Genomic DNA, 57,671 nt, shown 5'->3' with positions numbered 1-57,671 from the left:
AATGAGATTCATTATCATTTATTATGTTGGTAATTGATAGGTATTATCAATTAAAATATATATAAGACAAGGGGATATTATTTTGAAAAAAAGTTATATTAAAGCTCTAGTAGTAGCAACCACATTGGCTATTCCATTTGCTGCGTATTCTACTCCAGCGTTAGCAGCAATAAAAATTGAAGCAAACCAGTCGTTAGCAGCAGCCAGTGATCGCACGTATGATACTGAGATTAAAATATATAAGGATCAAAAAGATGAGCCATCTATGGTTTCTCAGTACATAAAAAATCCTAAAGTAGCAATTGAAGACGGGAAAAAAATTGTTACTGTAACAGTGCAAGATAGCGATTATTTTCAATATCTTAGAATAGAAGATAGAAACCAGCCTGGTGTATTTCATGATGTAAAAGTTTTGTCAGAAGATAAGAGGAAAAATGGGACGAAAGTAGTTCAATTTGAAATTGGTGAATTTGAGAAGAAGCATAATATGCAAATGCATATACTTATTCCAGATATTGGATACGATCACAAATATCAAGTTCAATTTGAAATTAAAGATCCAACTGTAAGCGACAAAGAAACAGAGAAACCAGATGATAACTCTAATTCAGGCAATACGGAAACAGATAATCCAGTTGATAATCAAAATATGATAACAGATAACAAATTAAGAGAACTTGTTAATAAAAAAGTATTTAATAGAAAAGATTTAAATACACCAATTACGAAAGAAGAGTTATTACAAGTAAAGGACTTGTTTTTAAACACGAATGAGATTCTTGATTATAGTGCATTAAAATATATGCCAAATTTAAAATCTTTAACAGTTGCGAATGCGAAGATAAAAGATCCGTCGTTCTTTGCGAATTTAAAGCAATTAAATCATTTAGCTTTGCGTGGTAATGAATTTTCAGATGTAACACCACTTGTTAAGATGGATAATTTAGAATCTCTTGATTTGAGTAATAATAAAATTACAAACGTTGCACCACTAATTGAAATGAAAAATGTAAAAAGTTTATATCTATCAGGCAACCAAATAGAAGATGTAACAGCATTAGCGAAAATAGAACAACTAGATTACTTGAATTTAGCAAATAATAAAATTACGAATGTTGCTCCATTAAGCGCGTTGAAAAATGTAACATACTTAACTTTAGCAGGTAATCAAATTGAAGATATTAAACCGTTATATTCATTACCTTTAAAGGACTTAGTATTAACGCGTAATAAGGTTAAAGATTTATCGGGTATTGATCAAATGAATCAATTAAATAAATTATTTATCGGGAAAAATCAAATTGAAGATGTGACACCACTTGCTAAAATGACTCAGCTTACAGAATTAGATTTACCTAATAATGAGTTAAAGGATATTACTCCATTATCAAATCTAGTAAACTTACAAAAGCTTGATTTAGAAGCAAATTTTATTTCAGACTTATCGCCAGTTAGTAATTTGAATAAGTTAGTATATTTAAGTTTTGTTGCAAATGAAATCCGCGATGTTAGACCAGTAATAGAACTAAGTAAGAAAGCTTATATTAATGTTCAAAACCAAAAAGTCTTTTTAGAGGATACAGAAGTAAATAAAGAAGTAAAAGTACCTATATACGAGAAAGACGGCGAGGTATCTACAAAAATCCGTCTGAAGAGTGATGGTGGTACGTATAGTAATGGTGTAGTGAAATGGAGTACACCAGGTGAGAAAGTATATGAATTTGGAGTGAAAGATCCATTTGCGGATACAGGAATCTTCTTTACAGGATCTGTAATTCAAAATGTAGTAGAAAGTAAAGGAGATAACACTTCTAAAGAAGATGAAAAAGTAGAAGTAGTAGAATTTAAAGATGTACCAAAAGGACATTGGTCAGAAGAAGCAATTAATTATTTAGCAAAAGAAAATATTTTTAAAGGATATGGAAATGGACAATTTGGATTTGGGGATAATATTACCCGTGGACAAGTTGCATCTTTAGTACAAAGGTACTTGAAATTAGAAGATAAAGTAGAGCAGAAAGAAATGTTTACAGATACGAAAGGGCATATGTTTGAGCAAGATATTGCTACAGTTGCACAAGCTGGAATTATGCAAGGAGATGGTACAGGGAAGTTTCGTCCAGAAGGAGTATTAACTAGGTACGAGATGTCAGTAGTATTACAAAAAGTATTTCAGTTAAAAGCAAATGAAAGTAATTTGGAGAACTTTAAAGACGTACCAACTGGTCATTGGGCAGAAGGATATGTGAAAGCTTTAGAGGATAATAATATATCAAAAGGTGATGGGAATGGGAACTTTTTAGGGGATAATTTCGTAACACGTGAACAATATGCACAATTTTTGTATAAGGCAATAAAAAAATAAATAAATGAGAAAAATACGTTATTCTTTAATAAGAAGAATAACGTATTTTTTATATGTACAAAATCAAGTAAGAAATAGACAGGAGTGCTTATAGGTGATATGTCTATTTTTCCGATAGGTGCTGAAACCATATTGACAAAAAGGCATTCTCGTGTGATAATTCAATTAAATTTTTAGAATAATCAAAAAACATTCCTTTTACATATAAAGGATTTGAACATTATATTAATATTACGCCGGGGGTGACGAAATGTTATTTTTTCTGAAGAGATGGAACGAATTAAAAGATGTGAAGGCAGAACTGGCACTTCGCGATTGGTTTTATGGTACAAAAATTAGTTTATCGATGTGTACGTCAAAAGAGCCATTAACATTTTTGGTGAATGTAGAGGGAAGAGATAAAGGAGTATTTTCTGAAGAAGATTTTATTGTAGTAAATTGCATGTGTGAGCCAGTATTTGAAAACGAAGAAAAACCAGCTTCAGAGTCGTTTATGCATGCGGATATTTATAAAAAAAGCAGTGCAGAATGCATTTTACAAGTACAGACTGTAGATAGTCATTTAATGTCAGAGCTATATGGGAAAGAAGGAGAAGTAACATTCGAAAAACGCAGCGTGGAACGTGTTTTTGGCAAAGAAGGCATTACAGAAATGACAATTCCAATTGTAGAAGATGAAAAAAAATTCGCTGATTTATTGGAGAGTAATGTTCCGAATTTTACTGAAGGTGGAGGAGTAGTCCTTGTTCATAATTATGGAATGATCGTGTGGGGAAAATCACCAGAAGAAGCGAAAAAATGGTTGGAAGGTATAGAATATTTAATGAACTATCACGTAAAGCTTTTAATGATAAAAGGGGCAAAAAGTTCTGTTATATAAAGGTGTATTCATAGTGGTTACCATTATATAAAAATGAAAGCGTTTTAAAAGTAAATTTCACTCATAAAATATAGGTCTCCTTATTATATATAGATTACATGTTGACATGTAAGGAGGAACATATTTTGCGAGTTAAATATCATTTTCTGCCAAAACAGCAGGTGACATTTTGCAAAACGAATGATTCTGGTGAAAAGGCTTTGCAAATTATGAATGAAACGGGATTTCGGGCGATCCCCGTATTAGCAGAAGATGAGAAGGAATTCACGGGGATTATTTATAAAGTAGATCTTTTAGAGAAGAAGTGTAATAGCGGATTAGAGCATGTAAGTACAGGAGATGTGCTGGAAGATTCAAATTCGTTTATTTTTGAAAAGGATTCTTTTTTTAGAGCTTTTTACGTGATTCGTCGTCTCCCGTTTTTAGCGGTTTTAAATGAATATAATGAATTTGTCGGTATTTTAACACATTCTAATGTATTTGATGTTATTGAAGATTCATTCGGTATGCGGACGGGTGGTTATATATTAACAATTGCAACACAAGATTGTAAGGGAACAATTAAAGAGCTGGGGACATTGTTAAAGGCATACAATATAGGTGGACTGTTTACGCTTGATAATGGTGATCAATATATTCGCCGTATTATCGTAAATATATCAGATGAGTTAAATGAAAAAAGATTAAAGCAATTAATTGAAAAGATAGAGAAAAAGGGATTTAGGGTGAGTCATGTAGATCATATTTAAGTTAAAAAGGAAAGGTAGCTATCTGTTATATGTAGATAGCTACCTTTTTTAGTACGAGAAATGAATCTTATTTTGAAACAGGAGGTGGAGATAATACTAAATCAGATAAAAAAATGAAGTCTGCATGTTCGCGAACTTTAGGAATAGAAGTTTCAATAACACGTGATGTAATTTCACCTGGAGGACCAACGTGCCCGATAGCTACCATGATTGGTTTTTCTTGAATTTTTTTGATGAGTAATTGGGCTTGTCTTGAAATATGACTTGTCGTATATACATCATCAAAAAATAATTGATTTTCAATGATAGGCACCCCTAATTCTTTACCGATTTTTGGGACAACACTATTAGGATTTGTTTTACTATCTAAATAAAATAAACCGTGTTTTTTACAGGCAGAAAGTATAAGACGTACAATCCTTTCATCAGCGGTTACTTTTGATCCCATATGATTGTTCATTCCTATTGCATGAGGTATTTCTTGAATTGCTTGTTCGAGTCGATTGTTTATTTCTTCATCGCTTAAATCTGTTGTAATCGCTTTCGGTCCAAGCCACTCTTTTTTTCCTCTAATTGGCTCCATGGGCATATGTATAATAACTTCATGCCCTTTTTTATGGGCAGCTATTGCATCTTGTTTAGTAGAAGGAAGAAATGGCATAACAGCAATAGTGAGTGGAATAGGAAGTGATAACATCCTATCAGTTCCTTTCATATTATTGCCGAAATCATCGATGACAATAGCAACTTTATTCGTATGAGCGTTTGCTTGAATAGGAAATAGGAAGAAGGGTATGAACAGGGTGAAGACGAGAAATGTAATAGTGTATTTGCGCATTTAAATATTTCCTTTCTATTTTATCCCGCTATTTGCGGGCAGTAATATTCCCACCTCAAAATTCGGCTAGAGCAAAGAAGTTAGGTGGGAGATCCACTGCCCGTAAACGCCCGATTGGTGAGGGCTAATAATCAGTTGGAGGGAGAAAAATCCCTACTGATTAAAGTTTCACTTTATCAATCATCATTATGTTTTGCGTTTTCACATAAATTAAACAAAAAATGTCGAAGAAAAGTACATTAAAAATAGAGAACCCACTGTTTACTGAGCATTTACAAAAAAGAAGATGAAAAAAATGTCTATTATTGCGAATGTATTTACAAAGATAGAATAATTTGTAATAATTCTCAAAGTGAGGGTAAAGATTTGTAAATTACAGGGGGAAAATGTTAAATTTTCTGATTCTTCAAATAGGATTAAATGCTTAAAGGGCTAAAGTAGAAGAGACGTTTAGAGCATGGAAGAATAATAAGGGGGATATGGATGTTTACTGTAAAAAGGAAGTACACATTAGAAAAGCTTTCGCATGATATTCATATGAAACGTGAAGAAATGATTCATTTAGGATTAACAAGTGGATTAAACAGTATGGAGACCATTCAAGTTAGTCAAGAATTGGACAAGCTTATCGTACAGTATCAGCGTTACAAAGAAAAACAAACACCGAAATGGATTTCAATTATAAAGGTCCCTATTTTTCAAATTGGGTATGAAGGCAAATCGAGCAATTTTTGGAGAATGCTTGTGGCTGGTTTTATGAAATAAGTATAATTATCCTTTTTGGATAAGGATAATTATACTATGTGTAATGGAATCTCTATATGAACTGTCGTTCCTTTGTTTTCTTTACTATCAATAAATATATGCCCGTTGTACATCTCTACAATTCGTTTACATATGACAAGCCCAAGACCTGTTCCAGTATCTTTATTAGTAAAGAACGGATGAAAGAGGTGTTTTTGAATATGTTTTGGAATTCCCTTTCCAGTATCAATAATTTGCAGTTGTGCGTGTTTTTCATTGTTTGTTACTACAATGGTTAATGTATCACCAGAAGCCATAGCTTCAATTGCATTTTTTGTAATGTTTAAAACCACTTGTTTCATATGGTCTTTTGAGCAAAGTATATGAACAGGGTGGTCTGGCAAATGTAAATGAAATACAATGTTATGTAGATTCGCCTCAGATTGAATAATTAATGCTACCTCATTAAGAATCGTTCTTACATCATATGTTTGCTCAATGATGGCAGTCGGCTTTCCAAGAATAAGAAATTCGCTTACAATTTCATTAATACGTTCAATTTCTTGTTCAATTACTGAAAAGTAGAACTGATCCTGTTCATCTCTATATTTCTCTTTTAATAGAGCAACGAGTCCTTTAATTCCAGTAAGGGGATTACGGATTTCGTGAGCTGTACTAGCCGCAAAAGTTCCAACCAATTCAATCTTCTGTAGTTCATTTTGTTGTTTTTCTAGTTTTGTTTGCCGTTTTAATAACATATATTGAGCGAGTAAAAATAAAATAGACATTAAAAATAAAGTAGCTATACATTCTATTGAAACTAACTGGTATAAGGTTTGTTGATGAATAGGTAACGGAGAAACAGAGACCTTCCAGTTTAATCTTTGGAGTGGGGTAGTAAGCATATTAGAATGCTCATCACTTGTTTCATTGTTATCATCGGTTAGAAAAACTACATCATGTTTATCAGTTACTTCGAAATGATATTGTGGTTTAATAGCATTTAAAGAGGATGAAATGTAGTCAAAGCGTAAACTAGCTAACAATAACCCAGAGAGTTCCTTTTGTTTATTAAATATTGGCGAGGCAATCATAATAGCTTGATGTCCAAGGACGCGATCTGTAATGACAGATGATACAGTTGTTTTCTTAGTTTGTAATGCGTCTTGAATATACTTACGGTCTGAGACGTCTACAGGCCTTGATTCACCTTCTGATGCGATTGTAATGATTCCTTCTGGTGTAGCGTAATATAGACCAGAAAATCGTGCATCGTTTCCATCTGTATCATGTACAATTTGTTTAATTCCATTTATGTTACCAGTCTCGGTACCTACGACTTTTGCGAGCATTTCTAAGGCAGAAATCGCTTCACCAAGGTGATGGTCTAAATAGTCTCTATATAAAAAGAGAACAGTATGAGCAGATAATTTGTTTCCCTGTTTCATTTGATAAGTGTGATACGAAAAAAATGCGGCACCAATCCCTATCGTTGGCAGTATAACAAGCAGTATGTAAAAAACTATGCTTTGTAATTTGAATTTCAAATTTGGTACTCCTTCTTTTTTATTATCATTATATATAAACTATGTTAAAATTGTCATGTTTTTATTCAAGAATCATTTGCATTACATTAGGGAGAGGAAAAGGGATGAGTGAATATTCATTCGGAAATTGTAATGAAGTACTACATTGCTTTTCTTTTTGTTGTGGAGAATTTAAGTGAAGGGTTGAAATGGTATGACATCAAATAATGAGCGAGCAGATATTTCTCAATCTTTAAAAGTATTTATTGCATTATCCCGTGTACATCGTTCTGTTATGGATACTACAAATAAATCCATACAAAGTAACGGATTAAATCCAACTGAGTTTGCTGTATTAGAACTACTATATCATAAAGGAGGCCAACCACTTCAGCAAATCGGTGAGCGTATTTTAATAGCTAGTGGTAGCATTACATACGTTGTAGATAAGCTAGAGAAAAAAGGACTAGTAAAGAGAATCCCGTGCCCGAATGATAGACGTGTTATTTATGCACAATTAACGGAGTCTGGAGAGAGCTTTATTGCTTCTATTTTTCCTGGGCATGAGCAAGTTATACATCAGTCTTTCGAAATGTTAACGAAAGATGAAAAGGATGAATTACTTGATCTATTAAAAAAGATTGGAAAGTATGAAAAATAACAATATGTTCCAAAGGAGCTTTGGATAAAGAAATCCAAGGCTTTTTTGTTTACATGTAATCATGACAGTATCTACTGTATTTTGCTGAAAAATAAGAGGATATTTGTAAGTAAGCATTGAATTATAGTAATGATGCATATAATGGAGAGGGGGCGCGTTCATGTCATTTAAAGACTATGAATATAAACGGCCAAATATTGAAGAATTAAAAGAGAAGTTTACTGTTTCTTTAGAAAAGTTCGATAATGCAAAAACAGTTGAAGAACAAAAACAAGTAATTAATTCAATCAATGAAATTCGCAATGATTTTGGTACAATGGGGAATCTTTGTTACATTCGTCATTCTGTTGATACGACAGATGCTTTTTATAAAGAAGAGCAAGATTTCTTTGATGAATACTCCCCGGTTGTACAAGGCTACGGAACAAAATATTATAAGGCGTTAATGAATTCTCCATTCCGTGAAGAATTAGAAGCGTATTATGGAAAGCAATTATTTGCTTTAGCTGAATGTGATTTAAAAACATATTCAGATGAAGTAGTGAAAGATTTGCAATTAGAGAATAAATTGTCTTCACAATATACACAGTTGTTAGCATCTGCAAAAATTGACTTTGCAGGAGAAGAAAGAACATTATCACAACTTATTCCGTTCATGCAAGGAAAAGAAAGAAGCGAACGTAAAGCAGCAAGTGAAGCATACTACGGATTTTTAGCCGGGAATGAGGAAGAGTTAGACCGTATTTATGATGAGCTTGTTAAAGTGAGAACAACAATTGCAAAAACACTTGGTTTTAAAAACTTTGTTGAATTAGGATATGCGAGAATGTATCGTACAGATTATAATGCTGAAATGGTTGCGAACTATCGCCAGCAAGTATTAGATTATATCGTTCCGGTTGCAACAGAGTTAAGAAATAGACAAAAAGCACGCATTGGTGTAGAAAAGCTCGCTTATTATGATGAAAACTTTGAGTTTGCTACAGGTAACCCAACTCCAAAAGGTGATGCGGATTGGATTATTAATCACGGGAAAACGATGTATAAAGAATTATCAGCTGAAACAGATGAATTTTTTAATTTCATGCTAGATAATGATTTATTAGATTTAGTTGCGAAAAAAGGAAAAGCTGGTGGTGGATATTGTACATATATTGAGAATTATAAAGCGCCATTCATTTTCTCAAACTTTAATGGAACGTCTGGTGACATTGATGTACTAACACATGAAGCTGGTCATGCTTTCCAAGTATATGAAAGTCGTAAGTATGAAATTCCAGAATACAATTGGCCAACATATGAAGCGTGTGAAATCCATTCAATGAGTATGGAATTCTTTACATGGCCATGGATGAAGTTATTCTTTGAAGAAGATGCGGAAAAATATTATTTCTCACACTTAAGTTCAGCACTTTTATTTTTACCGTACGGTGTATCTGTAGACGAATATCAACATTATGTATATGAGAATCCAGAAGCATCGCCAGCAGAACGTAAGTCAGCATGGCGTAACATAGAGAAGAAATATTTACCACATCGTGATTATGAAGATAATGATTATTTAGAGCGTGGTGGTTTCTGGCAACGTCAAGGTCACATTTATAGCTCACCGTTCTATTATATTGACTACACGTTAGCTCAAATTTGTGCGCTGCAATTTTGGAAACGTGCAAGAGATAATAGACAAGAGGCTTGGGAAGATTATGTGAATCTTTGTCAGCAAGGTGGAAGTAAATCATTCTTAGAATTAGTAGAAGTTGCAAATTTAACATCGCCATTTGCTGAAGGTTGTGTAAAAAGTGTAATTACAGAAATTGAAGCGTGGTTACGTGCTGTTGACGACACAAAATTGTAAAAAACATGCGCTTTTTTTCACATGTTTAACATCGACATAATGGAAAAATGATGAGATAATAAAAGAAAATTCAGAATTATTTAAGAGGTGTTTCTAATAAGGAGCACCTCTTTTCACCAACAAAAGGGGGGAAAGCATTATGCTTCAATCTAATATGGATGTTAGTTTAGAAACTTTAGTCCACTCATTACAGTCTACACGAAGCACGCTGTTATCAGAAATTGAAATGTTAAATGATACTGAGGTGAATGTAAAGCCACGTCGTGATAAATGGAGTATTATTCAAATTTTGCATCATTTACATTTAGTTGAACAGTCTGTCACATCTGCCCTTGTATATGCTTTGCAAAAAAAAGAAAGAAAGCTTGCTCCATTTAAAGACCTCCAACTTACGCTTGATCGCACATATAAACGGGAAGCTCCTCAACAAATGAAACCAACAGAGACATTAATGAAAAAACTGCAAGGAATTCAATTACTAGAACATTCACGACAAGAATTATTACATGCACTTCATAGTGTGATAGATGAAAAAGAATTATTTGAAAATGGATTGAAACATCCTATTTTTAATGATTTGAATTTATACCAATGGGTTCAATTTCTGGATTTGCACGAACAAAGGCATCTTACACAGTTAAAAGAAGCAAAACATGCAATTTTACAGCGATAAAGTGAAACTTTAATCATTGGGTGGCATTCCGCATTGATTATTATTCTTTACCAATCGGGATGCGCTCAAATAGTGGGAAAAAGGAAAAGAAGCGGTGAACCGCTTCTTTTCCTTTTTTACTCATGCATAGTTTTCTTTCTCATTTTGGAATACTACATGGAGAAGAGAAAAGGAGTTGAAAAGTATGTCAAAGAAAAAGAGAGAAGAAGAGCGCGCTTGGAAAGCTCGGAAAGAGAATCAAAAACCACATGGAAAAGTGAAAGCTTTTGCAGAATTAGTTGAAGGAACAGAAAAAACGTGATGAATTTCATCACGTTTTTTGTATGATTGGGAAAGTTAATAAAAATGTTGTGCCTGTTCCTTTTTCACTAATAATATCAATTTTTCCATTCATTGCTTGAATGACACTGAAGACGACCATCATCCCGAGTCCGGTCCCTTTTTCTTTCGTCGAGTAGAAGGGGGACCCGAGGCGTTTTACTTGTTCTGGATCCATACCAACGCCTGTATCTTTTATATACAATTGTATATGTTTATGGTCTGGAACTAATGTAAGAATAAGGTCACCACCGTTAGGCATAGCCTCAATGCAGTTTTTTAAAATATTTAATAAGCATTGGTTCAGCTTTTGCCTTTCACCAGCTATAAAGAAAGATGTACTTTGTTTTATGTAATGCATACGAACATTTGTTAAATTGGCGAGAGGTGTAATTAAAGATAACGCATGAAGTAACTCATCCTCTACTTGTAATTGTTGTTCTTTTTCAATACTCGGTTTTGCAAAAGTTAAGTAGTCTGTAAGAACATGATTTGCTTGTTCGATACCGTTAATGGCTATATCGATATATAATTTCCGTTCTTGCTCAGTACATGTACCGGACTGCAATAGTTGTAAAAAACCTTTCGTAGATGTTAAAGGATTACGAATTTCATGCGAGATAGAAGCCGCCATTTCGCCGATTAAATGAAATTTTTCAGCGTTCATAAGTTCATTTTGTAGACGAATTTGCATTTGGAGTATATGTAGCAAATACAAAATAAGAATGGTACCAATCATAGTGCATAGCTCATATACAATAATATGTGGTATATACTCGGTCTTATTTGCTACTTCTGCAAGGAAAAAAGGTATCCAACCAATTCCATAGGCGATGCTATAAAAAATAGCAAGTAGAATCTTTATATGATTTGAGCTGCGATTAAATAGTTTGTACGTTAACAATAGAATCGTAAATAGGAGAATAGAAGCAATAATGGATGGGAAAACACCGACTCCTCCTAATAATACGCGATATATGTTTAATACAACTAAGATAGAACCACCAGCAATAGGTCCTCCTGTTAATGTACCGACAATTAATACGATATGACGCATATCAAATTGAAAACCATTATTTGTTTTTGCTGCAAATGTGATACATAGTATGGTAGCGAGGCAACACAATACAATAAATATAGCTGAATTTAATTTAGGAGACCGTTTTCCTTTTTGATTCCAAAATAAGTGATATATAAGCATCGTAACGAGAATGAATAATATATTTAAAAAGAGGTAAATAATAAAGAGTTTCAGTGGAATGCCTCCTCTCTTCTCACATTAAATTAATCATACTATAAAATGAGAGAAATGAGATATGAAATAGCGGAAAAATCAGAAATTTTTTCTGGTAGTATACAATATGTTACAATATGTTTTGTCAATGAAAGAAGAAATTCCATGCACCGCATGGGAGAGGTTCGCGAACTCCCTCTATAAAAAACTATGGAAACAACAATATCCTTAGGTATTGTTTTGTTTTTTTATTGTGACAGTTCAAGAACGTTCTTTCTTCTTATTCGTAGTAGAGAAGGAGAATGAGTGAAATGAAAAAAGAAAAAGCAGTTGTTGTTTTTAGTGGTGGACAAGATAGTACAACATGTTTATTTTGGGCGATAGAGCAGTTTGCAGAAGTAGAAGCTGTAACATTTAATTACAATCAACGTCATAAGTTAGAAATTGATTGTGCAGTGGAAATTGCGAAAGAGCTAGGAATTAAACATACGGTACTAGATATGAGTCTATTAAATCAACTTGCTCCAAATGCGTTAACGAGAACGGATATGGAGATTACACATGAAGAAGGTGAATTGCCATCTACATTTGTAGATGGACGAAATTTATTATTCTTATCATTTGCTGCTGTATTAGCAAAACAAGTTGGAGCACGTCATATTGTAACGGGTGTATGTGAAACTGATTTTAGTGGTTATCCAGATTGCCGTGACGTGTTTGTGAAATCGTTAAACGTTACTTTAAATTTATCCATGGATTATCCGTTTGTTATTCATACACCGCTTATGTGGATTGATAAAGCAGCGACGTGGAAATTATCTGATGAACTTGGAGCATTCGAGTTTGTTCGAGAAAAAACATTAACGTGTTATAACGGAATCATTGGTGATGGTTGCGGTGAATGTCCAGCATGTCAACTTCGTAAAGCAGGATTAGATACGTACTTACAAGAACGCGAAGGAGCGAACAACTAATGGATAACTTTTTTGGATTTCGCATCGTAGAAAATTTGCAAAAAATGGACAAGGATATTCAGCGTGAACAACTTCAATATCATAATAAAAGAGTAATGGTCAGCAAGGAATTTACATTTGATGCAGCACACCATTTACACTGTTATGAAGGTAAATGTAAAAATTTACATGGCCACACATATAAAGTTGTATTTGGAATTAGTGGATATGTAAATGAAATAGGACTTGCAATTGACTTTGGAGATATAAAAGAAATTTGGAAAAATGAAATAGAAATTTATTTAGATCATCGTTATTTAAATGAAACATTACCAGCAATGAATACGACTGCTGAAAATATGGTAGTTTGGATTTATGAAAAGATGGCAGAAGCATTAACAAAAGATAATCGTGCGAATGAATACAAAGGAGCGCGTGTTGAATTTGTTCGTCTATTTGAGACACCGACTAGTTATGCGGAAGTGAGACGGGAGTGGATGCTCGATGAGTAAAATCCCCGTCTTAGAAATATTTGGTCCGACCATTCAAGGTGAAGGAATGGTTGTAGGACAAAAGACAATGTTTATCCGTACAGCGGGCTGTGATTATAGCTGTGCTTGGTGTGATTCGGCTTTTACGTGGGATGGATCGGCGAAAGATCAAATTAGACAAATGCCAGCGGAAGACATTTGGAATGAGCTTGTTGAAATTGGAGGAGAAAATTTCTCTCATGTTACGATTTCGGGTGGAAATCCTGTTTTATTGAAAAATATTGAGTCGCTTCTTTCTATATTAAAAGAAAATGGGATGCGAACGGCGATCGAAACACAAGGGAGTAAATGGCAAGATTGGTTACTTCAAATTGACGAGGTAACGATTTCGCCAAAACCACCAAGTTCAACAATGAAAACAGATTTTCAGAAGTTAGATGATGTTATTCAGAAACTAGCAGGAAAAGATATTAGTTTAAAAGTAGTCGTATTCGATGATCATGACTTTGAATATGCAGTTAAGATGCACGAACGTTATCCGGATGTACCATTTTTCTTACAAGTAGGGAACGATAATACGAAAACAGTGGATGATGCAATGCTTATTAAGAAATTATTAGATAAGTATGAGTGGCTTATTGAAAAAGCTGTTAATTGTAAAGAAATGAATGATGCGAAAGTATTGCCTCAGCTTCATGCGTTAGTATGGGGAAATAAACGCGGCGTATAATGAGAAGGGATGTTTAAAATGGCAGGAAGATTAGATGAAGATTTAAAAGATGTAACATTATTAGGAAATCAAAATACAAAATATTTATTTGAATATAGCCCAGAAATTTTAGAGGTATTTGATAATAACCATCCAAATCGTGATTACTTTGTAAAATTCAATTGTCCTGAATTTACAAGTTTATGTCCGAAAACAGGACAACCAGATTTTGCAACAATTTATATTAGCTACATTCCAGAACAAAGAATGGTAGAGAGTAAATCTTTAAAGCTGTATTTATTTAGCTTCCGAAATCATGGTGACTTCCACGAAGATTGCATGAACGTTATTATGAATGATTTAATTAAATTAATGGATCCACGTTATATTGAGGTATGGGGGAAATTTACACCACGTGGTGGGATTTCAATCGATCCTTACTGTAATTACGGTCGCCCAGGAACTAAGTATGAGAAAATGGCAGACTACCGTATGATGAACCACGATCTATATCCAGAAACAGTTGATAATCGTTAATATATATAGAAAGAAAGGATCTGTATGATATACAGATCCTTTCTTTCTATTATATTATGCATGTTGATTAATGACAGTATAGTTTTTATGGCTTACAACTGTAAGAGGTTCCATATCTAGTTCTCTGAAATTTTCCATAATTGTTAAATCAACAATAACGGAATTTTGATTTACTTTTTGAACACGGCCTTGCATTCCACCTTTAAATTCAATGATATCTCCAGTTTCTGCGATCTGCATAAGCAACTCTCCTTGTTACAGTTTTCCCCAAAAAAGAATAATTTGGGCTTTTTTTATTTCCTCTTATTTTGAACTATATTTACTAATTTGTAAATGTTTCCAAAGTAAAAATTCAAAAAATATTCACTTTTTGTAAGAAAATATGTAAAAAAATATTGTTAGGAGAGGAATGATGAAAATGCATACATCTTTATATGGGAGTATAATAAAAAAGATACAATGACCTACTAAAGTAGGAGAAATTAGGGGCGGTAAAATGATGTTTGAAATTGTGGGGAGCTTTATAGCGATTTTATTATTTTTATTTTCTTATATACAGTTGAAGAAAATGCGTCAACATGAAACAACTATATATTTTGATGGACTGGATGGTGTGCATGCATCGATAACGCATAATAGTAGTGGGGATATGTAATGATATATAACTTTCTTTTTATGCATGGTATGATGGCAATAAGAAATAGTACATAATATAGTTCGTAAGTGATGAATGGGGAGTGGAAAGAATGCGAATTTCTTTTATTCGTCATGGTCGTTTGGACAGTACTATAGAGCCAATGACAATTATTTCATTTCGTGAATGGATGAAGCAATATGATTTAGGAACTACGGTAAAAGAAGCTCATATACCGATTGAAACAATTGAGGCGATTACAACAGCGAAATTGGTCGTAACGAGTGATCAGAGGCGTGCTGTGCGATCAGCAACCGAATTAACGGATTCTTTATCTTTTGTGCAAAATCCTCTTTTTAGGGAAGCTGAAATTCCGACAGGTTTTTATGCTCCAAAATGGTTGAAATGTAAACCTAATGTATGGATGTTTATTGGACGTACACTATGGATAGCTGCTTATAGTAAGGATGTTGAGTCTTATAAGGAAGTACGAGAAAGAGCAAGGCAAGCTGCTAATATGTTACACCGCTATGCGCTCGTACACGGACGTATTGCTCTTGTAGGTCATAGTTATTTTAATGTGATGATTGGGACTGAACTGAGGGCAATGGGGTGGTCAGGTTCGCCTATTTTCCATAGAAAGCCATGGGGATGTACAACGTATACATTTCGTGAGGCAATGGATGGAAATGTATTAAATACGAATTTAACATAAAAGAGGCTGTCCCTTTGGCAGCCTCTTTCTTTACATAACAAGCAAAAAGAATTGTCCTTTTAAGATATAGAAACTAATGACCGTAATGGTTTTATTAGATGGGCATACGGTTCACCAACAAGCATAACGATGTTATCTTTTTTGTAACCAAGTTTTTCATATAGTGAAAAAGCGCGTTTGTTTTCTAAATTAACAAGTAAGGCGATTTTTTCATGACCTTTTTCAGTTGCATGAAGTTCAGCTGCATCGATTAATTTAGAGCCAATGCCACGTCCACTGTACATATTTGAAACTGACAACGTGTCAATATAATACTCATCAAATTCAGCTTCTTTTTCTAACGTAATGGATTCGTCTTCATGTAGTTCTCTTAAGTAGTGTACGATTGGTGCATCAAGTTGTTCAGCGTCACTACCGTGATAAACGACAATAACCCCAACTACCTTTCCATCTTGTTCAGCCACTAAACAGTTTTCATAGCTCAATCGATTATTTTCTTTTGCGAACCATGTTTCAAGTCCTAGTATCACTTTTGCTTCAACTGTGCTACCTGTGATTTTTTCAGCAATTTCGTGCAGAGCGTTATACAGTAAAGGTGCTACTCCTATCGCATCTGTCTTTTTTGCTTTCCGAATCATAGTATCCCTCCTAGTTCTATGCATATATTGTAGCATAAAATAAAATAACAAACAGTGGATTGGAACTTTGTTATACAGAGCGTCAAAAAGTTTGATATAGAGAAGTAGCTATGTTAGTATATGATATTTAGTGCGAAAATAATAAAGTGATATAGCTATAAAAATAATGAAAGTGAATTACATAATAGTAACGGGATAAATTTACCGTTGTCGACCTATAGAAGATGCGATAAAATAAACTATTGCAGAGAGGTGAAATACATGGATGAACAATTAGCAAATGCAATTTTGGATCAGCTGAAAAATGGTGAAATAAAGGAGTATGTTGCAACGAAAGATGTATTTTATACGTTTAGGAAAGTTGTAGTAAGTCGAGAAGATTTTAAACATATTATCGGGAACGCACAGCGCGGTGGACAGGTAATTTATACATATTCAGAAACACCACGTTCATAAATAGAAGATAAAGGGGAGGAGAATTATGGGCGATTTTAAACAAGGCATTTTACCGCATTGGGATTATATGTGGAAAGATAGAGCTGGGAATAGGTTTATGGGAATGGTTATGTATCCAGAGAAACGAAAATGTTCAGCAAAAATGCTTCAGAAAATAAAAAGAGCATATGAAGAAGCTGTAGAAATTAAAGTAACTGTACAAGTTCAACATACATATCAGTACGTAGAAGGAATGATCGTATACTTTGATGAAGAAGCGCCTGTATGTACAATGCTCGATAAAGATGAGAATCCACATCATATATTTATAAAAGATATTTTGCGTATTGAGCACCCGGAATAATTTTTTTCATAAATAAATTGAAGTTCCATAATAATAATCTTTTTCTATAATAGTTATCTTTTAGTATGTAACGAGGAACGAAAGAGTATGTATAATATTTAATAAAGTAAAATTGATAAATGTAATCGTTGTTTAGAACAGATTATCGTTTAATGTCTGTTCTTTTTTGCGTGATGCTGGAGAAATATAATCCTCCAGCATTTACTGTTTTACGACAAAAAATATTGTTAACTTTTTTAAAATGAGGTTAAATGCGTTGACAACTTTTTTGAAAAGCACTTTATTGACATGAGTTTTAGAATGTTGTTTCATAGTCTTTGTATTGAAAAAAAACGATGATCATGTCGAAAAGTAAAAGTTAAAAAAATAAAGATTTTATACATATATCTTGTGTCTTATTTTGAAACGTAATACAATATATAGAGAAAACAAGAAACGACATACAGAGAATATATATTGGAGAGGGAGGGTCGGAAATGTTAGTTGCATATGATTCTATGACAGGAAACGTGAAGCGTTTCATCCACAAATTAAATATGCCGGCCGTTCAAATTGATGAAGCTCTAGTATTAGATGAAGACTTTATTCTTATTACGTATACAACAGGTTTTGGCAATGTACCGGAACGTGTTTTAGACTTTTTAGAACGCAATAATGAAAAATTAAAAGGCGTATCTGCAAGCGGCAATCGTAATTGGGGAGACATGTTCGGTGCAAGTGCTGACAAAATTTCTACTAAATATGAAGTGCCTATTGTATCAAAATTTGAGTTATCTGGAACAAATAATGATGTAGAATATTTTAAAGAAAGGGTGCGGGAGATTGCGACACATTGAACTGAATAATGAAATCACGCAAATGCAGGACGGTTTTTATCAGCTTCATAAAGATAAAGAGGCGTTAGAAGTCTTTATGGAAGAAGCTAGAGAGAATACCGTTCATTTTAATAGCGTGGCAGAGCGAATGGAGTATATGAAAGAACACGATTACTATTACAACGTTCTGGACGAGTATAGCTTGGAGGAAGTAGAGGGAGTATATAACATCGCTTATGGTGAAAACTTCGAGTTCCAATCTTATATGGCAGCATCTAAGTTCTATAAAGATTATGCGTTAAAAACGAATGATCAAAAACAATACTTAGAAAGCTATGAAGATCGTGTAGCAATTGTGTCATTATACTTAGGACGCGGTGATGTTGCGAAGGCAAAACACTTCGCAAGCATGATTGTAAAACAAAACTACCAACCAGCGACACCAACCTTTTTAAATGCGGGAAGAAGCAGAAGAGGAGAAATGGTGTCTTGTTTCTTGTTAGAGATGGATGATAGCTTAAATTCAATTGGCTTTAACATTAATACTGCAATGCAATTATCGAAAATCGGTGGTGGAGTAGCTTTAAACTTATCTAAGCTACGCGCACGTGGTGAGCAAATTAAAGGTATTGATAACGCCGCAAGTGGTGTAGTACCTGTTATGAAATTGCTTGAAGATTCGTTTTCATATGCGAATCAACTTGGCCAACGAAAAGGTGCCGGCGCTGTATACTTAAACATTTTCCATTGGGATATTATTGAATTCCTTGATACAAAAAAAATAAATGCCGATGAGAAGAGCCGTATTCAGTCTCTATCAATCGGAATTATCGTTCCAAGTAAGTTCTTTGAACTTGCTGAGAAAAACGAACCTTTCCATGTTTTCGCGCCTTATACAGTATTTAAAGAGTACGGAAAACATTTAGATGATATAGATATTGATGAAATGTACGATGAATTAATGAGCAATCCGAAAGTGAAGAAGAAGCCACTAGATATTAGTGCACGTGATATGCTGATTAAAATCGCTATGATCCAGCTTGAGTCTGGTTATCCATACTTAATGTTTAAATCAAATGCAAATAACCAGCATCCATTGAAGGATATTGGAACTGTGAAGATGTCGAACTTGTGTTAAATATGTAGCACCTTCTAGTAGAAATGCTAGTCGAACACTCCGTTAAACGGGGAAAGCCTCAAGTTTGAGGTAACCTACCGTGCTAAATCTTATCTTAGAATGAAAATATAAAAGTTCAGAATGTATCTTATTATTTTGTATAGCAGAGTTATCGGACAACATAAAGTAATAAGAGACTTTCTGAATTAAGATAAGTAAAAGCCTAACGACTATCCCATTTGGGAGTAGAGCGCAAGCGATTGGCGTTCGAAAAGCGGAGCACCTAACCAGGTAATGCTGTAGGTGATGATATAGTCTGTCCTGTATGGTGACATACAGCAGTTGCATGAGCAACGGACTGAGTAGTAGCGAACTCGGTTGAACATTCGAGACAGAAATCTTCCAGCTTCAAGAAACTTCTGAAATAAATGATTACGGTACAGATGACATTATCCGTCGTGATATTAACTGTAACTTAGGATCGTTAAATATCGTAAATGTAATGGAAAATAAAGAGATTCGTGAAGCAGTTCATGCGGGGATGGAAGCTTTAACAGCTGTTTCTGATATGACGATCATTCCGAATGCGCCAACTGTGAAAAAAGCAAATGATGAGCTTCATTCAGTTGGACTTGGAGCAATGAATTTACACGGATATTTATCAAAAAATAAAATCGCATATGAAAGTGCAGAAGCGAAAGAGTTCGCTCGTACATTCTTTATGATGTTAAATTACTACTCGATTGAGAAAAGTATGGAAATCGCTAAAGAAAAAGGCGAAACATTTAAAGACTTCGATAAGTCTGATTATGCGAACGGCACATACTTTGAAAAGTATGAAACGACAGATTACAGCCCAGTAACTGAAAAAGTTCAGCAATTATTTGAAGGAATTCATATTCCAACAAAAGCAGATTGGACAAGTTTAAAAGAGCAAGTGAAGAAGAATGGGTTATATAATTCATATCGTCTTGCAATCGCTCCGACACAATCGATTAGTTACGTTCAAAATGCAACTTCAAGCGTAATGCCGATCGTAAGTCAAATTGAATCAAGAACGTATGCGAATGCGACAACATATTATCCAATGCCGTATTTATCAAAAGATACATTCTGGTACTATAAATCTTCTTACGATATGAATCAGTTTAAATTAATTGATTTAATCGCGGAAATTCAAGAACATATTGACCAAGGAATTAGTACTATTCTTTATGTTAATAGTGATATTTCAACACGTGAGTTAGCACGTTACTACATTTATGCACATAAAAAAGGCTTGAAGAGTCTTTATTATACGAGAACACGTAAATTAAGCGTAGAAGAGTGCGTGGCTTGTACCGTTTAATATAAAAAGTGAGACATTATGAGCAGGGTTTTTCTGAACCCTGCTCATGCTTAGTTATCAATTTTTTTATGTTTATTTAGAGAAGGGGCGATTTAATGCGTGCGGTAAACTGGAACAAAAAAGAAGATGATTTTAGTTTAATGTTTTGGAAGCAAAACATCGCTCAGTTTTGGACAGAAGAAGAAATCGCAGTGTCTTCTGACAAAAATACTTGGGCACAATTATCAAAAGAAGAGCAAATTGCTTATAAGCGTGTATTAGGTGGTTTAACACTTTTAGATACGAAACAAGGTGGCGAAGGGATGCCTCTTGTGCTTGTTCATCTTGAAAATTTACAAGCGAAAAGTGTATTAGCTTTCATGGGCGCTATGGAAGAAGTACATGCGAAGAGTTACAGTCATATTTTCACAACGTTAGCTACTGAAGAAGAAATTGATGATATTTTTGAATGGGTAGATAACCATCCATTACTTGAGAAAAAAGCTGGTATTGTTACTAATTACTATCGTCGTTTATTAAAGTCTGAAGTAACGAAAAAAGAGTTATACATGGCAATGGTAGCAAGTGTGTTCTTAGAAAGTTACTTATTCTATAGTGGATTCTTCTATCCACTTTATTTAGCAGGTCAAGGGAAATTGACGGCAAGTGGTGAGATTATTAACCTAATAATTCGTGATGAGTCCATTCACGGCGTATTCGTCGGTATTTTAGCACAACAAATCTTCGCAGAACTTTCTGCAGAAGATCAACAAGAAGTGCAAAAAGAAACGCAAGAATTATTAATGGAACTATATGAAATTGAAATGGCATATACAGAAGAAATTTACACTTCTATCGGTCTTGTAGAGGATGTAAATCGTTTCGTTCGTTACAATGCGAATAAAGGACTTATGAACTTAGGGCTTGAGCCGAAGTTTGAAGAAGAAGAAATTAACCCAATCGTTTTAAATGGTTTACGTACAGATACGAAAAACCATGATTTCTTCTCTGTAAAAGGAAATGGTTACGTAAAAGCAACGAACGTTGAAAAGTTAGCTGACGATGACTTCGTATTCAATTTTTAATATAGTGTTATAGAAAAAGCTGTCTTTATAGAGAAGACAGCTTTTTTGCTATGAATGGTTTACATAATGTTATTATTTCATGAAAATGTTTTAATCTTGTAAAAGCCCAGTTTGCGAGGAAGTGGGGATAAAGAAAATACACGGGTTAAAGTTTTATTTTCATATTTAGTGGTATGAGAGATTGAATAACTTATGTAAAAATGAATAAAAAATGAGAAGAAATGAGGTCCAACTACACCTATACGTTCTTTTTAATATTGAATTTTCAAAGTCTAGAAATTTTGGCTTAAAAATTGCATGAATATTTAAAAAGTAACGAAAAGGGAGGTAATACTTGATGTGATATTCAGTTACTTGAAAACGCTTCCTTTTAACTGTCGATTTTTAAATGGAAATTAGATAGAGAAAGTAGGGGGAATGATAGGTGGGAAAAGTAGTTGGTTTAAAACGTTCATTAGGACTTTGGTCAATTGTTATGCTAGGGGTCGGGTATATGACACCGATGGTTGGATTTGATACATTTGGAATCGTTTCTGAAAAAACGGGCGGTCATGTTCCAGGAGCTTATCTTATTGCATTAGCAGGAATGTTGTTTACCGCTGCAAGCTACGGAAAAATGGTAAAGGTTTTTCCTACCGCAGGATCTGCTTATACGTATACGCAGAAGACAATTAGTGCAAGGCTTGGGTTTCTTGTTGGATGGTCCGCGTTATTGGATTATTTATTTCTACCGATGGTGAACGCACTATTAACGCGAATTTATATGTCAGCATTTTTTCCAAGTGTTCCTAGTTGGGTATGGGTCATTGGTTTTGTTCTCCTGGTTACATTAATAAATATGATTAGCGTAAATGTTACTGCTAATTTCAATACGTTCTTAGTAATATTTCAAGTGTTAGTAATGGCCGTGTTTGTTTTTCTAGTTATAAAAGGTTTATTAGCGGGAGAGGGAACAGGAGAAGTTTTTTCCATTCAGCCGTTTTTTCAATCGGATATACAAATATCACCGTTAGTTGCAGGTGCGACAATTCTTTGTTTCTCATTTTTAGGTTTTGATGCAGTAACTACATTTTCAGAAGAGACACCAAACGCGGAGAAAACAATTCCTCGAGCTATTTTTCTTACTGCTTTAATTGGTGGAGTTTTATTCATTACTACTACGTATTTTACACAGTCTATTTTTCCAGATACATCTGTATTTAAAGATAAAGAATCAGCGTCTCCAGAAATCGCGCTATATGTTGGAGGAAAACTATTTCAAGCTTTCTTTTTAGTAGGAACGCTTATGGGGACACTTGCGTCTGGTTTAGCTTCTCATACAAGTGTATCCAGATTATTGTACGTTATGGGGCGAGACAATGTAATTCCGAAGAAAATATTCGGATACATTCATCCCCGCTGGAGAACTCCAGTATATAACATTGTTATTGTAGGAATTATTTCGCTCTCGGCTATATTCATTGATTTAGAAACGGCAGCATCTCTTATTAATTTTGGAGCGCTTATTGCATTTACATTTGTTAATTTATCTGTAATTTCCTACTATGTAATTAAGAAAAAAAGATATAAAACGATAAAAGATTGTTTAAATTTCTTAGTTATGCCTATTTTAGGTGCTGGTACTGTGGCAGTACTATGGTTTAACCTCAATATTCATTCACTTATTCTAGGGATTTGCTGGGCTGCTATTGGAATTGGGTACCTTCTATATGTTACAAATATGTTCCGTTCAGCTCCTCCGCAAATGCATTTTGAAGAAGCACAGGAAATATAAAAAGAAAAAGACATCGGATAAGTTCCGATGTCTTTTTTTATATTTGATAATCATGCAGCATTGCATAAGTCATTCAAAGATTCATAAGTAAAGGGGATGACACGATATGATTAACGTAGTATTTTCACTTGGCACGATTATTGCTTTGTACAATTAGTAAAAATATAAAGAGGGGTGTTATCGTGCCGATTCAATCAGAAAAACATACAAATACAGATGAAGTTGAAAATCCTTTAGAGGAATTTCAATCTATATTAAAAGAGGCGCTTCATCTTTTAAGTTATCCAGACGAAGTATTCGAATTTCTGAAAAAACCGATGCGTTTTTTAGAAGTAAGCATTCCTGTTCGCATGGATGATGGAACAACAAAGGTATTTCAAGGGTATCGCGCTCAGCATAACGACGCAGCAGGGCCAACAAAAGGTGGTATTAGATTTCATCCAGATGTTACGGCAGAAGAAGTAAAAGCACTTGCTGGCTGGATGAGCTTGAAATGTGGAGTGACAGGACTTCCATATGGAGGCGCAAAGGGCGGGATTATTTGTAATCCACAGGAGTTGAGTTTTAGAGAACTAGAGTTACTGAGTCGTGGGTATGTAAGAGCAGTAAGTCAAATTGTGGGACCGACGAAAGATATTCCGGCACCTGATATGTATACAAATGCGCAAATTATGGCTTGGATGCTAGATGAATATGACCATATTAGGGAGTTTGACTCTCCAGGCTTTATAACCGGGAAGCCATTAATGTTAGGAGGATCACAAGGACGGGAAACAGCAACTTCTAAAGGTGTATTGTATACACTTCAGTTAGTAAGTGAGTTAAAACAAATTCCTTTGCAAAATATGCGAGTTATTATTCAAGGGTTTGGGAATGTTGGAGGTTATTTGGCGAAATATTTATATGATATTGGTGTGAAAGTAGTCGGGGTATCAGATGCTATAGGAGGAATTTATAATCCAGACGGTCTAGATGTTCCTTATTTACTAGAAAACAGAGATTCTTTCGGTGTAGTATCGAATCTCTTTAGTAAAACAATTTCTAATCAGGAGTTGTTAGAAAAAGAATGTGATGTACTCATTCCGGCGGCAATTGGAGGAGTCATTACAAAGCATAATGCAGGAAAGCTTGGATGTAAGATTATCATTGAGGCTGCAAATGGACCAACAACAAAAGAGGCGATAACTATGTTAGAGGAAAAGGGAATTTTGGTTGTTCCAGATATTTTAGCAAACTCTGGTGGCGTGATTGTTTCATATTTTGAATGGTGTCAAAATAACCAAGGATATTACTGGACGGAGCAATATGTTGATCAATGTTTAAAGGAGAAAATTACATCTAGTTTTTCTAACGTACTTGATACTTCTAAATGCTTTGGAGTAAATATGAAAATTGCTGCTTATATTGAAGGGGTTCGCAAGATTGTAGAAGCATCGCGCCTAAGAGGTTGGTTGCATTTTTAACCTAAAGGGAGGGCTAAAATGAAACTGGATATTTTATTAGAAGAAGTGGAGAGACAACAAATCAGTTATTACTGTATTGTGTCGAATAGTCATCGTTACGATATAGCTGTTACGTATTCACAACAGTTTCTTGGAAAAGCAATGGTTACCTCAATTCAAAATGGGAGAATGGTTTTATTAAGCCAAGAAGATATTGGAGAGGAACAATATTGGGCAACAAGGCTAGGAATTGAGGTAGAGGACATAGAGGAGTTTCAAAGCTTTTTCTATATGATTCTTCAGTCACAAAGGTTAGAAGAACAATATTAATAGAATAAAAGAAAGGGATGATTGATTATGTATTATGATATTATTACGAGTCCGTGTTATGGAATAATTGAAAAAGTGTCTATTAATAAGGATTCTCGAGTTTATGAATGGGAGCCATTATTTTCTATTAAAGATATGAATGGTAAACTGGAAGTAATTAAGATGGGATGTAGTGGAGAAGTTCAATCTTTAGAAGTAGAGGCAGGCGACAAAGTAATTCCAGGTATGGTATTAGCGTATATTCAAGAAGACCTTTTCGTTAGTGGTAGCGATTAATGATAGAACAATGAGGAAGATGGAGGCACTCATCTTCCTTTTTTTATTAAATAAAGGAAAAAAAGTTTATTATCAGATTAATTAAAAAAATCTGTATTTAATGATACAATACAAATTAAGTAGTCCAAAGGAGGAATAGCAGAATGTTTTCCATTGCTCGTAATAAAATTAGACCCATTGTTTCTCTACCTATCGATCAATCCGAAAAGGAACGGAATATAGATGTTGAAAATATAAAAGAACCTTTTCTATTTTTAAAAAGAGGAGAGAAATTATTTGCATACGTTCATGTCAAGGATCTGCTATCAAACAGTAAGGAGTTAAATTCCAAGGCGTTGCTTTCAAATGCAGTTTCGCTAGATACGATATGTTATCTTAGTAAAAATATTTCTTTAACAGCTCTTTTTCAAATTATTGGAGCGCCGATTGCCATAGTGAAAAATGAAATGGATGAGTTAATAGGATATATAAGAAGAGAAGATATTTTTGCAGAACTATTTAAACAAGAAAATCAGAGTGTTGATATATTGAAAATTATTTTAACGTCTATTCCGATGGGGATTTTTGTAGTAGACCGTGAAAAGAAAATTGTAAATTGCAATGAATCTGGTTTGAAGATGATTAAATCTACACCTGAAAAAGTGATGAATGTACCAGCGGAACAAATTTTTAATGAAGAACAAATTAATAGCGTATTTGCAACGGGAAAGACAATTTTGAATCAATTACAAATCACAAATGAGATGGGTGTATTAGTTGACTACAGTCCTATTCCAAACTTTGATCAAAGCATTGAAGGAATGGTTATTATCGTACAAGATTTGCCGATGGTTGAGGACATGGCGATGGAAATTGAATATATAAAGGATTTAAATAAAGATTTACATGCAATCTTGTCTAGTATTTATGATGAAATATTAGTTGTTAATCATAAAGGGGAATTAATTCGTTACAGTGAAACCGTTATCAATGATTTTTGGGGGAGTAATTTGAAAGATCTTTTAGGAAAAAATCTTTTAGACTTAGAAAAGAAAGGATTATTTAGTCCATCTGTCACACGATTAGTGCTGGAACAACAAAAAAAGGTATCAGTTGTACAAGAAACAAAAAGCGGAAGAAAAATATTGGCAGTTGGAAATCCTGTATTTAATGAAAACGGAGAGCTTCACCGCATTATTATTGCCTCAAGAGATATTACAGAAGCAACGAGATTGAAGACGGAATTACATGAAATAAAGAAGATATCAGAGCAATATAAGAAAGAATTAGATGATTTTAAAAATAAAGATCGTTTTCTTAAGAAGCTTATTTACTGTAGTCCGAAAATGGAGCAAATTATTAACCAAGCTAAAAAAATAGCAGATTTTTCTTCCAACGTTCTTATTTCTGGAGAGTCTGGTGTCGGAAAAGAAGTAATTGCCCAGGCAATTCATCAACTTGGAAACAGATCTTCAAAGCCATTTTTAAAATTAAATTGTGGTGCAATTCCAGAAACTTTGTTAGAAAGTGAATTATTTGGTTATACGAAAGGTGCTTTTACAGGAGCCGATAAAAATGGAAAAGAAGGATATTTTAAGCGAGCTGATCAAGGTATTTTATTTTTAGATGAAATTGGAGAAATGCCTTTACATTTGCAAGTGAAATTACTTAGAGTCCTACAAGAACAAGAGGTAATTCCTATCGGAAGTACAATACCTATGAAAATAAATGTGCAAATCATTGCTGCTACAAATAAGAGTCTTGAAAAGATGGTAGAGGCAGGAACGTTCCGTGAAGATTTATTTTATCGCTTAAATGTAATTCCATTGGAAGTTCCTCCTCTACGAGAGAGAATGGAAGATGTTCCAGTACTTGCCTTTCATTTTTTACAACAGTTAAATGAAAAATATAATAAAAATTATCATCTAACTCCGGATGCACTTAACTTACTAGAGTTTTATTCATGGCCAGGAAATGTACGTGAATTACAAAATATGATTGAACGTTTAGTAGTATCAGCAGATGATCCGGTAATTGAAGCTGAGTTTGTTAGTAAGTTTTTAACACCTGGCTATGATTTTAAAAAATCAAAACCAGTTATTACAAGAGTATTACCGTTACAAGAAGCACTACATTCTGTAGAAGAACAATTGATTTTACTTGCAATGAAGCAGTATAAAACAACGACTAAGGCTGCAAAAGCTCTTGGAATCAGCCAATCTTCAGTGAGTCGTAAATATCAAAAGATTGTTAGTGAAAAAGAGATAGCGGCTGATATCATCTCATATTCCTAAAAAAGGAGAAGGTCACATAGACTTCTCCTTTTTGTGTGCGCACAGCATGTACATATTCTCTGGGATTCAAGTCCCGAGTGGTGAAGGCGATAGCGGAAATGATTAAAGTCTCACTTTATGCAAAATGGAATAGTGTATGCGGAAATGCATAAAATGTTTGTTATTTTTAAGAAAATAGTCAGTTTATCCCGCTATTTGTGGGCAGTAAAACTCCCACCTCAAAATTCAGGTGGAGCAAAGAATTTAGGTTGGAGCCCTGCTGCCCGTAAACGCCGGATTGGTGAGGGCTGATAATCAGTGGGGATGAACAAAACCCTCACTGATTAAAGTTTCACTTTATGTATGATTCTTTTGAATTTTAAATATTGGCATGAAATTTGCTTATAAATATATAAACAATCGATAAAGGGGGATTCAATATAGTGCTAGATTTAAAAATGTATGTAAACGGTGAATGGAGAGACTCTAGTAATCAAGAAAAAAGGATGATTATTAACCCTGCGAATGGCAAGGGTATAGCATATGCACCTGAGGGAACGATTGAGGATGCAAAATACGCAATAGAAGTGGCAAGAGCGGCTTTTGATAGCGGAATTTGGTCAGAAACATCTACTGCTGAAAGGGCATCATATTTATTTAAAATAGCAGATGAAATTGATAAAAATATGGAAGAATTAGTATACCTTGAAACAATGGATAATGGAAAAACATATCGTGAGGCAGAAGGAGATATTGGAGATGCAGCGGCTTGTTTTCGCTATTATGCCGGATTGATTACAAAGCCAGATGGTCAAACATATCATGTAGCCGATCCGATGCAAGCGATGGTTGTAAGAGAGCCAGTTGGTGTTTGTGGATTAATTGTTCCATGGAATTATCCGCTATTGATGAGTGTATGGAAAATAGCACCTGCTTTAGCAGCTGGAAATACAATTGTGTTTAAACCTTCTGAAGTGACACCAATTACTGCGACAAAGCTATTCGAAATCCTTGAAAAAGTAGGGCTACCAAAAGGTGTAGCCAATATGGTAATGGGGGCTGGTCCAATAGTAGGGAATGAAATTGCAGCGAGTCATAAAGTGGATATGATTTCCTTTACAGGTGGAACAAAAACAGGTAAGCACATTATGAGAACGGCAGCAGATAATATGAAAAAGATTTCGCTAGAGCTTGGAGGCAAATCACCAAATATTATTTTTGCAGATGCAGATTTTGAAACGGCGATTGATTATGCACTATTTGGTATTTATGCAGGTAGCGGACAAGTATGTTCAGCAGGATCGAGAATCCTTGTTGAAGAAAGCGTTTACGATAAATTTGTTAATAGTTTTGTAGAGAGAGCGCAGCAAATTAACGTTGGGCCTGGTGATAATCCTGAATCAGAAATGGGACCACTTGTAAGTCAAGAACATATGGAAAAAGTATTACGCTACATTGAAATTGGGAAAGACGAAGGCGCAGACATTGCTTGTGGAGGTAAGCGAATACTGACAGATGGAAAAGATGAGGGTTTCTTTATTGAACCAACGGTCTTTGTTAATGTAAAACCCGATATGCGCATTGTCCAGGAAGAAATCTTCGGTCCTGTTGTAGTAATTCAAAAGTTTAAAACTGAACAGGAAGCAATTGAGTTAGCAAACGGTACAGATTATGGCTTAGCTGGAGGGGTATTTACTGTTGATGGTGCGAAAGCAATGCGTGTAATTCGCAAGCTTCGCGCAGGAATTACGTGGATTAATAGCTATCATCCAACATACAATGAGGCGCCTTGGGGCGGATATAAGCAAAGTGGTATAGGTCGTAGTCTAGGAACGTTTGGTTTAGAAGAATTTCAAGAAATTAAGCAGATTAATATAAATCTAGAAGTAGAACCTATTGGTTGGTTTGCAAATAAAAAAAATGTAGAGGTGAATTAGATGGAAACGAACGTGAAAAATAAATTGAATGAGAAAGAATTAAATGTAAATGAGTATATTACGAAAGTACTACAGTTAATTGAAAAAGAAAAAGTATCTGAAGAAGAGGCAAATTGGATTCAAAAAGAAACAGTAGACGGATTTAGAGAGCATGTGAATCCTGGTTTTCTTGCTTATAGAAAAACAGTAACAAAAGATGGACAATTTGCAGCAGTAGAATGGTCTGATGAAGGATCTTGTTTTATGGATATTAATGGTAAGAAATACATTGACTGTTTAGGTGGATTCGGAATTTATAATGTTGGTCACCGTAATCCGAAAGTAGTAAAAGCTGTAACAGATCAATTAAAGCGTCAAGCATTGCACAGTCAGGATTTACTAGATCCACTTCGAGCGATTCTTGCAAAGATTTTAGCGGATATTACACCTGGTGATTTGAAATATGCCTTCTTCACAAATAGTGGAACAGAAAGTGTAGAGGCAGCATTAAAACTAGCAAAAATGTATAGTGAACGAACAACTTTCATTTCTACAACTCGTGCTTTCCATGGTAAGAGCCTTGGTGCTTTATCTGGGACGGCAAAAGGAATGTTCCGTAAGCCATTTTTACCATTAATTCCGGGTTTCCGTCATGTCCCATTTGGCGATATTGATATGATGAGAAAAACATTTGAGACATGTGCATTAGTAGGAGAAGATGTTGCAGCAGTTATTTTGGAGCCAATTCAAGGGGAGGGCGGCATTATTTTACCTCCAGAAAATTATTTGAAACAAGTGCGAGAGCTTTGTGATGAGTTTGATTCGCTCCTTATTTTCGATGAAGTACAAACTGGAATGGGCCGTACAGGAAAAATGTTTGCAGCAGATTTATATGATGTTGTGCCGGATATTATTTGTCTTGCGAAAGCGTTTGGTGGAGGTGTAATGCCAGCGGGAGCTATTGTTGCGAAAGAAAAAGTATTCCAAAGTTGGTTTGAAAATCCATTTATGCATACAACAACGTTTGGCGGGAATCCTCTCGCATGTGCTGCTGCAATTGCAACAATCCATGTATTATTGGAAGAGAAATTACCGGAACGAGCGATGGAAGTTGGAGAGTATTTCTTAAAAGGATTGAAACAAGCAGCAGAAGGACACGAAGATAAAATCTTTGAAATCCGTGGTCAAGGTTTAATGATTGGGATTGAATTCCATAAAGACGAGATTGGTTATGAAGTGTCAAAGGCGATGTTTGATCAAGGTATTCTTGTTGCGGGAACATTAATTAACTCAAAAACAATTCGTATTGAACCATCCCTTACAATTAGTTATGAAGAAGTAGATACAGTGATTAATACGTTTAAATCCGTGCTAAATCAAGTAAAAGTAAAATGAATTTAAATTCAAACAAGTAATATATTTATATGTTATTACAAAAAGGCAGTGTAACGAAAAGTTACACTGCCTTTTTATTACATTTTTAATTGGAAGTATTTACATGACACTTGTCTTAGTGTACTATTTAACTAACACACTAAGACAGGAGGGGAGAAATGAAAATCGAGTTTTCTCCAAACACACCAATTTACATTCAAGTAATGGAATACATAAAAAAAGAAATTGTAACGGGTCATTTATTGCCTGGCGATAAAATTCCCTCTGTACGTGAATTAGCGAGTGAATTACAAGTAAATCCAAATACGATTCAACGTACATTTCAAGAACTAGAGCGGGATGGAGTTGTTGTAACGCGTAGAGGAATGGGACGATATGTAACGAATGAAGGGGAGAAAATTATGGAGCTGCGAAAAGATATGGCGAGAGAATTACTTCATTCTTTTATAGATGGAATGGACAATTTAGGTTTTTCAGAAGAAGAAATTCTTACAATCCTTCGTTCTTCATTACATGAGAAAAGGGAGGAGAACGAATGACAGAGTTATTAAAAATAGAAAACTTATGGAAGCGGTACGGATTAAAAGCAGTGATCCGTGAGTTAAATATAGAGATTACAGAAGGAAAAATCGTTGGGCTTGTTGGAGATAACGGAAGCGGGAAAACGACGTTATTAAAAATGATTGCAGGTCTACAACATCCTTCTGAAGGCAGCATAGTAATTAATGGTAAAAAAGTAGGGTTAGAGACGAAAGAAATCGTTTCATTTATGTCTGACAAGCCAGTCTTTGATGATTGGATGACTGTAAAAGATGCATTATTTTTCTATCGAGATTTTTATAAAGACTTCGATATTCAAAAAGCAGTAGATACGATTGCGGAATTTAAAATACCGTTAGAAGAAAAAATTATAGCATTATCAAAAGGGATGGTGGAAAAGCTTCAAATTATTTTAACGTTTTCTCGAAAAGCGAAGTTATATGTACTAGATGAACCACTTGGCGGAATTGATCTTGTTTCTAGAGAACACGTATTAGATCTCATTCTACAATTTTATAGAGAAGATTGTACAATACTAATTTCAACTCATTTAATAAATGAAGTTGAAAATATTTTTGATGAGGTAATCTTTTTAAAAGATGGAGAAATTGTATTGTATGAAAATGTAGAAGAGTTACGTTTTCAGAGAGGGAAAGCTGTCACGGATGTGTTTAAGGAGGTGTTCAGTAGATGAAGTCGAGCTTAATATATATGTACAATGTAAATAAAAAGCAAATTATTATTTCATTGTTATCATTTATATTCGTTGTAGCTGTAGCTTTCGTGAGTTTGGGAAATTATATTAAGCAAGAATCAGGAGAGGTAAGGCAAGCAATTATAGTTGGTGTGGTTATGGTAGTATATATAACCTTTTTAGCATTGATATTTATTCAGGCAGTGTCTGCATTTGGGAAAATGACTGAAAGCACATTATTCAGGTTAACAACGATATCAGGTGGAAAAATTGTTTTAGCGATATTGTTATATGCTGCAATTGGTTTATTTATTTTTGAAGTAATAGGTTCTATTTTTTTATATAGTATTTCTATGAAAATAATAAAAGGTACAGAGCTCTATGAAATGTTATTTACCCAAAGTGTATTAAATCCATTAAAGCACCTATTTAGCACTATTATATATATATTTAATTTTTCTAGTATATTGCTTGTTTTGCTTTTTGTAGTAGCTAGCGTTAAAGTGTTTTCTTTGAAAAAGAAGAAGTTAGAATATCCAATTGTATTTTTCTTATTTTTACTAGTAACAAAAGTATTGGGCACTGTATATGGAATGTTGGGCGGTCTTGCTCCTACAGCGTCTTTAATAACAAAGTTAGTGTATATAGATGAATCATCAGGAGCAAATGTGCTGCTCTATCAAGAAAAACTTATGAATATATATAGTATTTGTTTTTCGGTCGGAGTATTTATTCTACTTGTTTATATGACAGGTCGCATAATCGATAAAAAACTAGAAGTCTAAAGGAGGAATCAGCATTGGGAAACGTAGTAGTAAAATTAGAAAATGTTCGAAAAAGGATTGGTGGAACAGAAATTATCCGTGGTTTATCATTTGAAGTTCGAGAAGGAGAAGTGTACGGATTCCTTGGACCGAACGGTAGTGGTAAGACGACGACAATTCGTATGATGACAGGTCTTATATCAATGACAGAGGGCGATATTACAATTTGTGGTCATAGCATTCGTACGGAGCGTGAAAAGGCGTTAGAGCAAATTGGCGCAATTGTAGAAAATCCTGAGCTATATGATTATATGACAGGTATGCAAAACTTAAAGCAGTTTGCAAACATGGCAATTACCCCAATTAGTAAAGAGCGCATCGCTGAAATTGTAAAGCTTGTTGAATTAGAGCATGCCATTCATAAAAAGGTGAAAACATATTCACTTGGTATGAAGCAACGTTTAGGAATTGCACAGGCATTACTGCATCAGCCGAAAATCTTAATTTTAGATGAACCGACAAATGGATTAGATCCAGCTGGTATTCGCCAAATTCGTGATTATTTACAACGATTAGCGAAAGAAGAAAATATTGCGGTCATTGTATCAAGTCACTTATTAAGTGAGATTGAATTAATGTGTGATCGCGTTGTTATTATTAAGCAAGGTGAGTTTGTACAAGAGTACAACTTACATGAACAAACGAAACATGATGAGACAGTAGTTGTAGCGTTTGAAGTAGATCAAGTACAAAAAGCAAATGAAATCATTAAAGGTAAGGCGAAAGGAAACGTAATTGTAGTATCTGTAACGAAAGAAGAAATTCCACAACTTGTAAAAAAACTTGTGAATGACGATGTGCTTGTATATGGCGTTACTGTTCAAAATAAAACGTTAGAGGATGAGTTCTTAGCAATTACTGGGGGAGTGAAAGCGTAATGTTTAAATTAATTCAAAATGAATTTTTAAAATTACATGCGAAAAAAGGTATGTATATTTTAATAGGTGTAATTGCAGCATTGGAGATTTTGGGAGTCTTAGGGATGCTGAAATGGGGAGGAGGAAATGAGTTTAAAGGATCATATTTCGATTTTGTAAGTTCAGAGATTGGTTTAATTATCTTATTTGCAACAATTTTTGGAATCACGATTGCTTCTCGTACAATTACTGATGAGTTTCAAAAAGGTACAATTAAGCAGTTATTAATCCGTCCGAGAAAACGAATTACAGTTTTGTTCTCTAAATATATTACAGTGTTACTTACTATATTATTTATCATATTTGCTAGCACGTTAATCGCAATAATTATTGGCAGAATTGTAATGGATGGTAGTAAAACTGAATTAACATTAGGAATTGTATTAAAAACAATTATATATCAATTTTTATCACCATTTTTCTTTGCAACGCTTGCATTTTTCTTAGCAAACGTATTTAGAAATTCTGTATTACCATTAATTATTACGCTGTTCCTATTTTTCTTACAAGGAGCAATTAATATGGTACTAATGATGTTTGCAAAAGGTGTAGCGAAATTTGTTGTGTTCGTCCATTTAAATTTAAGTGTTTACGATAGCAATAAATTAGTTAGTGGTGGAATGGAACCACCATTTACAGAATTTACGTTTACAACTTCATTATTACTTGTAGTTGCATACTTTGCTGTATTACTTGTAGCATCAAGTGTATTATTCCAAAAACGTGACGTATTATAATAGAGAAAATCCCCGTGTTAACGGGGATTTTTATTACATAACGCTCTCCTAGATTTTAACTGGAAGAACAGTAAAACGGTATTTTAAATAAAATGTACTATATATTTTAAGAGATATGTTGTTTGAAATCATTTGAGAAAAGTAGGAAGATTTTCAACTATATTCATATTATAATTTAGTTATCCGACCATTTATCCCGCTATTTGTGGGCAGTAAGACCCTCACCTCAAAATTCAGCGAAAGAAGAGAAGTTAGGTGGGGGATCAACTGCTCGTAAAAGCCCGATTGGTGAGGGCTAATAATCAGTGGGGGATGAAGAACACCCCCACTGATTAAAGTTTCACTTTATTTTTACTATCTCTGGAGGTGTTCAATATGCAATATGCATTTTCACGTATAAGGCTACGTAGTTTTTTTGGGTGGATGATTATAGGGATATTCCTAACGATGATTCCATTAAGTTTATCAGGTGCTTCTGACAATACGATAGAGTTCATGTCACAAATATCAATATTTTTCGTATTTCCACTATTGTGGCTATATTTAAAAACAAGTAAAAATAATGTTGTTTTTAAAAGTTTTTTTGATAAGCCCAGCCGTTTACATTGGGGGTTAATTATATTAGCAACGATAATGGGAATAATTTTTTCAGTCGGTATATCCCAAATTCAATTCTATATATTAGCACATACTTTACCTAATTTCTTAATTACTATGTTAGAAGACGGAAATGTTATTAATACGAGTAACATATATATGACGATATTTACTTTCATTTCAGCATGTGTATTAGCACCTATCATGGAAGAAGTTATATTTAGGGGCTTCTTTTTACAGCGAATGGCTTATAAATGGGGGATTAAACGAGCGGTTATTATATCCTCTCTGATTTTTGGACTAGGACATTTTGATGTTATCGGTGCTTTCATGTTCGGTGTTATTATGTGCCTTCTATACATAAAGACAAAAAATATATGGACGAATATTGCTGTGCACGCTCTTAATAATTTGATTGCGACAAGTATACAATTTGTAAGTGGAGAGGGAAGTGATGCAATCTCAATTACGGAATTGCAGGCACAAAGTAATTTATGGATTGGTATTGGCCTTGCGGTTGTTGGGTTACTGTGGTTAATTCCTTACATTTGGAAACAATGGCGTACAGTAAAAGAAGTTGGTGTGCCACCTGTTCGCTTCATAGACGAAGAAAAAGTCGTGAATACATCAGAAGAAAATGAAATATATAGCCAAGTGATCGTAACGGATAGATTAATGGCTGTAGAACTATCAGATGAAGCTGTAAATAAGCTTCGGTTAGAGGAAAATGATTATGTAACAGTTTCTGTAGAAGAAGATAAAATTATAATAAAGAAAGCACATGATAGATAATTAAAAAGTAGCTCGCTAGGAGCTACTTTTTAATTTGTAATAATTTCTACACGAAAATTATTACCGTTCTTTACATATTTTATATCTGTAACAGTGCGGACTGTTTTTAAAAGCTCCACTTTTTCACCAATTCGAGGGATGGTCGGAACATTGTCCCAAATACCAAGCAAGCCGTCTAATTGTGCCGTTTTTTCATAAAACCAGATTTTCAATGTAAAGCCCCTTTCTCGAACTTTATGTATTTTAATACATAATATATTATTTTTATTCTTATTGTAAGGGGTTTTTTAATATTTTATGAATAAAAATAAATTAAACTTCTGGGAAGATATGTTCAATATCCGGAGTAAGAGATACTTCTGATAATACGATATGAGAAACTGTCGTTGCATATGAAGAAACATCATTAATAAATTCTTCAAGTTCTACGAGTGAAGGAACAGAAATTTTTACAATATAGCATAAGCTTCCTGTTACTCGGTAACAAAAACTTGCAGATGGATAAGACTGAATAAACTGTTGCATACGTGTTGTATCACCATTTTTTAAAGTAATTTCTAAAATGCAATCTAAAACGAGTCCAGCTTTCTTATAATCGATATCGATTGTGTATTTTTGAATAACGCCTTCACTTTCGAGTTTACGAACACGTTCTGTAGTAGACGGAGCGGATAAGTTTACTCGTTTTGCTAATTCGCGCATGGAAAGGCGACTATCATTATATAATTCATTTAAAATTTTTCGATCAACACGGTCTAGTTGCATTTGTAAATAAACCTCCAGTGAAATGATATTTTTTGTAAAGGAAAAATATAAATTAAGATTCATATGAAATGTAAAGTGAACTTTATTTATTTTACAATAAAACAGAAGGAAATAGGAGGGGAAATGATGGAGAGGATTTCATTATCAAATGTAGGAGATACAAAGTTTCAAAAGTTATTAGATCATAATCCGGATATATTACATTCGTGGAGTGCGTTAGAGGATACAATGTACAATAAAGGAACTCTTTCAGCAGAGTTGAAGGAGCAAGTGAGACGAACATTAGCGTATGGGAATGAATGTCTATACTGTATGGCAAAGGGAAGACCTGATGATATGCAAAAGGTAGAAGAAATTAGTGTAGCAGTTACTTTTGTACATACATTTGTCCATGACCGAAAGGCGATAAATGATAATATGTTTCATGTGTTAAAACAATATTGGACGGAAAAAGAAATTGTAGAGCTTTGCACGTATATTTGTTTTATTACTGCGTCGCAGCAACTTGGTTTTCTGTTTCAATTACAGCCCAATTAAATAGGAGGATAGTATGCTTAATCAAGTAGCACTTCTAATCATTGATGTACAAGAAGCATTCAACTTGCCGTACTGGGGCATGAGGAATAACCTTTTCGCGGAAGAAAATATGAAAAGTTTGTTAGAAGAGTGGAGAAAAAGGAAACTACCAGTTTTTCATATTCAACATGTAAATAAAGAAGATGTTCAGTCGATGTTTTATCAATATGCGGAAACGGTGAATTTTAAGGAAGAAGTGAAACCACTGCGAGATGAGGTGATTATTCAGAAATCTGTTAATAGCGCGTTCATTGGGACAAATTTAGAAGAACAATTAGGAGAGCAAAAATGTAATACTGTAGTGATTGTAGGATTAACAACAAATCATTGTGTGGAGACTACAACACGGATGGCAGGTAATTTAGGATTTACAACGTATTTAGTGAGCGATGCGACGGCTACATTCAATCGTAAAGGTCTGGACGGGATAGAGTATAGTGCAGAGGACATTCACAATATGACACTTGTAAACTTACATGATGAATTTGCTAAAATCGTTATGACTGAAGATATTTTAAAATTATTTTAAGAAAATAATTGCGGAATTATGTAGAAAAAAATAAGAATATTTCGTATAATCTAAGTATAATCATTTTGAAAATAGGGGTGGCATCATATGAAGCAAATTCCAGTAAAGAAAATAGAAGAAGTACTCGTTTTAGCAGGAGAGGATAAACAAAGGCAAAAGGAATTTTATGAATTGCTCTTAACAACGGAGTTTTATGTTGCTGGTTCATTAGAAGCAGAGGACGGGGCAACAGAAGGCACACTTCGTTTGCGTCATTTCCAAGGAGAGGACAGATGGATCGTTCCATTCTTTACGCAATTGGAATTTGTAAAAGATGTGTTGCCAGAAGGGACACCCCTTATTACGATACGTGGAAAAGAATTATTTGGTAGCATCGAGAAAGATGCGACAGCTGTATTAAATGTTGGAACAGATATGAGTAAAACATTTATTCCAGAAGAAATCGCAGATATCGCATCTGGACGAATCTTTAATTATTATAAGTAAAAGGAAAAGCTTAGTAGCTTTTCCTTTTTAATTTGAACAAGGAGTGGCTATACCAGTAGAAATAGAAACAGTTTTGTTATTTGTATTTATTGTTGCTGTAGCTCCGAGGGGAATACCGATATTTGGGCTTATATGTCCAATTGGTAAACCGAATAGCACAGGTATATTATATGGTGTGAAATATTCATATAATATTGTTTGCAATGACTGGGATGGTTTAGAAGGGTTGCAGTCGTGACAACTTGTAAAAATTACGCCACTGCATTCATTAAACTGTCCAGATAAAAGTAGTTGATTTAACATCCGGTCAATGCGGTACGGTTCTTCACCAATATCTTCAAGCAATAAAAGTTTATTTGCCGTATTTATCTCATAGGGCGAGCCAATTATACTTGTTAATACAGTTAAATTCCCTCCAACTAATGTGCCTGTAACTGTACATGGAGAGGTAGGTACGATACATTCTGATGCATATAAGATAGATGAATACGGATGGAAAAGTTGATTGAAAGAAGATAAAGAGAGAGAATCTATACCTTTGCCTAATTCTTCAATCATTGGGCCATGAAAAGTAACCAGCTCCGCATAACGTGAAAAAGCGATATGCAAAGCCGTAATATCGCTATATCCCCAAAAAATTTTTGGATTCTGTTGAATAATTTCATATTGAATGTAAGGGAGAAGGCGAGCGCTTCCGTAACCACCCCGTGCACAAAAAACCGCTTTGACCTCAGTATTTGCAAATGCTTCATGTATATCATCAAGACGAACTTGATCACTTCCAGCTAAATATCCATATTTTTCATAAACACTCTTTCCAATTATTACGGATAATCCCATCTCTTTTAATACTTTCACGCCTTTTAAAACATTTTCGGACGTTGGTGGGCCTGATGGAGCGATAACCATTACAGTGTCACCTTGTTTTAATGCATTTGGATAAATCATTGTATTCCCTCCTTCTCTTTCAATATATTCGCGTAGTGATGGTTCAATCCTTGTAAAAGGAGGGGAAAGTATGTCATATAAAGAAGGTATAAGGAAAGTAGGAGGGGAAAAGATGTTTACAAGCCGAGTTACAGAGATCTTACAAGTGAAAAATCCTATTATTCAAGCGGGGATGGCAGGTGCTATTACAACGCCAGAGCTCGTTGCAGCTGTAAGTAATGGCGGAGGGTTAGGTACGCTTGGAGCTGGCTATATGGGCCCAGAAAAAATTCGTGAAGCTATTTATAAGATAAGGGAGTTAACAGATAAACCATTTGGTGTTAATTTACTTTTAACAAAAGAGATAAAGATAGAAGAAGAAAAGGTAAAAGAGGCGAACGTATTACTTGAAGCGGTGAATAGAGAACTAGGTATAGAGGGAGAGCAGGCGCTAAAGCTGCCGAAAAGCTATAAAGCGCAATTACAAGTACTACTAGAGGAAAAGGTACCAGTCGTTAGTTTTGCATTTCAAACGTTAGAAAAAGAAGAAATAGATGATTTGAAAAAGGAAGGGATAAAAGTTATCGGAACAGCTACCCATGTAGTGGAAGCGAAAGCACTTGCTAAGTTAGGGGTAGATATTATCGTCGGGCAAGGTAGCGAGGCAGGAGGGCATAGAGGAACGTTTATCGGGAAAGAACGTGAAGCTATGATTGGTACGTTTGCGTTAATTCCACAATTAGTAGCAGCAGTACCTCATATTCCGATTGTCGCAGCAGGTGGTGTAATGAACGGACAAGGGCTTGTTGCGGCATTTGCGTTAGGGGCAGAAGCTGTTCAAATGGGATCAGCCTTTTTAACGAGTGAAGAAAGTATTACACATGATGCATATAAAGAGGCCGTATTACAAAGTACAGATACGAGTACAACTGTAACCCGTGCGTTTTCCGGGAAATATGCACGGGGTATTCGTAATGAATTTATAGAGAGACATGAAGAAAAAGAAGAAGGGCTTCCGATGTACCCAGTACAAAATGTATTAACTTCTAAAATACGCCAAGAAGCAGCGAAGCAAAATAAGGGAGAGTATATGTCGCTTTGGGCGGGACAAGCATCATCATTAGCACGAATAGAGCCAGCTCAGCACGTAGTGGAGCGGGTCATGAAAGAAGTAGAAGATGTAATTGAACAATTACAAAATGTATATAGAAAAAGACCACTTGAATAATTCAAGCGGTCTTTTCATTAGTTTGTTTTATAAAATTGTTGGATGGCCTCGTCGATGTAAACCCAGCCTTTCCAACCTAAGTGCATATGATCTTTTAAGAAGTACTTATCATATTCATGATTTGAGAAGTCAGCAATTGGATAGCCAGCTTTCTTAATTTGCTCATGAACTTTATTGTAGTATAATTCGCGTTTTTCTTTCGGGAAGCCAGCGTAATCATACCAAGGACCTTTTACAGGAACAGAAATGAAGAGTGGCTTTGCACCAGATTGTTTTAATAAATCAAGTACAATTTGTAAATCCTCATACTCTGGTGATTGGTCATAAGCATCATTTTTTAAGTAACCTTCACGTTGCTTTAATTTCTTCTTAATTTTGCTATTGAAGTAATCATCTTCGATACCATATTCGTTAGAGCCGGATTCTACTGCGCCTGTTTGATCAGCATGCTTACGAGTTTCTTCCCAGTTCATTTGTTTCAATGATGGATCAAGCGTTTCTTTATGCGGCTTAATATCAAACATTGCTGTAAATAAATCTTTACGATCTAAAATGTTACGATAAATATAAGCGAAAGGTTTAGCAGCAAGTGCTTTTACTTTATACTTTGTATCATCGTAGGCGATACCTTCAAGCGAAATTTTTAGTAAAGTTTCTTTTTTTACAATCTCAAAGTTTAATAAACGCTTCGCAATTTGTTTTTTCATTTCAGGTTTTAAATCATCGTTGAAAATGAGGTGGTAACCTTGTTGTTTTGAAAAGTTAGGTGCAAAGTGTGTCTCATCAATACCTTGTGGTACAAACCATTGCGGAGAAAGAACGAATATCATTTTTTTATCTTTCAATTGATCCATTGTAGATGCGAAGTTTAATACATGTACAAGGTCTTGTGTTCCGCCGCGTCCAAGCAGGAATGGTGTGAATCCTTCAGGCTTTACTTTGAAATAGTTCGATGGATGAAAAGCATCCATACGTGCGAATTCCGATGAACCGTACATCGGAAGATATTTCGGATCTGCTAACATCTTTTGCTGTAAAATCATACTTTGAATCTTTTCTTCTTTTAAAGAAGTCGCAGCTTGTTCTACTTTCTCATCACTTAAAAGTGGAAGTAGGAAGCGCGTAGGAATAAGTAAGAATACAGCAAAAAGGGCCAATGCTAAAAGCATCGGACCGAATTTTGCTTTGTTCATCGGATTTCTTCCAACTTCTTAATAACCATATTTGGTGTAGCCCACTCATCACGGTCAAAATCAGAAATAGAAACTTCAATATCTAAACGCTCTTGGAATTCAACTAATAAAGATACTACAGCGAAAGAATCAAGAATACCTTCTTCAAATAATTGAACATCTAAGTTTTCTTTCACAATATCGTTTTCACATACTTCTTCTAAAATATCTAATACTTGTTCTTTGAATTCTGCCATTTTTAAAATCTCCTTTATATCCGAAATATATTATATGTGCAACTTCTTAATAGTATAAGAAGGGTGCATTAAAAGTATCTGTTAAGGTGTCCAGAGAAGATTAGGAAACCGAAACATACAACGTGGAACGTAATTACAATCGCAAGGACATGCGTAAATTTATTATTTGGCCAAAACTTATGCTTCTTGTTTCTTCGTTCGAAAATATCGAACAAGATAAACAAGGCAGCGTGATAAAGACCATAAATAATGTATTGATACACATGCTCACCAGTAATATGCCATATTCCCATGATGAAAAAGTTTAAAAATGCACCGATATACGAAATTGTGTAACGGTTTTTAATTAGCTTTTTCTTCGTTGCAAAAAAGACGAAACGCATGTAAATAAAGTCACGGAACCAGAATGATAAACTCATGTGCCAGCGGTTCCAGAAGTCTTTAATGTTACGACTAATAAATGGTTTATTAAAGTTTTCTGGAGTTTTAATTCCCATCATATAACTTACACCAATTACAAATGAGCTATAACCAGCGAAGTCAAAGAATAAATATAAACTATAGCTATACATGTAGATCATATTTGATAGGATTGTATCTTGCTGAGCGAATGCCGGATCCATAAAATATTGCTTTATTAAGTAAGCAATAATAAATTTATACAAGAAACCTTGGAAAATACGGTTTATCCCTGTATATAGTAAGTTTTGATATTCTTCTGCACTAGGTGGTTTTTGAATATCTTTTTGGAATCTGCGGTAACGATCGATAGGTCCTGTTGAGATAGCTGGGAAGAATAAAACGAATTCCCAAAAATTAAAGAAGGAAAGCTCTTTAATTAAGCCATCACGAACTTCAAATACCATTTGTACTGCTCTAAATGTTACATAGGACATTCCTAAAAATACGACAAACTTTAGCTCAGGTACAAACGGTGCGATTTTTGCCAAAATAAGCGGTAAAATCGATAAAATAACAGCTATATAAAACCTAGATGTACTATTATTTTGTTTTCTTAATAATAAATAGCCTTTAATAAGGGCGTATTGCCAAATAATAAATGCGGCTAACATTATTGCTTGCTTTGGTTTATCAGAGAAGATAATAACAAGCATTAATAATGTTAAAAAGGCATTATATTTACGCAACATTTTACCTTTTAATCCAGCTATGATAGTAGGTATTAATAAAATGCCCACTATAGCGAAAAAATAAAATGATCCATATGCGGTCATGCTGTAACCTCGCTCAATAATTTTTTGCGATCTACCTTTCCATTTGGTGTCATTGGAATAGAAGATTGATACATGAATTTACGTGGAATCATGTAGTTTGGTAATCGCTCATTGAGTTCTTTTTTGATTGCAGATGTTAATTTGAATTCTTTTTCAAATGAATGTTCTCCAGGAACAACAACCGCTAATAAATAATCGTATTTTTCACCTTTTTTAATTGGAACAATAACTGCTCCTTCTACGTAAGAACACGCACGAAGATGATGCTCAATTTCTTCTAATTCCATTCGATAACCATGAAGCTTAATTTGGAAATCAAGACGACCATTATAGAATAGAAGACCATTTTCAACATAGCCAGCATCGCCTGTTTTATAGGCGCGCTCACCGTCAATCATAGTAAATGCTTTTTCTGTTAATTCAGGGCTTCCTAAATATCCAACGCTTACGCTTGGACCGACAATTACGATTTCACCTTTTTCACCATCAGGTGCAATCGTACCATCTCCTTTCACAATAAGAAGGCGGCAGTCTGATTTACAGTAGCCAACTGGAAGTGATTTGTATTGATCAAGCACTTCTTCTGTAACGTGAATCCCTGTTACAGCGACAGTAGCTTCTGTTGGACCATAAGTGTTCATAATTGTTGCTTTTGGGAAACGCTCAATTAATTTTCTAGCCACTTCATTTGGTAATACTTCACCGCAGAATAAGAATGTTTTCATGTTTGGTAGCATACTCTCAGAGAAAGATGCTTCCATTAAACACATTTCTGCGAAAGATGGTGTCGAAGTCCATACTTGTATATCCGATTGCTCTAAAGAAGCAAACAAGTCTTTTGGACGTGCAATCATATCTTTATCGATTGCCCAAAGTGTACCACCTGTTACTAATGATGGGTAAATATCCATTACAGATAAATCGAATGAGAAAGGTGCTTGATTTAAGAATACTTGCCCTGTTTGTAAGTTGAAATCTTCTACAGCCCATTTTGTAAAGCTAACAAGGCAGTTATAAGTAATCTGAACCCCTTTCGGATTACCTGTACTTCCTGATGTGTAAATAATGTAGAAGTTCTCATCACCTTTTACCGCATGTTCAGGATTTGGAGTTTTCCCTTTATGAGTAAAGAAAATATCTTTTAAGTTGTCTTCACTTACAATGCGAACGGGTAAATCAGTTACAGTTACTTCGGTCCCTGATAAAAGTAATTTCGCACCAGAATTTTCAGCGATACGTTGTACACGATCAGCTGGGATAGATAAATCTACAGGAATGTAAGCATGTCCAGCTTTTACACATCCTAAAAAGTTAATAATCATTTCAGGTTGCATATGGCCATACACCATAATTGGTGAACGATCATCTGGATACTCAGAAGAAATCCAATGTGCTAACGCATCAGAATCTTCCTTTAATTGTTTGTACGTAATTTTCGCATCTCGCCAAACAAAAGCGGTTTGATCAGGCGTTTCTGCAGCCCACTTTTCAATTTGTTCTAATAACTTCATAACGTTCCCACCCTAGAATTCATTGTAAATAAATGTACTTGTGTTTGTATCATGGAATCCATACAACCAAAGTAATGCAAATAAAATTGCAAGGTAATAAACCGTTTTTGCAACCCATTGTGTGAGTGGTCGAGACCATATCTCTTTTAATCTTTCCATGTCTTTCCCTCTCTTAATGAAATAATAGCTCTTTGTAGGTATCATGTCCTACATTATTGTGAAAAAAACAAAATTCCACATTTTAGGTAAAAATAAGACAAAAGGCTCTTTTCTGATATTAGCACTAAATACTAAAAAAGAAAATCCCTAACTTAGCAATTATATTACATTCAGCATGAATTTGTAATGGGTTTGACATGTAAATAGAAAGTGGATTGTATGAATACATAAAAGTGGATTATAAGAATACGCGAAAATATAATATTTGTTTCCTATTAATCGGTAGAGACTGAGCAAACTTTAAATTTCTAGATCCTATTAAAAGGAGGGAATTATCATGAATAGAGTGTGGAAGAGTCTTATTTCGGAAGAAAATATAATGAAATGGAGACGGCATTTCCATAAGTATCCGGAATTATCGTTTCATGAAAAAGAAACTTCACAATTTATATATGATACATTATGCTCATTTTCTTCTTTTGAAGTAACGAGACCAACGCAGTACAGTGTGCTAGCAATTAAAAGAGGAAGGCAACAAGGGAAAGTAGTTGCGATTCGAGCTGATATAGATGCGTTACCAATTCAAGAGGAGACAAGGAAACCTTATACGTCTATGAATAAAGGAATAATGCATGCATGCGGGCATGATGCTCACGCAGCTATTTTGTTAAGTACAGCAGAGGCGCTATCAAATATAAAGGAAGATTTTGATGGTGAGATTCGTCTATTCTTTCAGCACGCAGAGGAAGTGTACCCTGGTGGCGGACAAGAAATGGTAGAGGCCGGTGTTATGGACGGCGTTGATTATGTAATAGGTTTGCATGTTATGTCTGGATTGGAGAGCGGGAAAATAGGTATTGTATATGGTCCTATGATGGCAGCGCCAGACGTGTTTACAATTGAAATTTTAGGAAAGGGCGGTCATGCGGCACGGCCAGAAGAAACGATAGATCCTATCGCTATCGGAGCACAGATTATTACAAACTTACAATATATCGTATCAAGAAACACAAGTGCTTTTATGCATAGGGTAGTGTCAGTAACACAATTTCATGGGGGAATGGCCGATAATATCATTCCTAGTGCAGCAACTTTAATGGGAACTGTTCGATCTTTTAATCAAACATTAAGAGCGGAAGCAAAAGAGAAAATTGAGCAAATTGTGAAAGGAATTACAGAAGCACATGGAGGGGATTATACATATACGTATCGTTACGGATATGATCCAGTTGTTAATAATGAATACATTACAAAAATAGTAGAAGAAAGCGCGATGAAATTGTTTGGAAATCAGCGTATTGTGCATCTTGAACCTTCTATGGGAGGAGAAGATTTTTCTGCATATTTAAGAAAAGCACCTGGCTGTTTCATTAAATTAGGAACAGGGAATACAAATATGGATACTTGTTATCCCCATCATCATCCGAAATTTGATGTGGATGAATCGGCTTTAATTTATGGAGTAGAATTATTTTTAGAAACAACGATAAGGTTACTAAAATCATAGAAAAGTAAAAAAAAAGGCAACTGCGCTCTATCGCAGTTGCTTCTATTTCTTCCGTCAGAGAGGGCTGAGAAAGAACTATGCTCATTTATAGTATATGAATAGCTAACGGACAAGCTTGTACATTTTAACTATTTTTTAAAAAATAGTTATTGACTTTGATAATCAATTTCAATTAATCTAATGATATAATTGAAATTGATAATTATTATCAATTGAACAGATGAGGAACTTTAATGAGAAAAACATTTCACCTTTTACGAAGGGGATTAGAAAATAAAAATAAAGATGTCGATAAGCATATTGAGTGGCAACGAAATGTAATTCGTTCTGAATATGCAGACGAGAAGAATACAAGTCAAACAGAAAAAGCGATACATAGTAAAGGGAGAGATTCAGTTGAGTAAGTTAATAATGATTTATGCAAGTATGAGTGGAAATACAGAAGAAATGGCCGATCATATTGCGGGTGTGATTCGTGAAACAGAAAATGAGATTGAAGTCATTGATATTATGGATACACCAGAAGCTTCTGTATTAGAACAATATGATGGTATTATTTTAGGAGCCTATACTTGGGGAGACGGTGACCTTCCTGATGATTTCTTAGATTTTTATGATGCAATGGATGCGATTAACTTAACTGGTAAAAAAGCAGCAGCATTCGGTTCTTGTGACTCGGCTTATCCGAAATACGGTGTAGCGGTTGATATTTTAATAGAAAAGCTGCAGGAGCGCGGGGCAGCAGTTGTGTTAGAAGGACTAAAAGTAGAATTAACGCCAGAAGATGAAGATGTAGAGAAATGTTTACAGTTTGGAGCTGAATTTGTAAAACACCTTTCTTAATGGCAGAAGGGAGATGAAGAGCAATTGCATGAGAGAATCTCAATTAAAACGATGACAGATTATCATTTATATGATTTTATGCGTTGTCCACATAAATTTTATTTCCGTCATATAAAAAGAAGAGAACCATCTTCATTTGAATGGCAACAAATAGCACAAATGATTGTGAATCAAATTATTAATGAGTATTACACACTACCAGCGGGCCAACAAACGAAAATTTTACTTTTAATATTAATAGAGAAATATTGGAAAAAAGTAAGGGTTAATATGTTTGCTTCCAAAGCAGAGTACTATATTGTTTTAGCGAAGTTAACAGATCACTTATTACAGTTTGTTGAAAGAGATGAGTGTCAGGCGCCACCGTTATTTTTATATGAGAAGTTTCGAACATATATGGAAGAGTTAGGTGTTCATATTTCATTGACATTTGAAGTTGGTGAGTGGAGTACAGAATCATTTACAATTAAAAAGTATGTTGTCGATGCGGATGAGGAAATGCTTGCTCTTTGTCAGAAGCTAATGACTGTATTTAGTTATAAAGCTTTCGGCATTCTTCCTGGAAAAATCGAAGTTATTAATTTAATAGAAGGAACTAAGTATGAGTACATTCCAAAACAGGAAGATATTATAACTGGAATGGATGATTTATTTAGAATGAAAGAAATGCTGCAACAACCTGAACACTACACAGAGCGTAATTATCGTTCAGAGTGTATGAGCTGTGCTTTTCGTAGTGAATGCCAAGTAGAAGAGGCAAAAGAGAAAGTGTTGCAGAAGAAAAATATTGTACATTAAAGGATGCAATTTTGCATCCTTTTTATTATTGACATGAAAAGCTTTTCATCATTTACGGTATATTTGTAGTAAATTTTATCCCGCTATTTGGGGGCGCCCGATTGGTGAGGGCTGATAATCAATAGGAGATCCCCCCTTGATTAAAGCTTCACTTTATAAGAGGAGGAATAATCAATGAAACGAAAGTATTTCAATGGTTAAAAGAACAAAATGCTCCTTTTGGAATTCAACTGCAAATTTTACAGGCGTTTCAACTGTATAAAGTCATTGTTGAAATGGATAAAAAGTTAATGATGTATGAAGAGAGGGACTATAGGGAGAGAATGTAATCTCATCCCTGCAGTATCACTTTCAGTTGATCTGTACTCGCTATGAATTCAAGCTCATTTTTTGTTTCAAAGTTATAAATAATATTATGTAGTAAAGGGCTGTATTGATAAAAGGTAGTGATACGGTGAATAAGTAATGGATCATTGTGAGAAATAAGGGAACAGTATTGTTCATATACAGATGTAGTAAATTCATGTCCGAAATCATAATATAGCCCGGCAAAATCAAAAGCGGGATCACCAATTTGAGCATCTCCAAAATCGATAACACCTGAAATGGTTTTGTTCAGGGTGTTAAATAAAATGTGATGATGTGTAAAGTCAGCATGAATAACTGTATTTTGAAAGGTAGATTTAGCTATATTGGCAAAGAAATTTTCGAATAGACGATTTAAGGCTGATTTTTGGAGTGAAGTAAGACTGTTAGTAACATACTGATTTAATTTTGTTTGTAGCACTTTCCAGTAGGTAAGTGTTTTTTCGATAGAAAATCCTAATGGTTTAACATGTTTGAAAGGAATGCTATGTAGAGCCGCAAGGAAAGTAGCTAATTGTGCAATAATTATTGTCCGTTCTTTTTGCTCTAACTTCGTAACTATTTCTGTTTTTAACGGTTCACCGTGAATGAGAGTATAGTAACTACAAAGCGGAGCAGTATCAGTATCATTTTTATATAATAGGCAATACTGTGGAACCTCGATTTCTTGTAGCGAATGAGAGAGAAGTTTGCATAGTTCCTTTTCTAAAGGAATCCGCTTTGCATATTCAAGTTTTCGCGGGAAACGAAATAGTAGTTCATCATTTACTATAGCCGCTATGTTATCCCAGCCTTCTTCATTTTGTTTATATGAGTGTATAGAAAGATTAGGCAGAGCTTCTTTTATATATTGTTTGTAAGAGTCCATAATTGTTCCTCGTTTCTAAGTTAAAATTAGGGTATTCCAGTTTATGATATCAGAATATTCCCTCTATATGTAACGCTTTCGGTTTGTTCATATAAAGTGGCAGTTTTATCCCGCTATTTGTCGGGCAGTAAAACTTGCACTTCAAAATTCGGCTGGAGCGAAGAAGTTCGGTGGGAGCCTTACTGCCGGTAAATGCCCGATTGATGTGGGCTAATAATCAGTAGAGGACGAACAAAATCCTCACCGATTAAAGTTTCACTTTATAGATAAGTATGAGCTATACGTAAATCAGTATATGAATTTTTAAATTTTTTCCTCCTAAATTTTTTTAGACATATTTTCATAAGGTGTTCAGAATACAACAGATCAGCTATTTCTGTTTATTGAACGCATGCGATACACAAACTATAATAATAAATATAAATAACCGACACTATGTTGATTAAAAAATAGGAGGTACAAAAATGAAAAACCAAGTATCAATAGTAGTTGAACATGCATTGAATGACGTAACACCAGAAATGATTGACTGATGGTGGGATAATATTGATAACTCTGAACGATATAAACTATGGCATCCAGAAGAACATGTTGATTTTAAGTGGTTAGTTGACCCTAAAGTACATGGACACGTAGGAGCCATATCAGCTTCGATTGAATCTGCGGGAGATGGACTAGAATTCCCGCTAAGAATTAGATGGGAAGATCCTAAAAATTGTCCTATAAATAACCATTACAGCCATGTTTTAATGGGTTCATGTTTAGATGATGATGACGATGTAATTTCACAAGTAATACATCAATACGAAAAATCCGAAAACGGTACAGTAATGACTTCTACATTCATTTTCCCGAAACTTTTTGCAGAAAATCTGTAAGATAACTTAACAGCTTTTACTTGTAATAAGTGACTAACTAGAAAACAAATTGGCCTTCAATGTTTTAGATACGTTTAAAATACTGGGGGCCGTCAATATAAAATCAATCCCTTGCCACTTTACTTCTTCTGGGTAATGTACGCTTCTCTTCAAATGAAAAACCCCTCCGTTGAATTTACATACTTAGTATGCGAATTCAATGGAGGGATTTTTTCATGTACCACTATTCGGGTGCACTTCAAAGAGCAAATGGATTTTAAAGATTTTCATTTTGTTGCCCAAGTTCTTTTTGAGCAATGTATAAGTTTCCTTGCTCAACTTGTTTCAGTGTATGGACAGAATCTCCTGCATATCCTTTTTCTGTTTTAACAGTTCTTTTTGAACGATTAGATTCTTGTTTCTTCATATAATAAGCCACCTTTCATTAAAAATAGACGAAAATAATGAGTACGAGTAATACAGCTGCAAAAATGGTAATGCCCATTAAAAAAGAGGTGTTTTTATATTTCGGTGGCTTATGTACATCTTGCTGATATCCAGGTGAAATTTCAGGGGCGAATTCTTCATCGAATGATTGTTTCTTTTGTTTTTCGTCCATATGTATCCACCTTTCTTTTTCATTATGTTACACGTTACAAGAAAAAATATGCATGAAGAAAACAGCCGCTAATGATATAGCGGCTGTTTTCTTCATGCATATTTTTTCTGAACTTGAAAGAGACGGATAAGCAGGAAGATTGCTCCAAATGCTAGACCGATAATAAGGCCGATCCAATACCCTTTTGCTGCCCAATCAGTATAAGTTGCTAATATGTAGCCAAGAGGTAGACCGATTACCCAATAGGCGATCAATGTCATAATTAAGGCAACATTTACATCTTTATAACCACGAAGTGCTCCTTGTACTGGAGTTGCAATCGCATCTGAAATTTGAAACAAAATCGCGAAGATAAGAAATTCTTTTGCTAAATGGTGGACATTTGCATCTGTCGTATAAATAGAAGCAATTTCATCATCAAAGAAGTAGAGAAGGATTGAATATAAAAGAGCAAAAGCAAGAGCTAAACCAATGCCGATAAATCCATATTGCTTTGCAGTATTGTATCGTTTTGCCCCGACTTCAAATCCAACGGCTATCGTCATTGCCATTGCTAAACTTAAAGGGGTCATATACAACAAGGAAGCAAAGTTCATAGCTGCTTGATGTGCTGCTATTGTTGTCGTACTAAAATTACTCATCATAAGTGTTACCGCAGCGAAAATACTTGTTTCAAAAAAGATAGCAAATCCGATAGGGACACCAAGTTTCAGGAATTCCTTCCAGCTTGTAAGGGAAGGGCGGTATAACTGTTTAAAGATATTGAAAGAAGCGAAAGGCTCTTTCGTACGAATAATAATGACTGTAATAATTAAAATACACCAATATGTTGCTGCAGAAGCGATTGCCGCACCAACACCACCAAGTTTTGGAAAGCCAAAGTTACCAAAAATTAATAAGTAATTTAATACTACGTTAATTGGTAATGATAGTAATGTAATAATCATTGTTGTTCGAGTTTTTCCTAATGCATCAACAAATCCACGTAAGACGGTGTAAGTAAATAAAGGGATAATTCCAATCGCGATAATACTTAAAAATTGTGCTGCAATACGTTCCACAGGTTCTTCTAATTGCATGCCATTTAAAATAGGTGAAACAGTGAAGAATCCGATAAGGATAACAACGAAACTAGCACAAATTGCTAAATATACTGCTTGTATGACAACGTGGGGAACGTCCTCTTTTTTCTTTGATCCAACGAGCTGTGCAACAATAGGAGTAGTAGCTATTAAAATACCTGTTAATCCCGTACTAACTGGAAGCCATATACTTGTTCCGATAGCAACACCCGCTAAATCAGTAGGACTTGCATGTCCTGACATTGTCGTATCAAAAAAGCTCATCGCAAATAATGACATTTGCGTTACAAAAATCGGGAAAAAGAGTAATACGAATTGCTTTAACTTTTGTGAGAATGAAGTAGTTTCTTTCATAAAATCCCCTTTCAACGTAAAAAACAAACTCTTACTATCATACAATTTAATCGAAAAATAGAAAAGAAATACGCGTATACAACAAATGCAATCAATAAAAAAAGGATGCACTTTGAAAAAGGATAAGGTATTATGATAAGGTGTGAAAAAATTACATATTCGTTATTAAGGAGGCACTACTTGTGGCTGATTGGTTAATTGGAATAATCATGGGTGCTGTTGAAGGTTTAACAGAGTTTTTACCAGTTTCATCAACAGGACATATGATTTTAACAGGTCATTTACTTGGATTTGACGATGAGAGAGCGAAAGTTTTCGAAGTTGTTATCCAATTGGGATCGATTTTAGCAGTTGTTGTTATATTTTGGAAGCGTTTATGGTCATTAGTCGGAATAGGGAAAGTAACAGATGGACCATCGTTAAATTTATTACATATTATTATCGGGATGATTCCTGCCGGAATTCTTGGTGTATTATTCCATAGTGCAATTAAAGAAGTTTTATTCGGTCCAGGACCGGTTGTTATTAGCTTAGTAGCTGGTGGTATTTTAATGATTGTTGCTGAGAAGTTTTCAAAACCAAGTACAGCGAGAACGTTAGATGAAATCACATATAAGCAAGCATTTACAATTGGGATGTTCCAATGTTTAGCACTTTGGCCAGGATTTTCTCGTTCTGGATCTACAATAAGTGGTGGTTTGCTAGCTCGTGTTTCACATACAGCGGCAGCGGAATATACGTTTATTTTAGCAGTCCCAATGATGGTAGCTGCAAGTGGATTAGATTTAATTAAAAGTTGGGATATTTTAAGCACGGCTGATATACCATTATTTGCAACTGGATTTATTACAGCATTTGTTGTTGCGATGCTTGCAATCGTGTCATTCTTAAAATTATTAGCTCGTGTAAAACTAACACCGTTCGCTTATTATCGTTTCATTTTAGCAGCGGTATTCTATTTCTTCCTTATGTAAGAATAAATTATCGGAAATACCCTATAGATTAGACGCTTGAAAAAGGTCAATTCTATAGGGTATTTCTTTTATAGCAGGAGAAAATAAAAATTTTGCTCTCATTTACTTGTATTTCACTATGTAAAATATGACATAATGATTTTAGTATATTTATATAAATAAAATTTATAGGGTATTTGAGAGGAGCAATTTAGTGAGTTTTGCAATAGAAATAGTAATTCCAGCACCAATTGATGTTGTGTTTGATTATGTAAATAATGATGAGAAAATAATGGAATGGAGTACCTTTATGGTAGAAAATAGGTATCCTCCAAATGTAGATATAAACAATCCCCGTGAAGGTGATAAATATGTATCTGTGCAAAAGATGGGTAAGAAAATATATGAGTTTGAGGCGGAAATTTTAGAGTGTGAAGCACCTTATATCGTATCAATTGGATGTGAAATGAAGCAAGGTTATACTGCCGTAACTTATATGTTAGAAGAGGATGAAGAAGGTACATCGCTTACTTTAATCGTAGAATTTGAACCGAAGAATTTTTTATATAAGATTATGTACAAGTTGACTGGATGGATGACGCGTGCGGTATATATGGGTGAGATGGAGCGTTTAGCAGAGTGCGTAGATGCTGCATATTCTCAGAAAAAAGGATTATAATTTTGTTTAATAAAAAAACATGCCGAATTCGGCATGTTTTTTATTTTACTACTTTTTCAATCATGCTTTCCATTACATGTTCCCAAAGAGAAGTATCATCAGCTAATGTAGCACGGAAATTAGCGTACATTTCTTTTTGTTTTTCCTCGAATGTTGGATCTTCTTTTTCAGGCAGTGTAGCGCGCATGGAAGTTACTAATTCTTGTACTTTTGGAGCGCGTGGTCCCCAAACGGCTTGTTCATTTCCGTCTTTATCAATGAAGATAAAGATTGGAATGGCGCGGGCTGTTCCATTTGTTAAATATTGATCCATTAATTCTAAGTTTTCATCACGAATTAATAATGTCATATCAATATTTGCAACTTCAGAAATTCGTTTCATAACAGGTACGCATAAAAGAGCGTCGCCGCACCAGTCAGCTGTTAGTACGATAACGCGCCAGCCATCATTTTGACGTTCTTCTAAAACGGGAAGTAATTCATTTGGAATTAAAAAGTTATTGTAAATGTGCAGTAGCTCGTATTGGTTTACTTTCATTTCATTTACATATGTATCAAAGGACATGCCTTTATCAGCCCATTGTAGTAAGTTCATAAGTAACACCTCTTTAGTATGATTTATTTTTATTGTACCAATTTTTATATAGAAAAGCTTGTATTCTTACTCTTTCTTATCACTAAATAATTTATTTAGTGTGTAAAGGAATAGTGCGACACATAGTTCAGCTATGTTGGACATTTGTACGCTCTCTATCCAGTCGTCGGCAGTATGAATGACGAACCAATCTAGTGTAACTTCAATAATGGAGAGAAGAGCAATTGAGAGCCAATTTGGCATGTTTGTCATCATTGGATATAGGAGTACTTTAAAGAAAATGAATATAAAATATGTAATACCATTTAATAAAAGGATAAGTGAAAAAAAGAGTAGTAGAGCTGTTCGTGATGAATATTCTATACCTGTAATTTGAAAGATTCCTACATATACAAAGAATATAAATGCAAAGAATATAATGAGAATAAGAATAACAACACCAATAATAATAGTCTTATCTTTTAGACTGAGATTAGAAAATTTGTCTTCTCTACTCACTATCCCAACTCCTTTTTCTGGAAAATCAATTTCATTGTACCATGAAATATTTATTAAAAAACTACGAATTATGGGAAAATAAGGTGACAAAAAGTAAGATTTCATGTAAAATTATTAATAAGGTTTTTATTTAACTAAATGAAATAAAAGGGGCTGTCAAAGTTGTCTCAAAATCGAGAGCAATTAATGGAAGAACTATCGACAAATGTTTTTGCTATGTTTCGCACGTTGCGTAATGATATTGGAAAAATATTTGGTGGTTACATACCGTGGAATGAGTTCATCGTCCTTAGAATATTGAATCGCACGAATAAAGAAATGGTATCACGTGTAGCGAATGAGTTAAATGTGTCGAATAGTCATATTACAGCCGTTACAGAAAAATTAATTAATAAAGGTTTTGTCACTCGTTCACGTTCTACGTCAGATCGCCGAGTTGTATATTTAGAGATTACAGAACAAGGGAAAGATTTAGTGGCGAAAATGGAAGAGGAGAAAAAGAAATATTTACAAGAAAGATTCTCTGCACTTTCAGAAGACGAAATGAATGTAATGATATCTATTTCTAAAAAACTTATTTAAATAATTATAAGTAAGAAAACGCTTACGTAATGACAGAGAAGGCCTTCCTTATATAGGGTAGGTCTTCTTTCGTATGTAAAAGATTATAAAATAGAAAATATGTACCATACTACTAGTAAAGGAAGGAGGCAGAAATATGACGAATCGTAATGGTAGTAAAGGTAGCGGAAATCAAGGTTCACCAAAATCAGGACAATTCCAGCAGGAGTTTAGTACTGAATTTGAAACAGGTAATGATAACAAAGGAAAAGAATATCGTTCGAAAAAAGGAAGCAAATCAAAAAAGGAGTGAGATAATTCACTCCTTTTTTGATTTAAGATGCTGCCGATTGATCTGTATTATATTTTTCTTCTGATTTCGCGACAATCATTGCGCAAATTGCATCACCGGAAATATTTACAGCTGTTCTAGACATATCTAGGATGCGATCAATACCGATAATTAAAGCAATACCTTCTACTGGTAGGTTTACTTGATTTAAAACCATCGTAAGCATTACAAGTCCAACACCTGGTACACCAGCAGTGCCGATACTAGCTAGTACAGCAGTTAATACGACTATAGCTAATTGAGGTAATGTAAGTTCAACCAAGTATACTTGAGCGATAAATACAGTCGCGACACCTTGCATAATGGCAGTACCATCCATATTAATCGTTGCACCTAGTGGTTGTACAAAAGAGCTTATCGCTTTTGGAACTCCAAGTTTTTCTTGTGCGGTTTTCATGGCAAATGGAAGAGAGGCATTAGAGCTAGATGTACTAAATCCAATTGCCATTACCGGTCCGAAATGTTTAAAGAAACGAATAATACTTTCTTTTGCCAGTACTTTTAATAAGCCGCCGTATACGAAGACACCGTGAATAATGAGTACCAACATAACGACAATCATATACTTGAACATCGCAGCGACGCCTGCAAGACCCATTTTACCAACGGATGAAGCGAGCAATCCAAATGTTCCGATTGGAGCTAATTTCATAACGAGATTAACAAGATACATCATTAATTCGTTGCCCTGTTCAAGTAATGAATGGATACCTTGGACTCGTTTTCCTAAAATGGCAATACCGAGTCCGATTAATACGGCAAAGGCAATAATTTGTAACATGTTTCCATCAGCCATCGCTTTTGCTGGGTTATCTGGTACGATATTTAGCAATGTATCGACGAAAGATGTTTCGGTTTTTGCACCTTCATATTTAAGCCCTTCGGTTTTAAAGTTACCGCCAGATCCTGGTTTTATAATTAGTGCAAATGTAACTGCAATAGAGATGGCAACGGCTGTAGTTACAAGAAAGAATGAAATTGATTTTAAGCCGATTCTTCCAAGTTGCTTCGGGTCTCCAAGCCCAGCAGCCCCAAGCACGATAGAAATGAATACAACAGGAACAACTAGCATTTTAATGAGGCGAATAAACAATTGACCAAGTGGATTGAACACATATTGATTTAATGGTTCAAAAATGGATGGTGCAGCTAAATTTAAAGTGAGTCCGACAACTAAACCGAGAAATAATGCAATTAAGATTGCTTTTGTTTGTTTCAATAAAACCCCCCCTTATTTTTGGGAATTACTTTCTAAATTAATTGTACCGAAAAACTGCCTATTTTGACGATATTTTCTGAATATTTTGTATAAAAATATCTATTTAAATATAGATTGCTTTTACTAAAATAAGCAAAAAAGTTAAATGATCTATTTAGAAAACAAAATAGACCATCGCATATGATGGTCTAGGGAAGGGGACAATTTATGTCAATTTAATTAGGGATGGAAGCTGTTTCTAGACACTGGGGAATGTCTTATAAATTAGGGAGGAACAACTTCGATACATATACTATAAAAGGTAGATGTGACCTAGATGTGAACATGGAGTGAAAGAGAGAGGGAGTTTTACATAAAGGATAGAGTAAACAAAAAAATAAGACCATCATATAAAAGATGGCCTAGGGAAGGGGACAATTTATGTCAATTTAATTAGGGATGGAAGTTGCTTCTAGACACTGGGGAATGTCTTATAAATTAGGGAGGAACAACTTCGATACATATACTATAAAAGGTAGATGTGACC

General features: G+C 34.5%; 64 protein-coding genes, 2 pseudogenes and 1 riboswitch. Of the genes and pseudogenes, 46 read left to right on the top strand and 20 right to left on the bottom strand.

Going from position 1 to position 57,671, the window contains the following annotated elements; all coding sequences use genetic code 11:
- Positions 1–82 precede the first annotated feature (82 nt).
- The 3 genes from JDS80_RS08700 to cbpA all read left to right on the top strand — a co-directional run bounded on the left by JDS80_RS08700 (position 83) and on the right by cbpA (position 3,994).
- On the top strand, positions 83–2,365 hold the full coding sequence (locus tag JDS80_RS08700; RefSeq protein ID WP_199638038.1) for an NEAT domain-containing leucine-rich repeat protein: 2,283 nt from the start codon (positions 83–85) through the stop codon (positions 2,363–2,365).
- Positions 2,366–2,615: 250 nt separating this feature from the next.
- Entirely contained in the window at positions 2,616–3,245 is a 630-nt protein-coding gene (locus tag JDS80_RS08695) for a class II aldolase/adducin family protein (RefSeq protein WP_199638036.1), read from the top strand.
- Positions 3,246–3,370: 125 nt separating this feature from the next.
- Entirely contained in the window at positions 3,371–3,994 is a 624-nt protein-coding gene (cbpA, locus tag JDS80_RS08690) for a cyclic di-AMP binding protein CbpA (protein WP_071744763.1), read from the top strand.
- A gap of 67 nt (positions 3,995–4,061) precedes the next feature.
- Here the strand turns inward: cbpA and JDS80_RS08685 are convergent, their stop codons facing one another.
- A complete protein-coding gene (locus JDS80_RS08685; RefSeq protein ID WP_199638034.1) occupies positions 4,062–4,832 on the bottom strand; it encodes a divergent polysaccharide deacetylase family protein in 771 nt (256 codons plus the stop codon).
- Between the two features lie 483 nt (positions 4,833–5,315).
- Between JDS80_RS08685 and JDS80_RS08680 the strand changes: the two genes are divergently transcribed.
- On the top strand, positions 5,316–5,597 hold the full coding sequence (locus tag JDS80_RS08680) for an aspartyl-phosphate phosphatase Spo0E family protein (RefSeq protein ID WP_071770223.1): 282 nt from the start codon (positions 5,316–5,318) through the stop codon (positions 5,595–5,597).
- 29 nt (positions 5,598–5,626) lie between these two features.
- Here JDS80_RS08680 and JDS80_RS08675 read toward each other — a convergent pair whose 3' ends face one another.
- Positions 5,627–7,123 (bottom strand): ATP-binding protein, encoded by a 1,497-nt coding sequence (locus tag JDS80_RS08675; protein WP_199638032.1) that lies wholly within the window; start codon positions 7,121–7,123, stop codon positions 5,627–5,629.
- A 193-nt stretch (positions 7,124–7,316) separates the two neighbouring features.
- On the opposite strand from JDS80_RS08675, the gene JDS80_RS08670 reads away from it, so the two are divergent.
- The 4 genes from JDS80_RS08670 to JDS80_RS31385 all read left to right on the top strand — a co-directional run bounded on the left by JDS80_RS08670 (position 7,317) and on the right by JDS80_RS31385 (position 10,592).
- Complete coding sequence (locus tag JDS80_RS08670; protein ID WP_071744767.1) at positions 7,317–7,763, top strand: MarR family winged helix-turn-helix transcriptional regulator; 447 nt, start codon at positions 7,317–7,319, stop codon at positions 7,761–7,763.
- Positions 7,764–7,923: 160 nt separating this feature from the next.
- The gene (locus JDS80_RS08665) at positions 7,924–9,618 is read left to right on the top strand and encodes a M3 family oligoendopeptidase (protein WP_071744768.1); all 1,695 of its coding nucleotides are present in this window, start codon (positions 7,924–7,926) and stop codon (positions 9,616–9,618) included.
- A gap of 139 nt (positions 9,619–9,757) precedes the next feature.
- Positions 9,758–10,291 (top strand): DinB family protein, encoded by a 534-nt coding sequence (locus JDS80_RS08660; protein ID WP_000941980.1) that lies wholly within the window; start codon positions 9,758–9,760, stop codon positions 10,289–10,291.
- Positions 10,292–10,475: 184 nt separating this feature from the next.
- Positions 10,476–10,592 (top strand): DUF6254 family protein, encoded by a 117-nt coding sequence (locus JDS80_RS31385; RefSeq protein WP_000038354.1) that lies wholly within the window; start codon positions 10,476–10,478, stop codon positions 10,590–10,592.
- A gap of 9 nt (positions 10,593–10,601) precedes the next feature.
- On the opposite strand, the gene JDS80_RS08655 is transcribed toward JDS80_RS31385, so the two are convergent.
- Positions 10,602–11,810, bottom strand: coding sequence for an ATP-binding protein (locus JDS80_RS08655; protein ID WP_071770220.1), 1,209 nt, complete (start codon positions 11,808–11,810; stop codon positions 10,602–10,604).
- Positions 11,811–12,017: 207 nt separating this feature from the next.
- A riboswitch (PreQ1 riboswitch) is annotated at positions 12,018–12,061 on the top strand.
- 93 nt (positions 12,062–12,154) lie between these two features.
- Here JDS80_RS08655 and queC point away from each other — a divergent pair.
- Genes queC through queF form a run of 4 tightly spaced genes read left to right on the top strand, consistent with a single transcriptional unit; the run spans position 12,155 to position 14,533 of the window.
- Entirely contained in the window at positions 12,155–12,817 is a 663-nt protein-coding gene (gene queC / locus JDS80_RS08650) for a 7-cyano-7-deazaguanine synthase QueC (protein WP_071744770.1), read from the top strand.
- Entirely contained in the window at positions 12,817–13,308 is a 492-nt protein-coding gene (gene queD / locus JDS80_RS08645) for a 6-carboxytetrahydropterin synthase QueD (RefSeq protein WP_071744771.1), read from the top strand. The genes queC and queD overlap by 1 nt, the downstream gene beginning before the upstream one ends.
- Positions 13,301–14,017, top strand: a complete 717-nt coding sequence (gene queE, locus JDS80_RS08640; protein ID WP_199638030.1) for a 7-carboxy-7-deazaguanine synthase QueE — start codon at positions 13,301–13,303, stop codon at positions 14,015–14,017. The genes queD and queE overlap by 8 nt, the downstream gene beginning before the upstream one ends.
- A gap of 18 nt (positions 14,018–14,035) precedes the next feature.
- Positions 14,036–14,533, top strand: a complete 498-nt coding sequence (queF, locus tag JDS80_RS08635; protein ID WP_000918893.1) for a preQ(1) synthase — start codon at positions 14,036–14,038, stop codon at positions 14,531–14,533.
- 54 nt (positions 14,534–14,587) lie between these two features.
- On the opposite strand, the gene JDS80_RS08630 is transcribed toward queF, so the two are convergent.
- Complete coding sequence (locus JDS80_RS08630) at positions 14,588–14,773, bottom strand: YkvS family protein (protein WP_001165083.1); 186 nt, start codon at positions 14,771–14,773, stop codon at positions 14,588–14,590.
- A gap of 256 nt (positions 14,774–15,029) precedes the next feature.
- Between JDS80_RS08630 and JDS80_RS08625 the strand changes: the two genes are divergently transcribed.
- Complete coding sequence (locus JDS80_RS08625; protein ID WP_199638028.1) at positions 15,030–15,188, top strand: hypothetical protein; 159 nt, start codon at positions 15,030–15,032, stop codon at positions 15,186–15,188.
- Positions 15,189–15,279: 91 nt separating this feature from the next.
- Positions 15,280–15,882, top strand: coding sequence for a histidine phosphatase family protein (locus JDS80_RS08620; RefSeq protein WP_071770218.1), 603 nt, complete (start codon positions 15,280–15,282; stop codon positions 15,880–15,882).
- Between the two features lie 59 nt (positions 15,883–15,941).
- On the opposite strand, the gene JDS80_RS08615 is transcribed toward JDS80_RS08620, so the two are convergent.
- Entirely contained in the window at positions 15,942–16,520 is a 579-nt protein-coding gene (locus tag JDS80_RS08615) for a GNAT family N-acetyltransferase (RefSeq protein ID WP_199638026.1), read from the bottom strand.
- A gap of 261 nt (positions 16,521–16,781) precedes the next feature.
- Between JDS80_RS08615 and JDS80_RS08610 the strand changes: the two genes are divergently transcribed.
- The 19 genes and pseudogenes from JDS80_RS08610 (at position 16,782) to JDS80_RS08520 (ending at position 36,149) form a co-directional block, all read left to right on the top strand.
- A complete protein-coding gene (locus JDS80_RS08610) occupies positions 16,782–16,976 on the top strand; it encodes a hypothetical protein (protein ID WP_000344282.1) in 195 nt (64 codons plus the stop codon).
- A 25-nt stretch (positions 16,977–17,001) separates the two neighbouring features.
- Entirely contained in the window at positions 17,002–17,319 is a 318-nt protein-coding gene (locus JDS80_RS08605) for a hypothetical protein (RefSeq protein WP_071770217.1), read from the top strand.
- A 476-nt stretch (positions 17,320–17,795) separates the two neighbouring features.
- On the top strand, positions 17,796–18,155 hold the full coding sequence (gene nrdI / locus JDS80_RS08600; RefSeq protein ID WP_000959445.1) for a class Ib ribonucleoside-diphosphate reductase assembly flavoprotein NrdI: 360 nt from the start codon (positions 17,796–17,798) through the stop codon (positions 18,153–18,155).
- Positions 18,142–19,269: pseudogene (locus tag JDS80_RS08595) on the top strand (ribonucleotide reductase N-terminal alpha domain-containing protein); the annotation flags it as partial. The gene nrdI and the pseudogene JDS80_RS08595, both read left to right, overlap by 14 nt.
- A 379-nt stretch (positions 19,270–19,648) precedes the next feature.
- A complete protein-coding gene (locus tag JDS80_RS08590; RefSeq protein ID WP_327818117.1) occupies positions 19,649–20,599 on the top strand; it encodes a ribonucleotide reductase large subunit in 951 nt (316 codons plus the stop codon).
- 95 nt (positions 20,600–20,694) lie between these two features.
- Positions 20,695–21,663, top strand: coding sequence for a class 1b ribonucleoside-diphosphate reductase subunit beta (nrdF, locus tag JDS80_RS08585; RefSeq protein ID WP_199638024.1), 969 nt, complete (start codon positions 20,695–20,697; stop codon positions 21,661–21,663).
- Between the two features lie 424 nt (positions 21,664–22,087).
- Entirely contained in the window at positions 22,088–23,437 is a 1,350-nt protein-coding gene (locus tag JDS80_RS08580) for an amino acid permease (RefSeq protein WP_199638022.1), read from the top strand.
- Positions 23,438–23,619: 182 nt separating this feature from the next.
- The gene (locus JDS80_RS08575; RefSeq protein ID WP_199638020.1) at positions 23,620–24,900 is read left to right on the top strand and encodes a Glu/Leu/Phe/Val dehydrogenase dimerization domain-containing protein; all 1,281 of its coding nucleotides are present in this window, start codon (positions 23,620–23,622) and stop codon (positions 24,898–24,900) included.
- A gap of 18 nt (positions 24,901–24,918) precedes the next feature.
- Complete coding sequence (locus JDS80_RS08570; protein WP_071744781.1) at positions 24,919–25,209, top strand: SAV0927 family protein; 291 nt, start codon at positions 24,919–24,921, stop codon at positions 25,207–25,209.
- 27 nt (positions 25,210–25,236) lie between these two features.
- A complete protein-coding gene (locus JDS80_RS08565; RefSeq protein WP_000291044.1) occupies positions 25,237–25,485 on the top strand; it encodes a biotin/lipoyl attachment domain-containing protein in 249 nt (82 codons plus the stop codon).
- A gap of 143 nt (positions 25,486–25,628) precedes the next feature.
- On the top strand, positions 25,629–27,758 hold the full coding sequence (locus tag JDS80_RS08560) for a sigma 54-interacting transcriptional regulator (protein WP_071770215.1): 2,130 nt from the start codon (positions 25,629–25,631) through the stop codon (positions 27,756–27,758).
- A 422-nt stretch (positions 27,759–28,180) separates the two neighbouring features.
- Positions 28,181–29,674 (top strand): aldehyde dehydrogenase family protein, encoded by a 1,494-nt coding sequence (locus tag JDS80_RS08555; RefSeq protein WP_098888872.1) that lies wholly within the window; start codon positions 28,181–28,183, stop codon positions 29,672–29,674.
- Entirely contained in the window at positions 29,675–31,048 is a 1,374-nt protein-coding gene (locus JDS80_RS08550) for a putrescine aminotransferase (RefSeq protein WP_199638018.1), read from the top strand. It begins immediately after the preceding gene.
- Between the two features lie 158 nt (positions 31,049–31,206).
- Complete coding sequence (locus JDS80_RS08545; RefSeq protein WP_097831832.1) at positions 31,207–31,587, top strand: GntR family transcriptional regulator; 381 nt, start codon at positions 31,207–31,209, stop codon at positions 31,585–31,587.
- Positions 31,584–32,282, top strand: coding sequence for an ABC transporter ATP-binding protein (locus JDS80_RS08540; protein ID WP_199638016.1), 699 nt, complete (start codon positions 31,584–31,586; stop codon positions 32,280–32,282). The genes JDS80_RS08545 and JDS80_RS08540 overlap by 4 nt, the downstream gene beginning before the upstream one ends.
- On the top strand, positions 32,279–33,067 hold the full coding sequence (locus JDS80_RS08535; RefSeq protein WP_199638014.1) for an ABC transporter permease: 789 nt from the start codon (positions 32,279–32,281) through the stop codon (positions 33,065–33,067). Before JDS80_RS08540 ends, JDS80_RS08535 begins: the two co-directional genes overlap by 4 nt.
- Before the next feature lie 14 nt (positions 33,068–33,081).
- Entirely contained in the window at positions 33,082–33,984 is a 903-nt protein-coding gene (locus JDS80_RS08530; RefSeq protein WP_199638012.1) for an ABC transporter ATP-binding protein, read from the top strand.
- Entirely contained in the window at positions 33,984–34,760 is a 777-nt protein-coding gene (locus JDS80_RS08525; protein WP_199638010.1) for an ABC transporter permease, read from the top strand. Before JDS80_RS08530 ends, JDS80_RS08525 begins: the two co-directional genes overlap by 1 nt.
- Positions 34,761–35,135: 375 nt before the next feature.
- Positions 35,136–36,149 (top strand): type II CAAX endopeptidase family protein, encoded by a 1,014-nt coding sequence (locus JDS80_RS08520; protein ID WP_199638008.1) that lies wholly within the window; start codon positions 35,136–35,138, stop codon positions 36,147–36,149.
- Positions 36,150–36,178: 29 nt separating this feature from the next.
- Here the strand turns inward: JDS80_RS08520 and JDS80_RS08515 are convergent, their stop codons facing one another.
- Positions 36,179–36,361 (bottom strand): DUF3913 family protein, encoded by a 183-nt coding sequence (locus JDS80_RS08515; RefSeq protein WP_199638007.1) that lies wholly within the window; start codon positions 36,359–36,361, stop codon positions 36,179–36,181.
- Between the two features lie 100 nt (positions 36,362–36,461).
- On the bottom strand, positions 36,462–36,914 hold the full coding sequence (locus tag JDS80_RS08510) for an Lrp/AsnC family transcriptional regulator (RefSeq protein ID WP_071744791.1): 453 nt from the start codon (positions 36,912–36,914) through the stop codon (positions 36,462–36,464).
- Positions 36,915–37,037: 123 nt separating this feature from the next.
- Between JDS80_RS08510 and JDS80_RS08505 the strand changes: the two genes are divergently transcribed.
- The 3 genes from JDS80_RS08505 to JDS80_RS08495 all read left to right on the top strand — a co-directional run bounded on the left by JDS80_RS08505 (position 37,038) and on the right by JDS80_RS08495 (position 38,505).
- On the top strand, positions 37,038–37,451 hold the full coding sequence (locus JDS80_RS08505) for a carboxymuconolactone decarboxylase family protein (RefSeq protein WP_199638006.1): 414 nt from the start codon (positions 37,038–37,040) through the stop codon (positions 37,449–37,451).
- Between the two features lie 13 nt (positions 37,452–37,464).
- Complete coding sequence (locus JDS80_RS08500; protein ID WP_199638005.1) at positions 37,465–38,019, top strand: cysteine hydrolase family protein; 555 nt, start codon at positions 37,465–37,467, stop codon at positions 38,017–38,019.
- Between the two features lie 87 nt (positions 38,020–38,106).
- On the top strand, positions 38,107–38,505 hold the full coding sequence (locus tag JDS80_RS08495) for an SseB family protein (RefSeq protein WP_199638004.1): 399 nt from the start codon (positions 38,107–38,109) through the stop codon (positions 38,503–38,505).
- A 27-nt stretch (positions 38,506–38,532) separates the two neighbouring features.
- On the opposite strand, the gene JDS80_RS08490 is transcribed toward JDS80_RS08495, so the two are convergent.
- On the bottom strand, positions 38,533–39,453 hold the full coding sequence (locus tag JDS80_RS08490) for a S66 peptidase family protein (RefSeq protein WP_071770208.1): 921 nt from the start codon (positions 39,451–39,453) through the stop codon (positions 38,533–38,535).
- 70 nt (positions 39,454–39,523) lie between these two features.
- Between JDS80_RS08490 and JDS80_RS08485 the strand changes: the two genes are divergently transcribed.
- Complete coding sequence (locus JDS80_RS08485; RefSeq protein ID WP_199638003.1) at positions 39,524–40,660, top strand: NAD(P)H-dependent flavin oxidoreductase; 1,137 nt, start codon at positions 39,524–39,526, stop codon at positions 40,658–40,660.
- A gap of 17 nt (positions 40,661–40,677) precedes the next feature.
- Here the strand turns inward: JDS80_RS08485 and dltD are convergent, their stop codons facing one another.
- The 5 genes from dltD to JDS80_RS08460 all read right to left on the bottom strand — a co-directional run bounded on the left by dltD (position 40,678) and on the right by JDS80_RS08460 (position 44,994).
- A complete protein-coding gene (gene dltD, locus JDS80_RS08480; RefSeq protein WP_071744797.1) occupies positions 40,678–41,853 on the bottom strand; it encodes a D-alanyl-lipoteichoic acid biosynthesis protein DltD in 1,176 nt (391 codons plus the stop codon).
- Positions 41,850–42,089, bottom strand: a complete 240-nt coding sequence (gene dltC / locus JDS80_RS08475) for a D-alanine--poly(phosphoribitol) ligase subunit DltC (RefSeq protein ID WP_000807310.1) — start codon at positions 42,087–42,089, stop codon at positions 41,850–41,852. The genes dltD and dltC overlap by 4 nt, the downstream gene beginning before the upstream one ends.
- Positions 42,090–42,157: 68 nt before the next feature.
- Positions 42,158–43,324, bottom strand: coding sequence for a D-alanyl-lipoteichoic acid biosynthesis protein DltB (gene dltB, locus JDS80_RS08470; protein WP_199638002.1), 1,167 nt, complete (start codon positions 43,322–43,324; stop codon positions 42,158–42,160).
- A complete protein-coding gene (dltA, locus tag JDS80_RS08465; protein ID WP_199638001.1) occupies positions 43,321–44,835 on the bottom strand; it encodes a D-alanine--poly(phosphoribitol) ligase subunit DltA in 1,515 nt (504 codons plus the stop codon). The genes dltB and dltA overlap by 4 nt, the downstream gene beginning before the upstream one ends.
- A gap of 12 nt (positions 44,836–44,847) precedes the next feature.
- On the bottom strand, positions 44,848–44,994 hold the full coding sequence (locus tag JDS80_RS08460; protein WP_000440293.1) for a teichoic acid D-Ala incorporation-associated protein DltX: 147 nt from the start codon (positions 44,992–44,994) through the stop codon (positions 44,848–44,850).
- Positions 44,995–45,331: 337 nt separating this feature from the next.
- Here JDS80_RS08460 and JDS80_RS08455 point away from each other — a divergent pair, with 337 nt between their 5' ends.
- From JDS80_RS08455 to JDS80_RS08440, 4 genes are all read left to right on the top strand, one after another.
- Positions 45,332–46,501: a M20 metallopeptidase family protein gene (locus tag JDS80_RS08455; protein WP_071744800.1), complete on the top strand. Its 1,170-nt coding sequence runs from the start codon at positions 45,332–45,334 to the stop codon at positions 46,499–46,501.
- Positions 46,502–46,734: 233 nt separating this feature from the next.
- On the top strand, positions 46,735–46,905 hold the full coding sequence (locus JDS80_RS08450; RefSeq protein WP_071744801.1) for a hypothetical protein: 171 nt from the start codon (positions 46,735–46,737) through the stop codon (positions 46,903–46,905).
- A complete protein-coding gene (locus tag JDS80_RS08445; protein WP_199637999.1) occupies positions 46,898–47,344 on the top strand; it encodes a flavodoxin in 447 nt (148 codons plus the stop codon). The genes JDS80_RS08450 and JDS80_RS08445 overlap by 8 nt, the downstream gene beginning before the upstream one ends.
- Positions 47,345–47,368: 24 nt before the next feature.
- Entirely contained in the window at positions 47,369–48,142 is a 774-nt protein-coding gene (locus JDS80_RS08440) for a hypothetical protein (RefSeq protein ID WP_098888867.1), read from the top strand.
- 331 nt (positions 48,143–48,473) lie between these two features.
- Here JDS80_RS08440 and JDS80_RS08435 read toward each other — a convergent pair whose 3' ends face one another.
- Positions 48,474–49,376, bottom strand: coding sequence for an aminoglycoside phosphotransferase family protein (locus JDS80_RS08435; RefSeq protein WP_199637997.1), 903 nt, complete (start codon positions 49,374–49,376; stop codon positions 48,474–48,476).
- A gap of 464 nt (positions 49,377–49,840) precedes the next feature.
- On the opposite strand from JDS80_RS08435, the pseudogene JDS80_RS08430 reads away from it, so the two are divergent.
- Positions 49,841–50,233 (top strand): annotated as a pseudogene (locus JDS80_RS08430) (DAPG hydrolase family protein); the annotation flags it as partial.
- A 277-nt stretch (positions 50,234–50,510) separates the two neighbouring features.
- On the opposite strand, the gene JDS80_RS08425 reads toward JDS80_RS08430, so the two are convergent.
- From JDS80_RS08425 to JDS80_RS08415, 3 genes are all read right to left on the bottom strand, one after another.
- On the bottom strand, positions 50,511–50,660 hold the full coding sequence (locus JDS80_RS08425; RefSeq protein WP_002149552.1) for a hypothetical protein: 150 nt from the start codon (positions 50,658–50,660) through the stop codon (positions 50,511–50,513).
- 18 nt (positions 50,661–50,678) lie between these two features.
- Positions 50,679–50,852 (bottom strand): 2-isopropylmalate synthase, encoded by a 174-nt coding sequence (locus JDS80_RS08420; protein WP_199637995.1) that lies wholly within the window; start codon positions 50,850–50,852, stop codon positions 50,679–50,681.
- A 92-nt stretch (positions 50,853–50,944) separates the two neighbouring features.
- Positions 50,945–52,288: an MATE family efflux transporter gene (locus JDS80_RS08415; RefSeq protein ID WP_199637993.1), complete on the bottom strand. Its 1,344-nt coding sequence runs from the start codon at positions 52,286–52,288 to the stop codon at positions 50,945–50,947.
- Between the two features lie 182 nt (positions 52,289–52,470).
- Here JDS80_RS08415 and uppP point away from each other — a divergent pair, with 182 nt between their 5' ends.
- Positions 52,471–53,262, top strand: coding sequence for a bacitracin resistance undecaprenyl-diphosphatase (gene uppP / locus JDS80_RS08410; protein ID WP_071744808.1), 792 nt, complete (start codon positions 52,471–52,473; stop codon positions 53,260–53,262).
- A gap of 193 nt (positions 53,263–53,455) precedes the next feature.
- Entirely contained in the window at positions 53,456–53,920 is a 465-nt protein-coding gene (locus JDS80_RS08405; RefSeq protein ID WP_199637991.1) for an SRPBCC family protein, read from the top strand.
- A gap of 40 nt (positions 53,921–53,960) precedes the next feature.
- On the opposite strand, the gene JDS80_RS08400 is transcribed toward JDS80_RS08405, so the two are convergent.
- Both JDS80_RS08400 and JDS80_RS08395 read right to left on the bottom strand, forming a co-directional pair.
- Complete coding sequence (locus tag JDS80_RS08400) at positions 53,961–54,548, bottom strand: thioredoxin family protein (protein WP_199638285.1); 588 nt, start codon at positions 54,546–54,548, stop codon at positions 53,961–53,963.
- A 33-nt stretch (positions 54,549–54,581) separates the two neighbouring features.
- Positions 54,582–55,013 (bottom strand): YrvL family regulatory protein, encoded by a 432-nt coding sequence (locus tag JDS80_RS08395; RefSeq protein WP_199637988.1) that lies wholly within the window; start codon positions 55,011–55,013, stop codon positions 54,582–54,584.
- A gap of 162 nt (positions 55,014–55,175) precedes the next feature.
- On the opposite strand from JDS80_RS08395, the gene JDS80_RS08390 reads away from it, so the two are divergent.
- Positions 55,176–55,595 carry a MarR family winged helix-turn-helix transcriptional regulator gene (locus JDS80_RS08390; protein WP_071744812.1) on the top strand — a complete coding sequence of 140 codons (420 nt, stop codon included), beginning with the start codon at positions 55,176–55,178 and terminating at the stop codon, positions 55,593–55,595.
- Between the two features lie 136 nt (positions 55,596–55,731).
- On the top strand, positions 55,732–55,887 hold the full coding sequence (locus JDS80_RS08385; protein WP_000184933.1) for a hypothetical protein: 156 nt from the start codon (positions 55,732–55,734) through the stop codon (positions 55,885–55,887).
- A gap of 22 nt (positions 55,888–55,909) precedes the next feature.
- On the opposite strand, the gene JDS80_RS08380 is transcribed toward JDS80_RS08385, so the two are convergent.
- A complete protein-coding gene (locus tag JDS80_RS08380) occupies positions 55,910–57,145 on the bottom strand; it encodes a dicarboxylate/amino acid:cation symporter (protein WP_199637986.1) in 1,236 nt (411 codons plus the stop codon).
- Between the last annotated feature and the right edge of the window lie 526 nt (positions 57,146–57,671).

The organism is Bacillus cereus group sp. N8, from assembly GCF_016483685.1.
Taxonomy (GTDB): domain Bacteria; phylum Bacillota; class Bacilli; order Bacillales; family Bacillaceae_G; genus Bacillus_A; species Bacillus_A proteolyticus.
The sequence above is the reverse complement of the archived record's forward strand: the minus strand, read 5'-3'. Positions and strand labels throughout refer to the sequence as shown.

Excerpts from the sequence above, each read along its gene's own strand:
- JDS80_RS08680 (WP_071770223.1), top strand. The coding sequence starts at position 5,316 with ATGTTTACTGTAAAAAGGAAGTACACATTAGAAAAGCTTTCGCATGAT.
- JDS80_RS08425 (WP_002149552.1), bottom strand. The coding sequence starts at position 50,660 with ATGAAGAAACAAGAATCTAATCGTTCAAAAAGAACTGTTAAAACAGAA.
- nrdI (WP_000959445.1), top strand. The coding sequence starts at position 17,796 with ATGTTAGTTGCATATGATTCTATGACAGGAAACGTGAAGCGTTTCATC.
- nrdF (WP_199638024.1), top strand. The coding sequence starts at position 20,695 with ATGCGTGCGGTAAACTGGAACAAAAAAGAAGATGATTTTAGTTTAATG.
- JDS80_RS08695 (WP_199638036.1), top strand. The coding sequence starts at position 2,616 with ATGTTATTTTTTCTGAAGAGATGGAACGAATTAAAAGATGTGAAGGCA.
- queE (WP_199638030.1), top strand. The coding sequence starts at position 13,301 with ATGAGTAAAATCCCCGTCTTAGAAATATTTGGTCCGACCATTCAAGGT.
- JDS80_RS08520 (WP_199638008.1), top strand. The coding sequence starts at position 35,136 with ATGCAATATGCATTTTCACGTATAAGGCTACGTAGTTTTTTTGGGTGG.
- queD (WP_071744771.1), top strand. The coding sequence starts at position 12,817 with ATGGATAACTTTTTTGGATTTCGCATCGTAGAAAATTTGCAAAAAATG.
- JDS80_RS08435 (WP_199637997.1), bottom strand. The coding sequence starts at position 49,376 with ATGGACTCTTACAAACAATATATAAAAGAAGCTCTGCCTAATCTTTCT.
- JDS80_RS08550 (WP_199638018.1), top strand. The coding sequence starts at position 29,675 with ATGGAAACGAACGTGAAAAATAAATTGAATGAGAAAGAATTAAATGTA.
- JDS80_RS08685 (WP_199638034.1), bottom strand. The coding sequence starts at position 4,832 with ATGCGCAAATACACTATTACATTTCTCGTCTTCACCCTGTTCATACCC.
- dltB (WP_199638002.1), bottom strand. The coding sequence starts at position 43,324 with ATGACCGCATATGGATCATTTTATTTTTTCGCTATAGTGGGCATTTTA.
- JDS80_RS08490 (WP_071770208.1), bottom strand. The coding sequence starts at position 39,453 with ATGATTTATCCAAATGCATTAAAACAAGGTGACACTGTAATGGTTATC.
- JDS80_RS08485 (WP_199638003.1), top strand. The coding sequence starts at position 39,524 with ATGTCATATAAAGAAGGTATAAGGAAAGTAGGAGGGGAAAAGATGTTT.
- JDS80_RS08525 (WP_199638010.1), top strand. The coding sequence starts at position 33,984 with ATGTTTAAATTAATTCAAAATGAATTTTTAAAATTACATGCGAAAAAA.
- JDS80_RS08535 (WP_199638014.1), top strand. The coding sequence starts at position 32,279 with ATGAAGTCGAGCTTAATATATATGTACAATGTAAATAAAAAGCAAATT.
- dltC (WP_000807310.1), bottom strand. The coding sequence starts at position 42,089 with ATGGCAGAATTCAAAGAACAAGTATTAGATATTTTAGAAGAAGTATGT.
- JDS80_RS08605 (WP_071770217.1), top strand. The coding sequence starts at position 17,002 with ATGGGCGATTTTAAACAAGGCATTTTACCGCATTGGGATTATATGTGG.
- JDS80_RS08505 (WP_199638006.1), top strand. The coding sequence starts at position 37,038 with ATGATGGAGAGGATTTCATTATCAAATGTAGGAGATACAAAGTTTCAA.
- JDS80_RS08500 (WP_199638005.1), top strand. The coding sequence starts at position 37,465 with ATGCTTAATCAAGTAGCACTTCTAATCATTGATGTACAAGAAGCATTC.
- JDS80_RS08610 (WP_000344282.1), top strand. The coding sequence starts at position 16,782 with ATGGATGAACAATTAGCAAATGCAATTTTGGATCAGCTGAAAAATGGT.
- JDS80_RS08660 (WP_000941980.1), top strand. The coding sequence starts at position 9,758 with ATGCTTCAATCTAATATGGATGTTAGTTTAGAAACTTTAGTCCACTCA.
- queC (WP_071744770.1), top strand. The coding sequence starts at position 12,155 with ATGAAAAAAGAAAAAGCAGTTGTTGTTTTTAGTGGTGGACAAGATAGT.
- JDS80_RS08455 (WP_071744800.1), top strand. The coding sequence starts at position 45,332 with ATGAATAGAGTGTGGAAGAGTCTTATTTCGGAAGAAAATATAATGAAA.
- JDS80_RS08670 (WP_071744767.1), top strand. The coding sequence starts at position 7,317 with ATGACATCAAATAATGAGCGAGCAGATATTTCTCAATCTTTAAAAGTA.
- JDS80_RS08560 (WP_071770215.1), top strand. The coding sequence starts at position 25,629 with ATGTTTTCCATTGCTCGTAATAAAATTAGACCCATTGTTTCTCTACCT.
- JDS80_RS08415 (WP_199637993.1), bottom strand. The coding sequence starts at position 52,288 with ATGAAAGAAACTACTTCATTCTCACAAAAGTTAAAGCAATTCGTATTA.
- JDS80_RS08655 (WP_071770220.1), bottom strand. The coding sequence starts at position 11,810 with ATGCTTATATATCACTTATTTTGGAATCAAAAAGGAAAACGGTCTCCT.
- dltD (WP_071744797.1), bottom strand. The coding sequence starts at position 41,853 with ATGAACAAAGCAAAATTCGGTCCGATGCTTTTAGCATTGGCCCTTTTT.
- JDS80_RS08545 (WP_097831832.1), top strand. The coding sequence starts at position 31,207 with ATGAAAATCGAGTTTTCTCCAAACACACCAATTTACATTCAAGTAATG.
- JDS80_RS08565 (WP_000291044.1), top strand. The coding sequence starts at position 25,237 with ATGTATTATGATATTATTACGAGTCCGTGTTATGGAATAATTGAAAAA.
- JDS80_RS08570 (WP_071744781.1), top strand. The coding sequence starts at position 24,919 with ATGAAACTGGATATTTTATTAGAAGAAGTGGAGAGACAACAAATCAGT.
- JDS80_RS08615 (WP_199638026.1), bottom strand. The coding sequence starts at position 16,520 with ATGATTCGGAAAGCAAAAAAGACAGATGCGATAGGAGTAGCACCTTTA.
- JDS80_RS08625 (WP_199638028.1), top strand. The coding sequence starts at position 15,030 with ATGATGTTTGAAATTGTGGGGAGCTTTATAGCGATTTTATTATTTTTA.
- JDS80_RS08460 (WP_000440293.1), bottom strand. The coding sequence starts at position 44,994 with ATGGAAAGATTAAAAGAGATATGGTCTCGACCACTCACACAATGGGTT.
- dltA (WP_199638001.1), bottom strand. The coding sequence starts at position 44,835 with ATGAAGTTATTAGAACAAATTGAAAAGTGGGCTGCAGAAACGCCTGAT.
- JDS80_RS08620 (WP_071770218.1), top strand. The coding sequence starts at position 15,280 with ATGCGAATTTCTTTTATTCGTCATGGTCGTTTGGACAGTACTATAGAG.
- JDS80_RS08665 (WP_071744768.1), top strand. The coding sequence starts at position 7,924 with ATGTCATTTAAAGACTATGAATATAAACGGCCAAATATTGAAGAATTA.
- JDS80_RS08540 (WP_199638016.1), top strand. The coding sequence starts at position 31,584 with ATGACAGAGTTATTAAAAATAGAAAACTTATGGAAGCGGTACGGATTA.
- JDS80_RS08385 (WP_000184933.1), top strand. The coding sequence starts at position 55,732 with ATGACGAATCGTAATGGTAGTAAAGGTAGCGGAAATCAAGGTTCACCA.
- JDS80_RS08630 (WP_001165083.1), bottom strand. The coding sequence starts at position 14,773 with ATGCAGATCGCAGAAACTGGAGATATCATTGAATTTAAAGGTGGAATG.
- JDS80_RS08450 (WP_071744801.1), top strand. The coding sequence starts at position 46,735 with ATGAGAAAAACATTTCACCTTTTACGAAGGGGATTAGAAAATAAAAAT.
- JDS80_RS08510 (WP_071744791.1), bottom strand. The coding sequence starts at position 36,914 with ATGCAACTAGACCGTGTTGATCGAAAAATTTTAAATGAATTATATAAT.
- JDS80_RS08420 (WP_199637995.1), bottom strand. The coding sequence starts at position 50,852 with ATGGACGAAAAACAAAAGAAACAATCATTCGATGAAGAATTCGCCCCT.
- JDS80_RS08495 (WP_199638004.1), top strand. The coding sequence starts at position 38,107 with ATGAAGCAAATTCCAGTAAAGAAAATAGAAGAAGTACTCGTTTTAGCA.
- JDS80_RS31385 (WP_000038354.1), top strand. The coding sequence starts at position 10,476 with ATGTCAAAGAAAAAGAGAGAAGAAGAGCGCGCTTGGAAAGCTCGGAAA.
- queF (WP_000918893.1), top strand. The coding sequence starts at position 14,036 with ATGGCAGGAAGATTAGATGAAGATTTAAAAGATGTAACATTATTAGGA.